At 59.5% G+C, this 56,810-nt stretch carries 56 protein-coding genes, 1 tRNA gene and 2 pseudogenes (1 of these 59 running past the window's edge); 30 read left to right on the top strand and 29 right to left on the bottom strand.

The genetic code is table 11. The features are described from left to right. The 3 genes in view from O3A94_09355 to O3A94_09345 are tightly spaced (at most 32 nt apart) and all read left to right on the top strand, a layout consistent with a single transcriptional unit that may run on beyond the window. A protein-coding gene (locus O3A94_09355; GenBank protein ID MDA1356460.1) for an NAD-dependent epimerase/dehydratase family protein crosses the window boundary here: on the top strand, positions 1–17 show its final stretch. It extends 970 nt beyond the left edge of the window; the window shows 17 of its 987 coding nt (coding positions 971–987); its start codon lies beyond the left edge, outside the window; its stop codon occupies positions 15–17. A 32-nt stretch (positions 18–49) separates the two neighbouring features. Then, positions 50–598, top strand: a complete 549-nt coding sequence (locus O3A94_09350; protein MDA1356459.1) for an RDD family protein — start codon at positions 50–52, stop codon at positions 596–598. A gap of 12 nt (positions 599–610) precedes the next feature. Beyond that, positions 611–1,489, top strand: a complete 879-nt coding sequence (locus tag O3A94_09345) for a rhomboid family intramembrane serine protease (protein MDA1356458.1) — start codon at positions 611–613, stop codon at positions 1,487–1,489. Between the two features lie 33 nt (positions 1,490–1,522). Here the strand turns inward: O3A94_09345 and O3A94_09340 are convergent, their stop codons facing one another. The 3 genes from O3A94_09340 to O3A94_09330 all read right to left on the bottom strand — a co-directional run bounded on the left by O3A94_09340 (position 1,523) and on the right by O3A94_09330 (position 4,365). Beyond that, on the bottom strand, positions 1,523–2,401 hold the full coding sequence (locus O3A94_09340; GenBank protein ID MDA1356457.1) for a proline iminopeptidase-family hydrolase: 879 nt from the start codon (positions 2,399–2,401) through the stop codon (positions 1,523–1,525). Between the two features lie 149 nt (positions 2,402–2,550). Next, entirely contained in the window at positions 2,551–3,342 is a 792-nt protein-coding gene (locus O3A94_09335; protein MDA1356456.1) for a hydroxypyruvate isomerase family protein, read from the bottom strand. Positions 3,343–3,351: 9 nt separating this feature from the next. After that, positions 3,352–4,365 (bottom strand): HAMP domain-containing sensor histidine kinase, encoded by a 1,014-nt coding sequence (locus O3A94_09330; protein ID MDA1356455.1) that lies wholly within the window; start codon positions 4,363–4,365, stop codon positions 3,352–3,354. A gap of 195 nt (positions 4,366–4,560) precedes the next feature. Here O3A94_09330 and O3A94_09325 point away from each other — a divergent pair, with 195 nt between their 5' ends. Together O3A94_09325 and O3A94_09320 are read left to right on the top strand one after the other, a co-directional pair. Next, positions 4,561–5,259, top strand: coding sequence for a class I SAM-dependent methyltransferase (locus O3A94_09325; GenBank protein MDA1356454.1), 699 nt, complete (start codon positions 4,561–4,563; stop codon positions 5,257–5,259). 13 nt (positions 5,260–5,272) lie between these two features. Beyond that, entirely contained in the window at positions 5,273–6,283 is a 1,011-nt protein-coding gene (locus tag O3A94_09320; GenBank protein ID MDA1356453.1) for an NADP-dependent oxidoreductase, read from the top strand. A 169-nt stretch (positions 6,284–6,452) separates the two neighbouring features. On the opposite strand, the gene O3A94_09315 is transcribed toward O3A94_09320, so the two are convergent. Genes O3A94_09315 through O3A94_09305 form a run of 3 tightly spaced genes read right to left on the bottom strand, consistent with a single transcriptional unit; the run spans position 6,453 to position 10,434 of the window. Continuing rightward, positions 6,453–7,244 (bottom strand): aldolase/citrate lyase family protein, encoded by a 792-nt coding sequence (locus tag O3A94_09315; protein ID MDA1356452.1) that lies wholly within the window; start codon positions 7,242–7,244, stop codon positions 6,453–6,455. After that, positions 7,241–8,941: a hydantoinase B/oxoprolinase family protein gene (locus O3A94_09310; GenBank protein ID MDA1356451.1), complete on the bottom strand. Its 1,701-nt coding sequence runs from the start codon at positions 8,939–8,941 to the stop codon at positions 7,241–7,243. The genes O3A94_09315 and O3A94_09310 overlap by 4 nt, the downstream gene beginning before the upstream one ends. 17 nt (positions 8,942–8,958) lie before the next feature. Then, positions 8,959–10,434, bottom strand: a complete 1,476-nt coding sequence (locus tag O3A94_09305) for an AMP nucleosidase (protein ID MDA1356450.1) — start codon at positions 10,432–10,434, stop codon at positions 8,959–8,961. Positions 10,435–10,543: 109 nt separating this feature from the next. On the opposite strand from O3A94_09305, the pseudogene O3A94_09300 reads away from it, so the two are divergent. From O3A94_09300 to O3A94_09290, 3 genes and pseudogenes are all read left to right on the top strand, one after another. Continuing rightward, a pseudogene (locus O3A94_09300) lies at positions 10,544–11,398 on the top strand (SDR family oxidoreductase). A gap of 9 nt (positions 11,399–11,407) precedes the next feature. Then, positions 11,408–11,839: a GFA family protein gene (locus tag O3A94_09295; GenBank protein MDA1356449.1), complete on the top strand. Its 432-nt coding sequence runs from the start codon at positions 11,408–11,410 to the stop codon at positions 11,837–11,839. Between the two features lie 64 nt (positions 11,840–11,903). Beyond that, positions 11,904–12,539, top strand: coding sequence for a glutathione S-transferase family protein (locus tag O3A94_09290; protein MDA1356448.1), 636 nt, complete (start codon positions 11,904–11,906; stop codon positions 12,537–12,539). A gap of 180 nt (positions 12,540–12,719) precedes the next feature. Here the strand turns inward: O3A94_09290 and O3A94_09285 are convergent, their stop codons facing one another. Further along, positions 12,720–12,995 carry an HU family DNA-binding protein gene (locus tag O3A94_09285; protein ID MDA1356447.1) on the bottom strand — a complete coding sequence of 92 codons (276 nt, stop codon included), beginning with the start codon at positions 12,993–12,995 and terminating at the stop codon, positions 12,720–12,722. Positions 12,996–13,537: 542 nt separating this feature from the next. Between O3A94_09285 and O3A94_09280 the strand changes: the two genes are divergently transcribed. The 6 genes from O3A94_09280 (at position 13,538) to O3A94_09255 (ending at position 18,955) form a co-directional block, all read left to right on the top strand. After that, entirely contained in the window at positions 13,538–14,533 is a 996-nt protein-coding gene (locus tag O3A94_09280) for a hypothetical protein (protein MDA1356446.1), read from the top strand. A gap of 292 nt (positions 14,534–14,825) precedes the next feature. After that, on the top strand, positions 14,826–15,278 hold the full coding sequence (locus tag O3A94_09275; protein MDA1356445.1) for a hypothetical protein: 453 nt from the start codon (positions 14,826–14,828) through the stop codon (positions 15,276–15,278). Positions 15,279–15,408: 130 nt separating this feature from the next. Continuing rightward, positions 15,409–15,870: a hypothetical protein gene (locus tag O3A94_09270; protein ID MDA1356444.1), complete on the top strand. Its 462-nt coding sequence runs from the start codon at positions 15,409–15,411 to the stop codon at positions 15,868–15,870. Between the two features lie 234 nt (positions 15,871–16,104). After that, positions 16,105–16,770: a class I SAM-dependent methyltransferase gene (locus O3A94_09265; protein MDA1356443.1), complete on the top strand. Its 666-nt coding sequence runs from the start codon at positions 16,105–16,107 to the stop codon at positions 16,768–16,770. Between the two features lie 86 nt (positions 16,771–16,856). Beyond that, positions 16,857–18,164 (top strand): iron-containing alcohol dehydrogenase, encoded by a 1,308-nt coding sequence (locus tag O3A94_09260; GenBank protein MDA1356442.1) that lies wholly within the window; start codon positions 16,857–16,859, stop codon positions 18,162–18,164. A gap of 26 nt (positions 18,165–18,190) precedes the next feature. Further along, positions 18,191–18,955 (top strand): N-acyl homoserine lactonase family protein, encoded by a 765-nt coding sequence (locus O3A94_09255; protein ID MDA1356441.1) that lies wholly within the window; start codon positions 18,191–18,193, stop codon positions 18,953–18,955. A gap of 41 nt (positions 18,956–18,996) precedes the next feature. On the opposite strand, the gene O3A94_09250 is transcribed toward O3A94_09255, so the two are convergent. Further along, positions 18,997–20,325 (bottom strand): SEL1-like repeat protein, encoded by a 1,329-nt coding sequence (locus O3A94_09250; GenBank protein ID MDA1356440.1) that lies wholly within the window; start codon positions 20,323–20,325, stop codon positions 18,997–18,999. 148 nt (positions 20,326–20,473) lie between these two features. Here O3A94_09250 and O3A94_09245 point away from each other — a divergent pair, with 148 nt between their 5' ends. Next, complete coding sequence (locus O3A94_09245; GenBank protein ID MDA1356439.1) at positions 20,474–21,277, top strand: SDR family NAD(P)-dependent oxidoreductase; 804 nt, start codon at positions 20,474–20,476, stop codon at positions 21,275–21,277. Here the strand turns inward: O3A94_09245 and O3A94_09240 are convergent. After that, the gene (locus O3A94_09240; GenBank protein ID MDA1356438.1) at positions 21,271–22,116 is read right to left on the bottom strand and encodes an aldo/keto reductase; all 846 of its coding nucleotides are present in this window, start codon (positions 22,114–22,116) and stop codon (positions 21,271–21,273) included. The two genes, O3A94_09245 and O3A94_09240, sit on opposite strands and share 7 nt — an antisense overlap. Before the next feature lie 72 nt (positions 22,117–22,188). Here O3A94_09240 and O3A94_09235 point away from each other — a divergent pair, with 72 nt between their 5' ends. Together O3A94_09235 and O3A94_09230 are read left to right on the top strand one after the other, a co-directional pair. Further along, a complete protein-coding gene (locus O3A94_09235; GenBank protein MDA1356437.1) occupies positions 22,189–23,388 on the top strand; it encodes a Tm-1-like ATP-binding domain-containing protein in 1,200 nt (399 codons plus the stop codon). A gap of 21 nt (positions 23,389–23,409) precedes the next feature. Then, complete coding sequence (locus tag O3A94_09230; protein ID MDA1356436.1) at positions 23,410–24,240, top strand: phosphoenolpyruvate hydrolase family protein; 831 nt, start codon at positions 23,410–23,412, stop codon at positions 24,238–24,240. A gap of 187 nt (positions 24,241–24,427) precedes the next feature. Here O3A94_09230 and O3A94_09225 read toward each other — a convergent pair whose 3' ends face one another. Then, a complete protein-coding gene (locus O3A94_09225; GenBank protein ID MDA1356435.1) occupies positions 24,428–24,556 on the bottom strand; it encodes a hypothetical protein in 129 nt (42 codons plus the stop codon). Between the two features lie 95 nt (positions 24,557–24,651). Between O3A94_09225 and O3A94_09220 the strand changes: the two genes are divergently transcribed. The 5 genes from O3A94_09220 to O3A94_09200 all read left to right on the top strand — a co-directional run bounded on the left by O3A94_09220 (position 24,652) and on the right by O3A94_09200 (position 30,320). Further along, complete coding sequence (locus O3A94_09220; protein ID MDA1356434.1) at positions 24,652–26,160, top strand: hypothetical protein; 1,509 nt, start codon at positions 24,652–24,654, stop codon at positions 26,158–26,160. 138 nt (positions 26,161–26,298) lie between these two features. Next, positions 26,299–27,642, top strand: a complete 1,344-nt coding sequence (locus O3A94_09215; protein MDA1356433.1) for a caspase family protein — start codon at positions 26,299–26,301, stop codon at positions 27,640–27,642. A 7-nt stretch (positions 27,643–27,649) separates the two neighbouring features. Continuing rightward, positions 27,650–28,309 carry a hypothetical protein gene (locus tag O3A94_09210; GenBank protein MDA1356432.1) on the top strand — a complete coding sequence of 220 codons (660 nt, stop codon included), beginning with the start codon at positions 27,650–27,652 and terminating at the stop codon, positions 28,307–28,309. A 64-nt stretch (positions 28,310–28,373) separates the two neighbouring features. After that, positions 28,374–29,849: a c-type cytochrome gene (locus O3A94_09205; GenBank protein ID MDA1356431.1), complete on the top strand. Its 1,476-nt coding sequence runs from the start codon at positions 28,374–28,376 to the stop codon at positions 29,847–29,849. Between the two features lie 12 nt (positions 29,850–29,861). Beyond that, the gene (locus tag O3A94_09200) at positions 29,862–30,320 is read left to right on the top strand and encodes a deaminase (GenBank protein MDA1356430.1); all 459 of its coding nucleotides are present in this window, start codon (positions 29,862–29,864) and stop codon (positions 30,318–30,320) included. Here the strand turns inward: O3A94_09200 and O3A94_09195 are convergent. The 3 genes from O3A94_09195 to O3A94_09185 are packed head-to-tail and all read right to left on the bottom strand — an operon-like array spanning position 30,317 to position 32,264. Next, a complete protein-coding gene (locus O3A94_09195) occupies positions 30,317–31,384 on the bottom strand; it encodes a beta-eliminating lyase-related protein (protein MDA1356429.1) in 1,068 nt (355 codons plus the stop codon). The genes O3A94_09200 and O3A94_09195 overlap by 4 nt on opposite strands. An 11-nt stretch (positions 31,385–31,395) precedes the next feature. Further along, the gene (locus tag O3A94_09190; GenBank protein ID MDA1356428.1) at positions 31,396–31,863 is read right to left on the bottom strand and encodes a M67 family metallopeptidase; all 468 of its coding nucleotides are present in this window, start codon (positions 31,861–31,863) and stop codon (positions 31,396–31,398) included. A 20-nt stretch (positions 31,864–31,883) separates the two neighbouring features. Further along, complete coding sequence (locus O3A94_09185) at positions 31,884–32,264, bottom strand: hypothetical protein (protein ID MDA1356427.1); 381 nt, start codon at positions 32,262–32,264, stop codon at positions 31,884–31,886. A 35-nt stretch (positions 32,265–32,299) separates the two neighbouring features. Here O3A94_09185 and O3A94_09180 point away from each other — a divergent pair, with 35 nt between their 5' ends. Continuing rightward, the gene (locus O3A94_09180) at positions 32,300–33,274 is read left to right on the top strand and encodes an RluA family pseudouridine synthase (GenBank protein MDA1356426.1); all 975 of its coding nucleotides are present in this window, start codon (positions 32,300–32,302) and stop codon (positions 33,272–33,274) included. A gap of 8 nt (positions 33,275–33,282) precedes the next feature. Here O3A94_09180 and O3A94_09175 read toward each other — a convergent pair whose 3' ends face one another. The 7 genes from O3A94_09175 to pxpA form a co-directional block, all read right to left on the bottom strand. Continuing rightward, positions 33,283–34,827 (bottom strand): propionyl-CoA carboxylase, encoded by a 1,545-nt coding sequence (locus tag O3A94_09175; protein MDA1356425.1) that lies wholly within the window; start codon positions 34,825–34,827, stop codon positions 33,283–33,285. Positions 34,828–34,836: 9 nt separating this feature from the next. Further along, positions 34,837–36,081 carry a CoA transferase gene (locus O3A94_09170; protein ID MDA1356424.1) on the bottom strand — a complete coding sequence of 415 codons (1,245 nt, stop codon included), beginning with the start codon at positions 36,079–36,081 and terminating at the stop codon, positions 34,837–34,839. 65 nt (positions 36,082–36,146) lie between these two features. Further along, a complete protein-coding gene (locus tag O3A94_09165; GenBank protein ID MDA1356423.1) occupies positions 36,147–37,439 on the bottom strand; it encodes an adenylosuccinate synthase in 1,293 nt (430 codons plus the stop codon). A 6-nt stretch (positions 37,440–37,445) separates the two neighbouring features. After that, on the bottom strand, positions 37,446–38,606 hold the full coding sequence (locus O3A94_09160; GenBank protein ID MDA1356422.1) for an ATP phosphoribosyltransferase regulatory subunit: 1,161 nt from the start codon (positions 38,604–38,606) through the stop codon (positions 37,446–37,448). A 73-nt stretch (positions 38,607–38,679) separates the two neighbouring features. Beyond that, entirely contained in the window at positions 38,680–40,362 is a 1,683-nt protein-coding gene (locus O3A94_09155) for a response regulator (GenBank protein ID MDA1356421.1), read from the bottom strand. Then, a complete protein-coding gene (locus O3A94_09150) occupies positions 40,292–41,881 on the bottom strand; it encodes a PAS domain S-box protein (protein ID MDA1356420.1) in 1,590 nt (529 codons plus the stop codon). Before O3A94_09150 ends, O3A94_09155 begins: the two co-directional genes overlap by 71 nt. 38 nt (positions 41,882–41,919) lie before the next feature. Continuing rightward, the gene (gene pxpA / locus O3A94_09145; protein MDA1356419.1) at positions 41,920–42,642 is read right to left on the bottom strand and encodes a 5-oxoprolinase subunit PxpA; all 723 of its coding nucleotides are present in this window, start codon (positions 42,640–42,642) and stop codon (positions 41,920–41,922) included. A gap of 107 nt (positions 42,643–42,749) precedes the next feature. Here pxpA and O3A94_09140 point away from each other — a divergent pair, with 107 nt between their 5' ends. Continuing rightward, positions 42,750–43,463, top strand: a complete 714-nt coding sequence (locus O3A94_09140; protein ID MDA1356418.1) for a type 1 glutamine amidotransferase — start codon at positions 42,750–42,752, stop codon at positions 43,461–43,463. A 103-nt stretch (positions 43,464–43,566) separates the two neighbouring features. On the opposite strand, the gene O3A94_09135 is transcribed toward O3A94_09140, so the two are convergent. The 4 genes and pseudogenes from O3A94_09135 to O3A94_09120 form a co-directional block, all read right to left on the bottom strand. Beyond that, on the bottom strand, positions 43,567–44,898 hold the full coding sequence (locus O3A94_09135; protein ID MDA1356417.1) for an AMP-binding protein: 1,332 nt from the start codon (positions 44,896–44,898) through the stop codon (positions 43,567–43,569). A gap of 140 nt (positions 44,899–45,038) precedes the next feature. Further along, positions 45,039–46,556 (bottom strand): class I adenylate-forming enzyme family protein, encoded by a 1,518-nt coding sequence (locus tag O3A94_09130; GenBank protein MDA1356416.1) that lies wholly within the window; start codon positions 46,554–46,556, stop codon positions 45,039–45,041. Positions 46,557–46,599: 43 nt separating this feature from the next. Beyond that, on the bottom strand, positions 46,600–46,884 hold the full coding sequence (locus O3A94_09125; GenBank protein ID MDA1356415.1) for a hypothetical protein: 285 nt from the start codon (positions 46,882–46,884) through the stop codon (positions 46,600–46,602). Positions 46,885–46,983: 99 nt separating this feature from the next. Further along, positions 46,984–48,018: pseudogene (locus tag O3A94_09120) on the bottom strand (class I adenylate-forming enzyme family protein). Here O3A94_09120 and O3A94_09115 point away from each other — a divergent pair. The 3 genes from O3A94_09115 to O3A94_09105 all read left to right on the top strand — a co-directional run bounded on the left by O3A94_09115 (position 47,962) and on the right by O3A94_09105 (position 50,556). After that, the gene (locus tag O3A94_09115) at positions 47,962–48,087 is read left to right on the top strand and encodes a hypothetical protein (GenBank protein ID MDA1356414.1); all 126 of its coding nucleotides are present in this window, start codon (positions 47,962–47,964) and stop codon (positions 48,085–48,087) included. The pseudogene O3A94_09120 and the gene O3A94_09115 overlap by 57 nt on opposite strands. A 483-nt stretch (positions 48,088–48,570) precedes the next feature. Next, positions 48,571–49,473 carry an RNA polymerase sigma factor RpoH gene (rpoH, locus tag O3A94_09110; GenBank protein ID MDA1356413.1) on the top strand — a complete coding sequence of 301 codons (903 nt, stop codon included), beginning with the start codon at positions 48,571–48,573 and terminating at the stop codon, positions 49,471–49,473. A 180-nt stretch (positions 49,474–49,653) separates the two neighbouring features. Further along, positions 49,654–50,556, top strand: a complete 903-nt coding sequence (locus O3A94_09105) for an amidohydrolase family protein (GenBank protein ID MDA1356412.1) — start codon at positions 49,654–49,656, stop codon at positions 50,554–50,556. Here the strand turns inward: O3A94_09105 and O3A94_09100 are convergent. The 4 genes from O3A94_09100 to O3A94_09085 are packed head-to-tail and all read right to left on the bottom strand — an operon-like array spanning position 50,553 to position 53,720. Further along, entirely contained in the window at positions 50,553–51,083 is a 531-nt protein-coding gene (locus O3A94_09100) for a hypothetical protein (GenBank protein ID MDA1356411.1), read from the bottom strand. The genes O3A94_09105 and O3A94_09100 overlap by 4 nt on opposite strands. Continuing rightward, the gene (locus O3A94_09095; protein MDA1356410.1) at positions 51,083–51,316 is read right to left on the bottom strand and encodes a hypothetical protein; all 234 of its coding nucleotides are present in this window, start codon (positions 51,314–51,316) and stop codon (positions 51,083–51,085) included. Before O3A94_09095 ends, O3A94_09100 begins: the two co-directional genes overlap by 1 nt. 11 nt (positions 51,317–51,327) lie before the next feature. Continuing rightward, on the bottom strand, positions 51,328–52,413 hold the full coding sequence (locus tag O3A94_09090) for a hypothetical protein (protein ID MDA1356409.1): 1,086 nt from the start codon (positions 52,411–52,413) through the stop codon (positions 51,328–51,330). A 53-nt stretch (positions 52,414–52,466) separates the two neighbouring features. Further along, positions 52,467–53,720 (bottom strand): SPOR domain-containing protein, encoded by a 1,254-nt coding sequence (locus O3A94_09085; GenBank protein MDA1356408.1) that lies wholly within the window; start codon positions 53,718–53,720, stop codon positions 52,467–52,469. A gap of 194 nt (positions 53,721–53,914) precedes the next feature. Here O3A94_09085 and O3A94_09080 point away from each other — a divergent pair. Beyond that, positions 53,915–53,990 (top strand) — tRNA-Glu (locus tag O3A94_09080). Between the two features lie 145 nt (positions 53,991–54,135). On the opposite strand, the gene O3A94_09075 is transcribed toward O3A94_09080, so the two are convergent. Further along, the gene (locus tag O3A94_09075) at positions 54,136–54,348 is read right to left on the bottom strand and encodes a SlyX family protein (protein MDA1356407.1); all 213 of its coding nucleotides are present in this window, start codon (positions 54,346–54,348) and stop codon (positions 54,136–54,138) included. Positions 54,349–54,445: 97 nt separating this feature from the next. Here O3A94_09075 and O3A94_09070 point away from each other — a divergent pair, with 97 nt between their 5' ends. Both O3A94_09070 and O3A94_09065 read left to right on the top strand, forming a co-directional pair. Beyond that, positions 54,446–54,799, top strand: a complete 354-nt coding sequence (locus O3A94_09070) for a hypothetical protein (GenBank protein MDA1356406.1) — start codon at positions 54,446–54,448, stop codon at positions 54,797–54,799. Between the two features lie 835 nt (positions 54,800–55,634). Continuing rightward, entirely contained in the window at positions 55,635–56,696 is a 1,062-nt protein-coding gene (locus tag O3A94_09065; GenBank protein ID MDA1356405.1) for an extracellular solute-binding protein, read from the top strand. Positions 56,697–56,810 lie beyond the last annotated feature (114 nt).

Here is a 56,810-nt window from a genome sequence, read left to right as displayed (position 1 = left end):
ATTATGCGGATGCATAGCGGCCTGGGGCGGGCCGCCGGGAGTTAGGATCATGAGCAGTAACAATATCTCCGTCTCAGGAGGCGATCCGTTCGCCGGCTTTTGGCGCCGCGCCGCAGCGTGGTTTATCGACGCGCTGCTGATTTATTCCGTTTACCTTCTCCTCGCCTTTTACGTCTGGGACGATTTGCTGATCGAAACAGCGATGGAGGACGCCGGCGGAGACGTATTTTATTCTTACATCCCCTCGCTCTTGGGACTGCTTTTGGTCGGGGTCGCCACCATGGCCTATTTCGCATTGCTTGAGAGCAGCCGGGCGCAAGCAACTCTCGGCAAGCGAGCACTGGGAATCAAGGTGTGCAATTTCAACGGCGACCGGATCAGCTTGCTGACCGCCGGCTACCGCGCATGGCCGCTATGGCTGCCCGGCCTCATCAACACGGTGGCGATTCTCGACCTTGTCGTCGGCATCGCCTCGCTATTGGCCTGTTTGGCGGTCGCCTTTACCAAGCGCAAACAAGGCCTGCACGACATCATGTCGCGCTGCCTGGTGGTCAAGCGCCGTGCAGTTTTCTCCGACGCGCCCGGACATCAAACTTAAGCGCGCTGGCGCATGCTGCCCCTCAAGGACAATAACCAGACCCACATTACGCCTTATGTGACCTATGGGCTGGTCGCCGCCAACGTCCTGGTGTTCGTGATTATGTTGATGTTGCCCGACGATCTCGAAGGGCGTGCTAAATTTGCGCTCGGCGCTATTCCAGCGGTTATCTTCCAGATCAAGGAGATTTCCGCCAGTGACGCCATTCTGCCATCCAGCGTCGATTTCCTCAGCATCCTAAGCTCGCAATTTCTCCATGCTGGCTGGTGGCACCTGATTGGCAACATGCTTTACCTCTGGGTCTTCGGCAACAATATCGAGGATGCCATGGGCCATTGGCGATTCCTCGTCTTCTATCTGCTGTGCGGTACCGGCGCTGGGCTGATCAATGCCGGCATCGAAGCGGGTTCGGTGATTCCGACCATTGGCGCGAGCGGCGCCGTTTCGGGTGTGCTTGGTGCCTACCTCCTGCTCTATCCGCGCGCCAGAGTCATGGTCTTCGCCTTTTATATGTTGCTGCCGCTGCCGGCTTTCGTAGTGCTCGGCATATGGATTTTTATGCAAGTAGCCAATCTCGGCGGCGGCGGCCAAAGCAACATCGCCTGGTGGGCACATATCGGTGGTTTTGCCGTGGGCATGGTGCTGGTGTTGTTGTTCAAATACCGCCACGTCAAGATTCTCGGCACCGGCCATCTGAGCCAAACCGCGCGCCCCGGCACCATGGCGTCGACCGTCTCGGCGGTCCCTGAAAGCGATGAGCCGGGGCCATGGGGGCCAGAAATCAAGGGACCCTGGGTGCGGAAAGCGCCGCCCTCAACCGAGACGCCGCCGCCGCCACGGCAGCGGCGTTCGATCATTCCTGAGGCCGGCAACCGGGACGAGGAGCGATAGAGACACGCGGCGGCATGTTCTTCGCCGATTGCGTCAGTTTCGGTTGGCGTCGAGAAATTCCAACAGCGCCGCGAAATAGGCCTCGGGCTCTTCCCACATGATCACATGGGTGCTGTTCTTGAAGGTGTGGACTTCGGCGGGTGGCAGCGCGTCAGCCATGCGCTGGCCGACACCGGCATCGTAACGTCCGGTCATAATCAGTGCCGGCTGCGCGATCCGGTGCAAATCGGCAATCCGGTTCCAATCCTTCATGGCGCCGGTGTAGCAGAATTCGTTGGCGCCCTGGAGCGCAACGAATGGCGCCGGATTAAAGCCGAGAATGGATCGGTTGAGCGCGTCGGGCCAAATTTCCAGGCAGCACACATAACGGTAATTCAGAAGCGTCACCGCCGCCTCATATTCAGGATGGTTGAACATGCCGCGTGCCTCGTAGCGCTGCATCATCGCTTCGGTCTCGCTGCCGAGTACGCGCCGCAGGCGCATCTGTTCGCTGACCGAGTGGGCGATATCGGCCGATCCGTTGGCGATGATGAGAGACTTAAACCTGTCCGGATAAGTCAGAGCATATTCAATGCCGAACCAAGTGCCCCAGGAATGGCCGTAGAGATGAACGGTGCCAAGACCCATCGCCGCGCGCACGGTTTCGGCCTCGCGCACATAGCGTTCCAGCGTCCATAGCGCTGGATCGTCCGGCTTGTCCGATTCACCGCAACCGAGTTGATCGTAGCAGACGACCCGATAACCCTTATCGGCCAGCCAGGAGTGCGAATCCCGAATATAATCGCACGCCATACCGGGGCCGCCATTGAGGCAAAATAAAACTTCATCGCCAGTGCCGAAGCTGTAGGTGACCAACTTGTAGCCATCGACCTCTACACTGCTGATTTCGTCGGCTTTGCGCTCATCGATCATTTTTTTAGTTCTCGAAATGGCTGCGACAGAAAGACCAATGCGTCAGCGCCAATCAGCTCCGCACAAAGCGGAGAATCGGGTCCAGATATGTGCCTTCGAAACCGTCCGATTTGAGTAAAAATAACTTGCTCCAAACGAAGGAAACTCGCCTAGCGGCTCTTGCCGATGCCGTAGTCCTTGGCCCAGCCGAGACCGGCGCGGGTTTCGCCCTCGGGCCGGTACTCGCATCCGACCCAACCGTCATAGCCGAGCCGGTCGAAGAGCGCGAACAGATAGGGATAGTTTATTTCGCCAACCACCGGCTCATGGCGTCCCGGCACGCCGGCGATCTGAACATGGCTGGTGATATCGAGGTCGCGCTCAAAGCTGTGGGCGAGGTTCCCTTCCATGATCTGCAAATGATAGACGTCATATTGCAGATAGAGGTTGTCGCTGCCAACCGCCTCGATCACGCGCCGCGCCTGTTTTGAGCCGTTCAACAAATAGCCCGGCATGTCGATACTGTTGAGCGGCTCGATCAGAGCGCGCACGCCGCGCGCGGCGAAATAATCCGCCGCATGACTAAGATTGGCTATATAGCATTCTTCATAGGGTGCCCGCTCGGCGCCCTCTGGCACGAGACCCGCCATCACATGGACCTGGTTGCAGGCCAGCGCTTCGGCATATTCGCCGGCCAATTCGACCGCCGCGCGGAATTCTGCCTCGCGCCCCGGCAGCGCGGCCAAACCACGCTCGCCGGCGTCCCAATCACCGGGCGGCAAATTAAATAGCGCCTGAACCAGACCATGCTTCGCCAACGTCTGTTTCAGTTGATCGGTCGAGTATTCGTAAGGAAAGAGATATTCCACCGCCTGAAAGCCGCATTCGGCAGCGGCAGCAAAGCGCTCAAAAAAATCGATGTCCTGAAACAGAAAACTTAGATTGGCGGCAAATTTTGGCATGATTCGACCCTAGGAATTGGCTGAAATATTTGCGGCTACATTGGCCGCGCCGCTGGTGGGAAACTGAATCTCGAAGCTGAATATGCACCCTTCGCCGACTTCAGAGGTAATTTTCAAATCGCCGCCCATGGCAGCGATCCTCTTGCTGGCAATGGCGAGGCCCAACCCAGTCGCGCCCTTGATACGCTCCCCTTCGTTCTTGTGAAAAGGCTCGAAAATATGGGCCAATTCAACGTCGGAATAGACCGCGCCACGGTCGCGAACTTCGAAAACATACACATCATCATCCGCCCGAGAGACGGCAAATCGCACGGAGCCCTTCTCGTTCGTGTTCATCGCATTGGCCAGCAGAAACTCGAGAACGTCGCGCAGCAATCCGGCGTCGCCATTGACGACGCAATATCCCTCCGCCGAAATTTGCACTTCCAGGCCAATGCCGCGTTCAGAGGATTTACGTACCGTTTCAGTGCGGAGCTTGTTGATAAAATCGCCAAAGTCGAAATCGGCCGGTGCGAATTCGCCACCCGCCGCGTCCATGCGCGCAATCTCCACCACGTCGCCGACGATGGCGGAAAGGTTTTTACAGTTCTGCGCAAGATCGTCGATGGATTGACGCTGCGTTTCGCTTAAATTCGACTCTCCGCGCAGGTTGAGCACGCCGTTCAAAAGGGCGTTGATCGGCGCATCAAGTTCGTTGCTCAAATCCGACAAAAATAGTGATTTTTGCTGGCTGCTGAAATCGGCCTGTAAGCGGGCGCGCGCGAGTTCCTCGTTGGCAGAGTTAAGTTCCTCAACGGTGATGTGCAGGCGCTTCGCCATGTCGCCAAGCTTATCTGCGCGTTGCTCCAAGGCGCGGTTTTTAGCCCGGGCATCAGCCACGATGGCGAACACGATCAAAAGTCCGACGCCGCTGATGACAATGAATGAATTGAGGCCAAGCGTGGTCTCGCCGCCGCCCTGGAATATCACGTCCTTGAGAATGACGAACACCAGCGCGATGCCGCCGATCAAGGCGACGGCCACTCCGAAATATCGATAGCGGTTTAATAGATCCCCGAAGGATCGCTGATTAGAACTTTGATCTGCCATTTCGCCCTGTCCGCCCGGCCGGCATTGTGCACCATTCAAGCCGCCATGTGTCGCGAAAAAGCCGGTTGACGTTACGCCGCCTAGCACTAATCCTGCCCGCTCGCCCTTAACATTATTTGCGGGACCGACATGCGAACGGAACTTGGCGACCTAAGCGATTTAGAAGCCCTGCAACGGGTTGTAAATATCTCCGGATTGAGCCTGATCGAAGCCGGCTGCGCCGCCGGCGATACAGCGCGCCGCTTGGCCGAACTCGGCGCACGAGTGCTGGCAGTCGAACCGGACAAGTTGCAGGCCGAGAAAAACCGCGCCGCGCCGGCCGTGCCGGGCGTCACCTTCGTCGAAGCCGGCGCCGAGGCGTTGCCCGCCGAGGACGCCAGCATGGATGGCGTGTTGTTTTTCCGCTCGCTGCATCACGTGCCGCGCGATTTGATGGGCGCCGCCCTGATTGAGGCGACGCGCGTCCTCAAGCCGGACGGCTTTCTCTATGTCGCCGAGCCCGGTATGGAGGGCAGCCATTTCACCATGATGCGGCCCTTTAACGACGAATTCGAGGTGCGCACCCTGGCCCAGCAAGCCCTGGGCAGGAGCGCCCGCCCAAATTTCGAAGAAACCGCGCGCTATGTTTATATGCAGCGCCCCCGGCATGAGAGTTTCGACGCCATGGTGACCAAATTCTCCTCGCTCTCCTACAACCCGATCGCGCGCGAGTTGATCGAGCAGGACGACGTGCGGAATAACTTCGAGGCCGGCAAAACCGCTGATGGTTATGTGTTCGAGCAGCCGATGCTGATCAATTTTCACCGTGGCGTGCGCGGCCGCAACTAGACGCAAAGACGCGATGCCCGAAATGCGCAATAGAGCGGTGGTTCTGGTCGAACGGCCAGAAGGAATTCCCGAGGCACAGCATTTTGAGCTGCGCGAGACGGCCATGCCAGAGGCCGGCGACGGCGAAATTCTCATCCGCAACCGTTTCTTGTCAGTCGACCCGGCGATGCGCGGCTGGGTCAATGCGGCAGCAAACTATTCCGAGCCGGTCGCCATTGGCGACGTCATGCGCTCTTTCGCTGCCGGTGAAGTGATCAGTTCCAACCACCCGGCGTACGCACCGGGAGATCTGGTCTGCGGCATGTTTGGCTGGCGCGACTATGCGGTCTCGGATGGCAGCAATGTTGTGTTCCGCCACGACATGGCGCAAGGCCCACTGTCCGCCAGCCTCGGTATTCTTGGCGTGAACGGCATCACCGCCTATTTCGCCCTTCTCGATATTGGCGCGCCCCAGGCAGGAGAGACGGTTGTCGTCTCCACGGCGGCAGGCTCGGTCGGCAGTGCAGTCGGCCAGATCGCCAAGATCAAGGGCTGCCGCACCGTCGGCCTTACTGGTAGCGGCGAGAAGGTTCAGCAATGTTTGGGCGAATTCGGTTACGACGCCGCCATCGACTACCGCGCCGGCGATCTTGACCAAGCGCTGGCCGCGGCCTGCCCGGATGGCGTCGATGTTTATTTCGACAATACTGCCGGGGCCATCTCGGATGCGGTTTACCGCCATCTCAATATTCGCGCGCGCTGCGTCGTCTGCGGCACCGCGTCTCAGGCTAGTTGGGAGCCATGGCCGGACGGCCCACGCATCGAACGCCATCTGCTGGTCAAGCGGGCACGCATCGAGGGGTTCATTTTATTCGATTACGCCGCGCGTTACGACGAAGCGCGCGCCCAACTCAGCGATTGGCTGGCCGCGGGCAAGCTCACCTACCGCGAACATATTCTCGACGGGCTGCACGAAGCGCCCGGCGCCATCGCCCGCCTCTATGCCGGCGAAAACAATGGCAAGCTGCTGATCAGGCTTGTTTGAAGAAGCGCCCTCAGATGCCGGGCGGACGCCTCCGCGACATTATTATCGCACCCGCAAGCGCCGGGCGGACGCCTCCGCGTCCTTGGCTCGGGGCTACCCCGTATTAGCTCTGGCGCGCAGTCCCGCTTGCCAGAACGTAACATGCAGCCTGGTTTGGCGCGTTAATGGCTTAATCGCGCCTCTTCACTTTGCGGCATTCGGCGCGGAGCGCATCCAGGCCGGCTTTGAGGGCATCACGCAACAGCCAGATATCGCCTGAATAGCACAGGAAGTCGAAACCCATCCGATTGAGGGCAACACCGGTTTCCACATTTTCGGCGATCCGCCCGAGCGAGATATCATGCTTGCGGCAGGCGCGCGCCGCGCGCCTCATCGCGGCAGTAAATTCTGGATGATCGAATTGCGCCGGGATGCCCATATCGACGCTCAAATCAAAATGCCCAATCCAGATGCCGGCAACACCGCCAAGCGCCGCGATGGCGTCGATGTTCTCGATGCCCTGGCGCGTTTCGATCTTGGGGAAAAACACCGTCTCGCGGTTGGCGCGCTGGAGTTTCTTCGCCGTATCGCCAGGTTGATAGCGGTCATGCGCGATGCCGAGCGCCACCCCCCGATGGCCCTGTGGCGGATAGCGCATATGGCTCAACATCTCGCGCGCTTCCTCCGCCGAGCCCACCTTGGCCGGCTGGATCGCGTCGGCGCCCATATCGCAGGCGCGCGCGATCACGTCATAATCGCCGACCGCCGTGCTGACGATAGCCGGCACGCCGGCGGCCTGGTAATAGCGCAGCATGCGCTTCAGGCTGTCATAGTCGAAGCCGCTATGCTCCATGTCGATGATGGCGAATTCACAGCCCGCCGCCTTGAGAATATGGCCCATGCCGGGGCTGTTGAATTCGACCACGAAGGTGCCGAGCTTCAAGCGCTGCGTTGCCACCATGTTGCGCATTGTCGCTGTCACGGTTTGTCATCGACATAGCCATAATCGCGCAGCGCACATTCGGGCGTGATCCAGCCTTCGCGCAAATCCTCCGCGATCATTTCAGGTGCGCGTTCTTTTGGCGGACCATAACCGCCGGCGCCGGGCGCCGTGAGACGCACGCGCGCGCCCGGCGCGATCTTCGCGTTGGAAAATTTGCTCGGCGATATCTTGCCGAAGGCTTCGGTGAAGGTTTGCCATTCGCCGCCGTCGGCATCCTGGTAAGCCAGCCCGCCTGTCGCCCCCGGCCCGCCGCCCAACAGGCCCCAGGGTTGGATGGTGTGGCGGTCAGAAACCGAGCTCACCGTAATCTCCGTACCGACGGCGCGAAATGTTTTTGACACCGAGTGGGCGCCCCGGAAGCGCCCTGGCCCGGCGCTATCCGGCTCCAGTCTGAACTCCTCGATCAGCCAGGGATAGCGCACCTCAAAAACCTCAATTGGCACCATGCGTGAATTGCCGTTGATGCAATTGACCGCCTCGTTGCCATCGGCGAACGGCCGCCCGCCCCAGGCGGCGCAGGTGAAGTCGTAGCACACGACATATTCATCGCTCCGTGCATCATGCGCACCAAAGAGAAAATTGCTGTGCGTTCCGGCGTCGGTGGCAAAGGCGCGCTCGGGCACGCATTGGGCCATCGCGCCAATGATGGTGTAGGCGATACGGATATGGGTTTCGGTATTGCCGCCGACGCAGGTTGCGGGATAATCGCAATTCAGCAAAGAGCCGCCCGGCGCCACGATCTTGATCGGCCGAAAGCATCCGGAATTTTTCGGAATCGACGCGTCGGTGAGATGCAGGATGGCGTTGTAGGCCGACGACCAGGCGACCGAAAGCACGGCATTGATCGGGCCTTTCGCTTGGTGATCGGAGCCGCTGTAATCGACCACCACTTCCTCGCCCTGCACATGCACATCGACATGAATCTTGTAGGGCTTGGCCTCGATGCCGTCATCTTCCATATAGTCTTCGAAGCTGTATTTGCCGTCGCGAATTTCACCGATCTCGGCCCGCATGCGGGTCTCGGAATAATCCATCAGATCGTTGACGGTGCCGGTAAAAATTTCCGCCCCATATTTCTCGATCACCGCCTGAAGGCGCGCCGCGCCGACATCGACGGCGCTAATCATGGCGCGGTAATCGCCGTAATTGTTGCGCGGCGTGCGCACATTGGCGAGCATCAGCTTCCACACCTCGTCGACATCCTTGCCGGCTTTCTTGATCTTCACCGGTGGCACACGCAAACCCTCATGAAAGATTTCCGTCGCCTCACCGGCGAAGCCGCCCGGCACCATACCGCCGACCTCAGCAACATGGCCGATCGCCACGGCGTAGCCGTACAGCACGCCATCCACGAAAACCGGCTTGATGAAGCTGTGCTCGGGGGTGTGCATGCCGCCCCGGTAAGGATCGTTGGTGACGATCACATCGCCTTCCTGAATGCTCTCATGCGGGATCTCCTCCGCCGTTGTTTTGAGCACCAGCGGCATGCCGCCTATTTGCGAAGGGTTGAATTCGGCGACGCCGATCATCTCGCCCTGGGTGTTGCCGAGGCCGCAGGTGAAATCCATGCCCTCGTTGAAGATCGTCGAATAGGCGGTCTTCATCATCGTCAGGCCCATCTCGCGGCAAATCGAGACCAGCGTAGAATCGATGATGTTCATGGTGACCATGTCCATAGCGGGTTCCGTTTCGTTCAGCGGAAGGGAGGTTCGTCGAAGCTACGAAGTTTCCGCGAATGCAGCGCCTGATGGCCAACACCCTCGCGCATCATGTCGACCGCCTCCAGGCAAATGCGAAGATGCTGACTAACGCGTTCGGCATAAAAGGCATTGGCCATGCCGGGCAGCTTGATCTCGCCGTGCAGCGGCTTGTCCGAGACGCAGAGCAAGGTGCCGTAAGGCACGCGCAGGCGAAAGCCGTTGGCCGAGATGGTTGCTGATTCCATGTCCACCGCGATGGCGCGCGATTGATTGAAGAAGGTGGAAAGCGCATCATATCGAAGCTCCCAGTCGCGATCATCGGTCGAGACCACGGTGCCGGTTCTCAAATGTTGCTTCAATTCCTGGCCGTCCTGTTGGGTGACTTTGCTGACCGCGGCGGTCAACGCCAACTGCACTTCGGCAATCGCCGGAATCGGCACTTCGAGCGGCAGATCATGATCGAGCACATGGTCAAGGCGGGCATAGGCATGGGCGAGAACGTAATCGCCGAGGCGCTGAGTGCGGCGCAAGCCGCCGCAATGGCCGACCATCAACCAGCAATGCGGGCGCAGCACCGCGACATGGTCGGTGATGGTCTTGGCATTTGACGGGCCGACGCCGATATTGACCAGCGTCACCCCCATGTGATCGTCCTTCACCAGATGATGGGCTGGCATTTGTGGCGGCTTCTCTGCGCGCTCGCCGGAAGATGGCATATCGCTCAGGCGCGGATTGACATGCACTGTGTTGCCGGGCTCGACAAAGGCGCGAAACGTCGTGCCGCTCTCGATTTCACGCATACCAAACTCAACGAATTCGTCGACGTACCGTTGATAGTTGGTGAACAGAACGAAGCGCTGAAAATGCCCGGGCGAAGTGCCGCTATAGTGGCGCAGACGAGACAGTGAATAATCCACACGCTCGGCGCTGAAAAGCGACAAGGGTTTGGCTGTGCCGGCCTTGTGGCGGTAGGTGCCATTGGCAATATTGTCGTCGATTTCGGCCAGATCGGGCATGTGAAAGCAGCGCGACAGATCGGCCACCTGATCTTGACGCAAATCGGCGGTCAATGTCTCCAACGCAAAGGTCAAGGGTATCTGGCGCCGTGAAATGCCGACCCAAAGCGGCCCGCCATGATTGTCGAGCAACAATTGCAGCTGTTCGAGGTAATAGCTGCGGAACAGCTCCGGATTGGTAAGAACGGCACTATAGGGGCCGGCTTCCGCCACCGCGCCATAGGCCAGGCCGCTGCGTGCGCGGTCGCGGCCCGGCGCTACCTCGATCCAAACCGCCGGGTAGCGCGCATTGGCTTTCTCTAAATTCTCGGCGTCGCCGGCGAAACGCTCGAAATGTTCGCCCAATAGATCGTGGCCTTTGGCGTAAATCGCCGCGAGCCGCACCACCGCTGCCTCGGCGTCGCTAAACGCCTCGGCTTCGTCCATCACATGTTGGGGCGGCATCTGGCTCATATCGTTTTCCCGTCGCGCTAACCAATTCCAATGATGCGCCACGGCAGCGTTTTTTCATAGCCACCGCGCACGGCTATACTGTGTTCTCACGGGACAATGGAGGGGGCATATGAAAAAACGAGCGGTGGTTGTTACCGGAACCTCAACCGGTATCGGCGAGAGCACGGCGGCGCATCTCATCCAACAGGGATTTCATGTGTTTGGCAGCGTGCGGCGCGAAAATGACGGCGAACGCCTGCGCGGCCAACTGGGCGACGCATTTATTCCGCTCAATTTCGACGTGACGGATGAGGACGCGATCAAGCGCGCCGCGTCACAAGTAGAACAGGCGCTCGGCGGCGCCACGCTTGCGGGCCTGGTCAACAATGCCGGCATTGCGACCAGCGGACCGCTGGCGCATCTGCCGCTCAAGACGTTTCGAGATTTGATGCACGTCAATTTGTTCGGCGCCGTCGCGGTGACCCAGGCCTTCCTGCCGCTGTTGGGCTGCGAGCGTGCGCGGACTGGCCGGCCCGGACGCATCGTCAATGTGAGTTCGGTCGCGGGCAAACAGGCGCTGCCGTTCACGGCGGTCTATTCCGCTTCCAAGCATGCACTGGAAGCGGTTTCGGAAAGCCTTCGGCGCGAGCTCCTGTTGTTCGGCATCGATGTGATCATCGTTGCCCCGGGGCCCGTGGCGACGCCGATCTGGAACAAAGGCGGAAAACTCGACACCACATCGTACCAAGAGACCGAATATGGGCCCGCCCTTGCGCGGTTTAAGGAGTACGCGGCGGATATCGGCCCCAAGGGCTATCCGCCGGAGCGCATCGCGCGCGTTATCCATGAGGCGCTCACCACAGCGTCGCCAAAGACGCGCTACGCCCCGGTGAAAGGAAAATTCGTGAACTAGATCCTGCCCAGCCTCCTGCCGAAGCGTTTTGTCGACCGCAAGATCGGCCGCGCGGTGGGCCTGTTGAAATAGGAGAGAGAAATGAACGGCGATCAAACAGCGCTTGAAGGCGGCTGCCAATGCGGTGCCGTACGCTATGCGGTTCGCGGTGAGTTGCGCGGCGTGGTGAATTGTCATTGTGATATGTGCCGGCGTCTGCACGGCGCCTTTGGTGCCTATACCAAAGTTGAAAATGCCGCGCTTTCTTTGGTCGAGGAAAGTGGGCTGACTTGGTACGCTTCTTCGGATAAGGCACGGCGCGGATTTTGCCGGGTGTGCGGCGCCAGTCTCTTCTGGCAGCCGAGCGGAGCACAAACCACCTCGATTGCCGCCGGAACTCTTGATCCGCCGAGCGGACTGACAACCATCGGCCATATCTTTACCGGGGAAAAAGGTGATTTCTACGACATCGTCGATGATCTCCAACAATTCGCGGGCTCGGCGGAAGGTAAAATGGACACCACCGACGCTTGACTCGGCAGAACGAGAGAGCACACTTCCGCCTCTCTTCCACACGCTTCTGGAGCACTGAAACATTATGAAACTATACGATTTCAAGATGGCGCCGAACCCCCAACGGGTGAACATGTTCCTCGCCGAAAAGGGCATCGAGATTCCGACAATTGAAATCAACACGCGCGATCGCGCGCAATTTGCCGATTCCTTCAAGGCGGTCAATCCGATCAGCCAGGTGCCGGTGCTGGAACTCGACGACGGCACCTACATCTCGGAAACTATGGCGATATGCCGCTATCTCGAGGAACTCCATCCCGAGCCGGTGCTGTTCGGGCGCGACGCCAAAGAAAAAGCGATGGTTGAAATGTGGAGCCGGCGTGCCGAGTTCATGGGCTATCTCTCCGCCGCCGACATGCTGCGCAATTCATCGCCGATTTTTGAGGACCGTGGCTTACCTGGCGTACCGAGCGGCGTGCCGCAAATCGCTGAATTGGTCGAGCGCGGGCGCAATTCCATGGGGCGCTTTTTCGCGCTGTTCGATGACCGCCTGGGTGCGGCCAAGTACGTCGCCGGCGATGCCTTCTCGGTGGCCGATATCACGACCTTCGTCACCATCCGCTTCGCCGCGCGGGTCGAGGTCAAGCCGCCCGCAGATTGCGCCAGCATCTCGCGCTGGCTCAAAGAAGTGGAATCGCGCCCCAGCGCTGCTGCGGTATAGCGAACCGTTTAGCTCATGAAACTTTGACGTTACTGGCGTCGCTTTGGCGCACGCGACTTTCCGCGTTGCCAATTCAGCGAAACGAATCTCGCCATGCACAGCCACTGGCCGAACAGTTAGATAGCCCGGCCAGTGCCGGTCAGTATGCCTCGATACCGGGCAAGCCTGCCCGCAATCAGGTCAGCGTTTGTTGACCCTGTCTTTGAGTGTCTTAGACGCTTTGAAACGCACGCCCTTGCTGGCACTGATCTTGATCGCCTCGCCAGTTGCTGGGTTACGGCCTTTGCGCGCGCCGCGCTTGTAAACCGAAAACGTGCCGAGAGTGGTGCGCACGGATGTGCCCTTCTTCAGGGCCTTGCCCATTTCATCCAAAGCCGTCTTAACGGCCTTTGAAGCATCGCTCTTTGTCATGCCGCTGCTTTTGACAACGGCTTCGATGAGTTCGCCCTGATTCACGATGAGTCTCCTCTATGCTATGCCGTGCGCCCGGATCAACCGAGTGCGTTACGGTTACGCCAGTTCCGAATCGAAAGATTAACCACACTCAGGTTGATTGCATTCGCCGCCAAGCGCAATTGGAAAATGCCGTTCATGGAAAATCACGACCGCGGCCCGGTCAATGCGTTTGACCCGCACGCGTTCCGCTTCAGCTGCCGTAGCGCTCCCGCAGATGCTTTCCAACATACCTGTCGACCGGGACCGGGCTCCGCTCTCGCAAAACGCGCCGAAGCATTCAGCGGCCTCGGTCTGACGCTACGCCCTCCGTGCGGGCTCAATGCGGCCGGCCTTACAGAGCCAGCCAAACTGAACATTCCATCTGCCACTAGCGCCGCGCGGCAGGAAGCGACGAGCGCCCATCCGGCAGCGCTTGTCGGGGCATGAACGGGATAGAGCTCGAGATCGAGTAACCGTTGCAGCGGGCAAACCATTCTTGCGGAATCTGAATGCAGATTAGGGTAGCATCGCTACGCAGTTGCGACAGCAGGGCCTTCACATAGATGACGAATTTCGCGCACATCGTTGATATAAAACCATTGTTTAGCGGTAGCGCGGCGTCCCGCAAGACCGCAATTCAGGGTCTCGGCAACGCCATCGAGAAAGATGGTGTATTCGTCGCGGCGGGGCTGCCCGACGGCTGGCATCGCGAGCGGCGCGCTGCCGCCCTACTCGCCTTTTTCGGCCTTTCGGATGCAGATAAGTTGTGCCTCGCGACACGCCGCGTCCGGGCTGATAGTCCGCGTAGTTACCGCGGCTATGTGTCGACCCTGAAGGATGGCTGGGCGTACAACGAATTTTTTGATATCGGCCCCGAGCGGGTGCTCGCCAAACCCGCCCTTCAGGCAGCACAAATTTTTACCGAGACCAATGTGTGGCCGGCATGGCCGCCGTTTCCGAACTGGCGTGCCGAGATACTGGCTTATCACGGCGCGATGGAAAAAACTGGCACTTCGATCTTATCGGCGGCGGGCGAATATCTCGGCTTGCCGCAAGGCAAAATCGCAGCGCTTTTTGCCAATGCCGGATCGACGCTGCGGCTGCTCAACTATCCGCGCAAACCGGACGGTGCCGCCATCAAAGAGGAAATGCCGCTAGAAGACGGCACGCGCCTGGTGACAGGACGCCATATCGATGCCTGCGCCTTTTCACTTCTGTGGCAAGGACAAGCCGGCTTGCAAGCGGAAACGCCAGGCGGCCGCTGGTTGGACATACCGCATCAACCCGATTGCGTTTCTGTGCATGTCGGATCGGTGATGGAATTTCTCACCGCCGGGCGGTGGCGCGCCACGCCGCACCGGGTTCTCGACAGCGGCGCGGCGCGCGGCGCGATCGGATATTTTCATGAACCCAATCTCGATGCCGAACTGTCACCGCTCATTGTGACGCCGGCGGTCCAAGCACCGGGCACGGCTGGGTTAACTTACGGTGGGCATTTGCTCGAGCGCTTCGCGCGTTACGAGGGCCTGGAAGACCTCGCCGCGTCAGCCGCCAGCTGAAACCAGCCTGGACAACGAACCGCCGGTCGCGCTGGCTTGGCGTATTTTGATATGGGGCTTGTAGTAAAAAACCCATCACGACCTTCACCGTTGGCACCGTGCTACCCCCTTCGAGATGACGAGGTGCCATATCGCCGACAATATATTTCCCGCCATTCGCTTGCACCAGCGCCTTGCCTACCGCCATATATTTACCGCGGTAAAGCACATGAAAGAGCCGTGTATTGCTGCGCAAAATATGTTTGACTGCCGGCCATCAAGATAGAAATCGGGAAACCAGGGAGTTCGAAAGATGGCCAACATCTATTACAACCTCAAATTCAGCGGGCTGGTTTCGCCCGTCGAAGGCAAGCCAGGCACGTTTCAAGCCCTCGGCGGCGCCGACAGCAACGACATTTCCTGCACCATTGGATCGGGCGGCGTGAAGGGCAAAGTCAGTCCGGGCACGGGCGGCAGCGCAACATTTGAATCCGTGGTCGTGGTTACCGGCAAGGACACGTTCGACGAAAAGGGCAAGATCACCTTTGGTAAAAGCGGCAAGCACGGCTTTAGCTTCGCCACCGTCGGCGCCGGCTCCTATGGCGCGGGCCCGGCCAAGGGCGGTATGCACGGCGCCGTCACCTGGCGCATCACACGCGCCTTTGGTCAGTTCAAAGGCGCCAAGGGCTACATCACCTCAAACTTTGCCGTTGACGGCAAAGGCCGTTTGACCGACCACCAAATCGGCAATTTCAACAAGAAATAAATTCGTGGGGCACTGCGGAATATCTATTCTCCACAGTGCCCCGGCAGCTTATGCGCGTTTTGCCACTTCCCCGGCGGGGGTAGTTGCCAAGTTCAGCTGGCGCCGCCGCGATAATTAGCTGGCGCGAACTTTGGATGGCCTCAACTCGGGCGGACAGCTTGGCCTCGAATGCTTTGTCGCCCGCGCCGTATTCTGGTTAGATATGACCATGCATGTGCGAGAAAAGCGGATAGCCGGGCAAGCTTGCTACGAAATCGTCGAGGAAGTTGAGCGTTCGACGGGCACCGGATACCGCGTCATCGTCTCTTTGGGCAATGACAAGGAACCGGCCAATGCCTTGCGTCGGCACCACGCGAATCTGGTTAGCCTCGAACGCGCCCTTCAACGGATTGAACCCTTGCGCGACGCGGACCAAAAAATCGCGCGTAAATGCGATACGTTGAACCACCGCATCGACCGGGAAAAACAGAAACTCATCCAATTATCGGACGCCATCGAATCTTTGGCCAATCCGCCGGAGGAAAGAAACCGAGCGCTAAAACTGATAGTGAACGACCCGGAATCGAAGACGCTGCCCGAGTCCGACGATTAGTAAAATGCCGGGTTGGGCACTATTTCCATTCAAATATTTCCTCGATATTCTGACGGATGAGGGCTCAAGACATAGCCATTTTGTGCGCATTGACGGTCGCGTTTGTTTTAAGTTTAGGCTTATTCGCAGGCTTTCACGCGCGAGCTGAGAACGTCGAAACCGGGAGCGTCGAGAAAACCCGGACCACGCTCTACGGCACGATCACGGGCGGCGATTAGAGCTGGGAGATAGTAAATGGCGAATAGACCAACAGAACTGACGCCGGCACTGCATGATTATGTGCTGGCGCACGGATTTCGCGAGGACGATGTCCTCAAGCGTTTGCGCGAGGAAACGCAAAGCCATGAATGGGCGATCATGCAGATCACGCCGGAGCAAGGCGCATTCATGGCGATCTTGGCGGAACTGATCGGCGCCAAACGCTATCTCGAAATCGGCGTCTTTACCGGCTACAGCTCGCTCAGCGTGGCGCTCGCCATGGGCCCGGGCGGGCATGTCACCGCGCTCGACAGCAACGAAACTTATACTGCGACGGCAAAGCGATATTGGCAGGAAGCAGGGCTGGCGGAGAATATCGAGCTGCGTCTCGGAGACGCGCGCAAATCGCTGGCGGATCTGCTGGCGGAAGGCCAGGCGGGTAGTTACGACTTTGCTTTCATCGATGCCGATAAATCGGGCTATGACAGCTATTACGAGGCTTGCCTCGATTTGGTGCGCCCCGGCGGCCTGTTGGCGCTCGACAATATGTTCCATCACGGCCGGCTCGAATCGCGCGATAAATGGACCGACGATACGCCGGTGATCGACGCCCTCAATGCCAAGATCAAAGCCGACCAGCGGGTGAGCGTCTCCATGGTGCCGATCGGAGACGGGCTGACCTTATGCCGCAAACGCCCGTAATAAAGCGCACCGGGAATTGCCGTTCTTGACGCACTCCAAGCCGCGACAGACATTATTCTGAATTCAAAGAACAGCGAAAGACAGACATGACAGCCGAAAATTATTTCACCCGCCGCGACGGCGGTGAATACGCCTATACCATCGAAGCGACGAAACTAAAATTCGGCGTCGGCGCGATCGGCGAAGTGGGTCAGGACGCCAAGGCGCTCGGCATGACGCGCGTGGCGCTTTATACCGATCCGCGCGTTGCAAAACTCGAACATGTCGATACTGCCGCGCGCGCGCTTCGCACCGCCGGATTGGACGTCGAGATCTACGACCAAGTGGCTGTAGAGCCGACCGACCGCTCCTTCCGCGCCGGGACCCAGTTCGCGAGCGAAGGCGGGTTCGACGGTTTTGTATCTATTGGCGGCGGTTCGGTTATGGATACCGCCAAAGCGAGTAATCTTTATTCCACCTATCCCGCAGATCTGCTCACCTATGTAAATCTGCCAGTGGGACAAGCCCAACCCGTTCCCGGTCCACTAAAGCCGCACATTGCCTGCCCGACCACGTTCGGCACCGCCAGTGAATGCACCGGCATGGCGATCTTCGACATGTTGGAGATGGAGATGAAAACGGGCATCGCACACCGCGAATTGCGCCCGACGCTCGGCATTCTCGATCCCGCTGCGTTGACCTCCATGCCACCGCTCGTGGTCGCGGCCAATGCCTTCGATGTATTCAGCCACGCTATCGAAAGCCTGACTGCGATACCCTATACGGAACGCGCAGCGCCCAAGACGTCGAACCTTCGCCCGATGTACCAAGGTTCCAACCCCTATAGCGATATCGCTTGCAGTGAGGCAATCCGGCTAATCGGCGCCAATATCGAGCGCGCCATGAAAGAGCCCGACGATGTATCGGCGCGTGAGCCGCTAATGTTTGCCGGCATGTTGGCCGGCATCGGCTTCGGCAATTCCGGCTGTCATGTGCCGCACGCCATGTCCTATGCCGTCGCCGGGCTGGTGCGTGACTATCATCCCGAGGGTTGGCCGGACGACCACGCGATGGTGCCGCACGGCATCTCGGTGATCGTCAACGCGCCGGCGGTGTTCCGCCTGATGGGCCCGTCCGCAGCCGGGCGCCATTTGCGCGCGGCCGGGGCGATGGGCGCCGATATCCGCAATATCCCCGACGAACGGGCGGGGGAGGTCCTGGCCGAGCAAGTGATCCGGCTGATGCGCGCGACCGGACTACCCAACGGCCTCTCCGGACTTGGCTATGGCGAGGCTGATATCGAAGCCCTGACCGACCGCACGCTGCCGCAAAAGCGCCTGCTCGATATCGCGCCGCGTAAAATTTCACGCGCCGATCTCAGTCAATTGTTCAAAGATTCGATGACGTACTGGTAAGCGCAGAACGCCGGAGGGGCAGCGATATGACAGTTAAAGTTTATGCGATGACTTGCGGGTGGTTGACCGCCGACCTTGATTTGATGTTGGCCGATGCGCCGGGCAGAATCCACTTTCCGGTGCCAGCCTATCTGATCGATCACCCCAAAGGCCGGGTTCTATTCGATAGCGGCCTGCATCCAGATTTGCAAACCGACGCGCCGGGCCGTATCGGCGCGGAAATGGCCGGTTTGTTTCAAGCTGAATTTCGACCCGGAGAAGAGATCGACGCGCGCCTGGAAGCGCTCGATATCGCCGCCGATTCCATCGATTATATTATCAACTCCCATCTCCATTTGGATCATACGGGCGGCAATGAACTTATCCCCAACGCCAAGGTCATTATTCAGAAAAAGGAATGGGAAGCCGGGCACATTCCGGAATTGATCGAATCCAACACTTATTTTCCGGTCGATTATGACCACGGCCATCAAATCCAAACGATCGAAGGCGAATATGACCTGTTTGGCGACGGCACGGTGGTGACTGTTCCCACTTACGGCCATACGCCGGGGCATCAATCGCTCAAGGTCAGGCTGGCGTCGGGCGATATCATTCTGGCTGCCGACGCCTGCTATTTCCGCAAATCTCTTGAAAATCTGCATCTGCCCAATCTTGTTCACGACAAAGAGCAAATGATGGAATCCTTAAAAATGCTGCGCAGCTTGCAAACGGCTGGCGCGCGGATTTTTTACGGCCACGATCCCGAATTTTGGCAGGGCGTTCCCCAGGCGCCGCTCGAGCTGACGTAGCCCGCCTGGGAAATTCCGCACATCTGCAAAGTTGCCGTGTGCTATTGCGTTGAACGGCGACGGAGACTTTCAGCGAGCGCGTCGATCATCTCGGCGGAAATTCCCACTGAAGCGCCGATGCCCTCTTCCCTCCGGGCATATTGCAACGCCTCCAATGTGACCGGGCCAATCAACCCGTCCACCGCGCCCTGGTAATAGCCGAGCGCTGAAAGCAAACGCTGGACCGTCACGGTCCGGTGGCCGAGGGCCGCGGTTGTAACGGGGACGGGCACAAGCCGCGCGGATTCAATCTCAACGTTGATGGCTGCCGCCGCGCTGGTTTGATCAACCGCGTCTTGCACCGCCGCCAATTCATCGCCGACGAGTTTTGCCGCAAGCATTTGGCTATGGGTGCTGGCGCGAATGGCTAATTCCTTGTCGGGGCCGCCAGAGGCGACGAGAAACCATTTGGTTGCCGCGACCAGGTCGCGCGTGACGCCCAGGCCGTTGGCCAGCAATAGTCCGAGATTGTTTTGCGCCGATTGTTCACCCTGCTCGGCTGCCAAACTGTACCAGCGCGCCGCGGCCTTGAAGTCGCGCGCGACGCCGTGGCCGAGATGATACATGGTGGCGAGGTTATTCTGCGCGATGGCCAAGCCGCGCGCCGCCGCCTTGCCATACCATTCAACCGCGCGCACATAATCCTGCGGCACGCCGAGGCCTTTTTCATACAAATTTCCGATATTATTCTCGGCCAAAGCATTGCCCGCTCGCGCGGCTTGACGGTACCAGGCCAACGCGACGAGATGATCTTTCGGCGGGCCGAGCCCTTCGTCGAATAACGTGGCAAGATTGTAGATTGCTTCCGTCAAGCCCTGGGCCGCGGCCTTTTCATACCAGATCGCGGCCGTGGCGTAATTTTGCGTGACGCCCACGCCCCGGTCATAGGCGACGCCAAGTTCGAACTGAGCACTGGCGGAACCCCGATGCGCCGCCGAACGCAGGCGGCGCAACGCCAGCTCACCGTCCGGCGCACCGATTTCTCCGCGTCGCAACATATGCGCCAGAACCAATTCCGCCGGCGCAATGTTGCGTGCCGCCGCGCGTTCATACCAAAACGCCGCTTTTTCCACGTCGCGCTCGACACCCCAGCCATTGTCATAGAGCGCCGCGACATTGAACTGGGCATCGGCATCGCCGCCCTTGGCGAGGACAAGCCAGATATTGAGCGCCACCTCATAGTCGCCCCGAACGTAAGCGGCGTAGGCAGTATGGAAATTTGGCGGGGCCTTCTCTTGCGCCTGGAGCGCGCCAGCGATGGCAAACAACAGGGCGCTCAACGCCATAAGCTGGATGAGGCCGCCTCTCGCGGGGATTAGGAGTTTTCGCAATCGCTGCGCCTTCGCATCAAATATAACCAAAGGATAGTGGCGCCGGGCCAAGGGGAAAGTTAAATTCGCTGCACGTCATTCCCATGCGGTCGCACAACCATCCCGACCGACTAACTTATATCGATAAAAGAAAGAGGCGGACAGACACATGCGTTTGGAAAATAAAGTGGCGCTGATAAGCGGCGCCGGATCGGTCGGCCCGGGTTGGGGCAATGGCAAAAGCACAGCGGTGGCCTTCGCGCGCGAGGGTGCACGCATCTTTGCCGTCGATCTGGTGGCGGAAGCGGCGGCGGAAACGCAGGGCATTATCACCTCCGAAGGTGGCGTCTGCGAAACCCATAATTGCGACGTCACCGACGCTGACCAGGTCAAAGCCATGATCGACGCTTGCGTCGCCAAATTCGGGCGTATCGATATTCTAATTAACAATGTCGGCGGCTCGGTGCCGGGCGGTCCACGGGAGCTCAGCCTGGAGGATTGGCAAGGCCAGCTCGATTTCAACCTGACTTCGGCCTTTCTCGCCTGCAAATACGCGCTGCCTTATATGGAAAGCCAAGGCAGCGGCGCGATCGTCAATATTTCCTCTATCGCTGGCCTGCGCCACATCGGCAACGACCATGTTGGTTATTCTGCTTCCAAGGCCGGCCTGGTGCAGTTCGGTCGCGCGCTGGCGGTCAAATATGCACCGCTCGGCATCCGCTGCAATTCGATCTCTCCCGGCCTGATGCACACACCGTTGGTCGAGGTGCGCCTGGCCGCACAATATGGCGCCGGAGACACGGCGGCGCTGATTGAAAAGCGTGATAGGCAGGTTCCCATGGGCCATATGGGTGAGGGCTGGGACGTCGCCTACGCGGCCCTATTCCTGGCCTCGGATGAAGCCAAATATGTGACCGCCCACGACCTCGTCGTCGATGGCGGCCTCATCGCTGCAACTCACGGATATCAATAAATAGCCAGACGAGCGCCTGGCTCTGGCGGCGGGAACGCGCGGTCGATAGCGGCGAGGTCCTCATCCGTCAGCTGCATATCGCGCGCGGCGGCGACAGCGTCGACATGCGCCGCCGCGGTGGCCTTGGGGATCGAGACCATGTTGGGAAAGCGCAGCGTCCAGGCGACCGCTACCGTAGCGGTGGTGACGCCGTGGCCGTCTGCAATTTGTTCCAAGATGGCGTCCTGCAAGATGCTCCCTTGGTCGAGCGGCGAGTACGCCATCAGCGCGATATCGCGCGCCGTGCACCACGGCAACAATTCGGCTTCGATCGCGCGTTGAGCGGGATTGTAGAGGATTTGATTGACGCAAATTGCATCACCGCCGCTCGCAGCCATGGCGTCTTCCAATTCGCCGGCATCGAAATTACTGACGCCGTAGCGGCCGATCTTGCCATCGTCGGTCAAACGCTCGAAGGCCTCTATGGTTTCTTCCAACGGGTACGGGCTCGGCCAATGCAGCAGATAAAGATCGATATGATCGCAATTTAGGTGCTTAAGGCTGCGCTCGGCCGCCTTGATTGTGCCTTTCCGCGAGGCGTTGCTGGGCAACACCTTGGACACCAAATAGACCTCGTCCCGGCGCCCCCGGATGGCCTCGCTCACCACTTGCTCGGCGCCGCCGGAGGCATACATCTCCGCCGTGTCGACCAACCCGAGGCCGAGATCGAGACCGTATTGCAGGGCCGCCACTTCGGCTTTTCTTTGCCCGCGCTTTTCACCCATCTTCCAGGTGCCCAGGCCAAGCGCCGGTAGGCTTACCCCACCACGCGCGCTCACCATACGTTGTCTTTCCGTCATAGCGCTCCCCTCGCGAAGCTCCAGCCAAACATGCTAAACAATATCTCACAGAATGCATCGGAGAAGCGGATTATGGTGAAAGCATATGTGGCCGGGACTTTTGACACAAAAGGCGCAGAATTGCGCTACATCAAGGATCTGATCGAGGCCGCCGGGCTCGAGACCTGCCTGGTTGATCTCGGTACCGGCAAAGGCGATGGAGGCCTGGTGGATGTGCCCGCAGCGGAAGTAGCGGACCACCATCCAGAAGGCGCCCGAGCTGTGTTGCTCGGCGATGACCGCGGCCGCGCGGTGACCGCCATGGCCGACGCCTTCGCGAATTTCGTTCGTACCCGCGACGATATCGGCGGCATGATCGGCGCCGGCGGCAGCGGCAATACCGCCCTCGTCGCCACGGGGATGCGCGCCCTCCCCTTGGGCGTGCCCAAAATTCTGGTGTCGACCGTGGCCTCAGGCGATGTCGCGCCCTATGTCGGCCCCAACGATATTGCCATGGTTTACTCGGTGGCCGATGTCGCCGGATTAAACAGCATCACCCGCTCCGTACTCGGCAACGCAGCGCACGCCTTGGCCGGTATGATGCAGCACCAAGTTCCGCATGTGCCGGCGGAAAAACCAGCCATTGGCCTCACCATGTTCGGCGTCACCACGGTTTGCGTCGACCAGGTGAGAGCGCTGCTCGAGGCGGAGTATGACTGCCTCGTCTTTCATGCCACCGGCACCGGCGGACAATCGATGGAAAAGCTCGCCGAGAACGGCTTCGTGCGCGGCTGTATCGATGTCACCACGACGGAAGTGTGCGACCTGCTGATGGGCGGCGTGTTCAGCGCCGGAGAAACGCGCCTCGATGCCCTGGCGGCGGCGGGTCTGCCATATGTCGGCTCGTGCGGCGCGCTTGATATGGTCAATTTCGGCGCGCGCGAAACGATTCCCGAGAAGTACCGCGAAAGAAATATCTATATTCACAATCCGCAAGTCAGCCTGATGCGTACCAACGCCGAAGAAAACCGCGCCATCGGCGAATGGATCGGTAAAAAGCTCAATACGTTCACCGGACCGGTACGATTTCTCATCCCAGAGAAAGGCGTCTCGCTGATCGATGCCCCCGACATGCCGTTCCACGATCCGGCGGCGGACGCAGCCCTGTTTGAAGCGCTGGAGGCAACGGTGATCACCACCGAGGCGCACCAGCTTGTGCGCTGCCCGTTCCATGTCAACGATCCGGAATTCGCTGCGGCGCTAGTCGCCGCTTGGCGCGACATCGCAGAATAATAACGACGGGAGAACAATCGCATGGCCAAATTCGAGCGCGCGGCGCTGTTGGATAAATTTCACGCCATGGTCAAGGCGCGTGAGCCAATTGTCGGCGGCGGCGCCGGCACTGGGTTATCGGCCAAATGCGAAGAGGCCGGCGGCATCGATATCATCGCTATCTATAATTCCGGGCGCTATCGCATGGCCGGACGCGGCTCACTCGCCGGGCTACTCGCCTATGGCAACGCCAATGACATCGTCAAGGAGATGGCGGCGGAAGTCTTGCCCGTGGTCACGCACACGCCGGTGATCGCCGGCGTGAACGGCACCGATCCTTTCGTGATGATGGAAGTTTTCCTCACCGAGTTAAAGGCTATGGGCTTCGCCGGGGTACAGAATTTCCCCACCGTCGGTCTGATCGACGGGGTGTTCCGCGCCAATCTGGAAGAAACCGGCATGAGCTATAGCCTGGAGGTTGACATGATTGCGACCGCCCATGCGCTCGACATGCTGACCACGCCCTATGTGTTCAGCGCCGAGGACGCCGAAGCCATGGCCGCGGCCGGCGCCGATCTCATCGTCTGCCATATGGGCTTGACCACGAGTGGCGCCATCGGCGCGCAAACCTCTAAATCTCTCGCTGATTGTGTTGGCTTGATCGATGACTGGGCCGCCGCCGCGCTGGCGGTGCGCAAGGACGCCATCATCCTTTGCCATGGTGGTCCGATCGCTGAGCCCAGTGACGCCGAATACATTCTGCGCAACTGCAGGCACGTCAACGGCTTCTATGGCGCCAGCAGCATGGAACGCCTGCCGACCGAGATCGCCCTGACCGAGCAAACGCGGAAGTTCAAGAATCTGTCGTTTTAGCAACGGAGTTAAGGCGCGCCAGCGCGCATTCTTTGCCCGCGATGACCGCGCCAACGCGCTCGCGCGAAAGATACGCGACAGTCACATATTTGCCGTGGGTCGGACAGAGACGCCGATCGCGCTCGGCACTGCCGAGCATGAAAATTCGCCGACTAAGCGGGTTTACGCCACGGTCGAATTATGCCGCTCAGGGATCGTCGGGATCTTCCGGCGGGACGTAGGGATCGTCAGGATCGCCGGCCCACGCCACGCTCGTGCTCAGGCCGGTGAGCGGCAGCGCCAGACCCATGACGAAGGTCAAAACGAGTGCCGCCATCAATAAACGCCAGTGCAGCATATCGGTGTCTCCTCAGGTAAAGTCCCTAGAATACAAATTGACTATACAATGTCCGGATTAACAATAGCGTAATCATGATCACAACGTCGCGTGCGGTCGCCCTATTGACGCGCCTTGCCTTGGGCATCGCTATGTTTTGCACCGCAAGCGCCACGCGGGCCGACACGCCGGCCGGGCTTTCGGAAGTGCCGGTGCTGCGCATTGAAACCGGCATGCACACTGCCAAAATTGGCCGCATCGCCATTCATCCCGGCACCAATCTCCTGGCCTCGGCATCCTATGACAAGACGTTGCGGCTGTGGTCGCTGCTTGATGGCAGGTTGATCCGCACGCTGCGCGTGCCGATCGGCGCAGCGCGCGAGGGCGCACTTTACGGCGTCGCCATCTCGCCCGATGGCGGCACCATCGCGACAACGGGATGGACCGGCGAATCAGGCGGCCTCAATTGGAGCCTTTATCTCTTCGATGTTGCCAGCGGGGAAATGATCCGCCGCGTCGCTGATTTGCCGCACCGCGGTCAACATCTGGCGTATTCGCCCGACGGCCGTCATCTCGCGGTCACGTTCAAGGGCGGTTTCGGATTTCGGGTTTACCGGGTGGGCGATTTCACCGTCGCCGCCGATCACCCGGTGCACCATCCGGGTGGCCTGCCGCGCGGCGACGAGAACGATGTCGACGACCCAAACTGCAGCGCCTCCGACCTGCCCTATCTCGACGCCGACAATTTCGAGGGCGTGGCGGCGCCGAGTTCAGGTTGGGTGGAGTTCGACGGCCTCGGCCGGCTGGTGACGGTTTCGCTAGACGGGTCTATCCGCCTGTTCGATAGCGAATTCAATTTGATCCGCGCACGCCGCGCGCCGGGTGGTGATTGGCCGACATCGGCCAGCTTCTCGCCCGACGGAAAATATTTGGCCGTCGGCTATTCCGAGCGCCAGCGTGTCGATGTGCTGTTGGTGGAGAATTTGGCGCTACAATTTTGCCCGCGAATGAATGATGTCGATAACGGCGATATGTGGCGCACCGCTTGGTCGTCTGACGGCAAGTATCTTTATGCCGGCGGCGAATTCAAACGCGCTGGTGCGCATCCCGTGCGGCGCTGGGAGGATGGCGGGCGGGGTCAAGCGCAAGACGTCGCCGCGGCTTCCGCCAAAGGCGTTACCTATCTCGCGCCGCGCGCCGAGGGCGGCGTCTATTTCGCCAGTTCGGAGCCGGCGCTTGGCGCCATCGACGAAAATCATGTCAAGCTGTTCGAATGGCGCTCGCACGCCGCCGATTTTCGCGACATGGGCAGCGATTTCAAGCTCTCCGCCGACGGATCCGAAGTCTATTTTAAATTTTCTTCTGAACGCAGCGAAGCGGCACTGTTCACGCTCCAGGCGCGGACACTCCTGCTCGATCCGCCGCCGCCGGCCGAGAATTTCACCCCACCGATTCTGCAATCAACAGCCCTGGCGGTCGCCGATTGGCAAGGCAGCTATGCACCGACTTTGAATGGTGCGGCGCTTGCTCTGCTGCCCTATGAACGTGCGGAAAGCTACGCCGTGACCCCGGACGCCAGCGGCATCCTGCTTGGCACCCGCTAGCGGATAATCCGCTACGGCACAGACGCACAGGAAATATGGAGCTTCCAGGCGCCGGGCGAGGCCTGGGCGCTCAACATCACACCCGATAGCCGCCTCGCCGTCGGCGCATTCGGCGATGGCTCGCTGCGCTGGTACCGCATGACGGACGGCACCGAATTACTGGCGATGTTTCCGCACAAAGACAGCGCGCGCTGGGTCGCCTGGACACCTGCCGGTCACTACCTGGCTTCGCCGGGCGGCGATTCGCTAGCCGGCTGGCACGTTAACCGCGGCCCCGACCAAGCCGCTGATTTTTTCTCAGTCAGCCGCTTCCGCAATGTCTACTACCGGCCCGATATCGTCAGACGGGCATTAGACGATGAGGACGCAGATGCCACCGAGACGCAGACAGCGGATGGTAACATCGGAAATTTATTGCCGCCGGTCATCGCTTCGCTTGCGCTCACGGGTGGCGCTGAGATATCCGCACCGCGGGTCACCCTGGAGCTATCCGTGCGCGCCGCCGTGGGCGATACGCTGCGCGCCGTTCAGGTACGCGCCGATGGCCGGCCGATCGCCATGCTGGAAGGCGATCTTGCCGATCTCGCAAGCGGCACAACGTTTGAAATGGCGCTCACTGTGCCTCGCCATGACAGCGAAATAACCGTGGTAGCGGAAGGCACGCGCGGCACGGTGAGCGAAGCGGCGCGCCTTAACCTGCGCTGGTCCGGCGGCGCCGAGGACAAGCGCCCCGATCTCTATTTGCTCGCTGCCGGCGTCAGCAATTACGCCGCCGAAGAACTCCGCCTCAGTTTCGCACATAAGGACGCCCGCGACTTCGCCGCCATACTGAGCGGGCAAGACGGCCGAGCCTATGGCGAGGTTCATGTACGTATTCTCTCCGACGCCGAGGCCAGCGGCGCAGCGCTGCGTGACGGCTTGGCTTGGCTCACCCGCGAGGCCCGAGCGGGTGATTTCGCGGCATTGTTTCTGGCCGGGCACGGCGTCGATGACGCATCAGGGCGCTATTTCTTCCTGCCGCATGACGGCGATCCAGCCCACCTGGCGGAAACTGCCTTGGCCTATGACGAAATCAAGCAAGCGCTGACGTCACTCGCTGCCCGCAGCTTGCTGTTCGTCGACACCTGCCGCGCCGGCGGCATTTGGGGTAGGCCCGGCGAGCCGTCGAGCGACGTGGTGCGGGTGGTCAATGATCTGTCGAGCCCGGAAAACGGCGTGATCGTCTTCGCTTCGTCGACCCACGCCCAACTTTCACTGGAGAACGCCGATTGGGAGAACGGCGCTTTTACCGAAGCCTTATTGGAAGGTTTGTCAGGTCGCGCCGATCTTTTCGGCGACGGCGAAGTAACGGTATCAACGCTCGACGCCTATATTTCCCGGCGGATTAAGAAATTGACGGCCGGCCGCCAGACACCAGCCGTCGGCAAACCCGTGGAGGCTGATTTTCCGTTGGCGTTGATCAGTGCCGACGCGGCGGATTGAAATTGACATGAAACTCGTTCTTTTCCTTTGCCTGCTGGCACTTTTCGCCGCCGCCCTGACGTCGGCGCGCGCCGGCGAATTGGTTGCCATCGTCGAAGAGAGCGAAGGCGATACCGGCGACGTGCAATTATTCGACATGGTGGAAGCCGGAACGGTGATTACGCTCGGCTCGGGCGGGCGGCTGGTGCTGGGCTATCTGCGCTCATGCTGGCGCGAGACGATCGCCGGCGGTGTGGTCACCGTCGGCATTGAGCAGAGCGCGGTACAGCGCGGCCGGGTATTTCGCGAACTGGTCGAATGCGACGGCGGCAGCCTGATCCTGTCAGACGCCCTCTCCGACAAAAGCGGCGCCATGGCCTACCGCGCAGCGCCCGGCGACGACAGCGCTGCGCCGCCCCAAGTTATCCTGTTCAGCCTGACACCGGCCTTTAGATATTCAGGCGCAGCGACGGAAGTGACCGTGCAGCGCCTCGACAGCGCCACACCGCCGATCGTAGTGGCGCTACAGGGCGGCGCCGCGGATATGGCCAAAACGGCACTCCGCCTTGCCCCGGGCGGACACTACCGCGCTACCGCTGGTGAAAGTCAGGTTACCTTCGCCGTCGACCCCTTGGCCGAGGCCGAGGGCGGCCCGCTGATCGGGCGCATCATCTTCCTTGATCGTTAACGCCTGGATTGGCAGGCCGCGCCATGGCATTTTATTGCCATGCGAAAACTGCTGCGGATATGACATGAGAAATTGGGGCGCGAAAACCCGCGCGGCGGTATTTGCCGCTTTGCTCATGCTGCTGCTCGCGCCGGGTGTTGCGCTGTCGCAATCGGTCGACGACAAAATGCTGCGCGCTGTGATCGCGTCGCACGGGCAAACGCCGCTCGAAAGTCCGCCTTTCGTCATCGACGCCAAATACATCTTGGGCCAGGCGCTTTTTTTCGACCCCGTCCTCAGTGGTGCGCGCGAAGTCGCCTGCGCCACCTGCCATCTGCCAATTCGCGGCACCTCGAACGCGCAACCGCTTGCGGTCGGCGTCGATGGCGAGCGGCTCGGCGAACATCGTCTGGCTGGCGGACGCGGCAACGAAACACCGCGCAATTCACCCGATGTGTGGAACCGCGGGCACCCCGCCGTGACCAACATGTTTTGGGACGGCCGCGTCGAATTCGATGACGACGCGATACGCGAAGCGCGCTCCTACGACAAAGACGATACGACGATCTATTTCGCTTCCCCCATGGGAGACCGCTTCCCCGACGGCGTCGAAAACCTTCTTGCCGCGCAGGCGCTGTTTCCGATTGCCGGTGTCGATGAAATGCTGGGCCGGCCCGGCGACCACTCAGACCGCGACCTTCCCGATGACCATGCGGAGCTGCCCAACGAATTGGCCCAAGCAGGGGCGGGCGCAAGCGGTCCGGTGCAGCAAAAACGCGTGCAGGAGGCGCTTGTCACGCGGCTCATCGCCCCCCGGCTCAGTGAAACCGTCAGGGACGAGGACGGCGAGCTTGAACTCAAGGAATGGCAGAAAGAATACCGCCGCCTCGCGCGCGCCGCCTACCCCGATACCTCGCTTGACGGGCTCTCCATCGTCGAACTGGTCAACGCCATCGGCCATTTTGAAAAAATCGCCTTCGCCACGCGGCATACGCCGTGGGACGAATATCTCCTCGGCGATGACCTGGCAATTTCCAACGGTGCCAAAGCGGGCGCGCTGGTGTTTTTTGGCAAAGGCAAATGCGCCGCCTGCCATTCCGGCCCGCTGTTCAGCGATTTCGAGTTTCATTCATTGGCCGTGCGCCAAATCGGCCCCGGTAAGAATATCAGCTCGGATGATCTTGGGCGCTTTCACGTCACCGAAGACAAACGCGATCTCTACAAATTCCGCACGCCGCCGTTGCGCAACGTCACGCTCAGCGCGCCCTATTTCCATGATGGCGTCGCCACCACTCTGCACGCCGCCATCCGCCACCATAACGATCCCTTAAACCTCGCCGACGCCGAAAACGCCGACGGCACGCATAGCTGGAATCGGGGCAAGCGCAGCTCGGTCTCCTACATTCTTGCCAGCGGCCTTAAATTGACTGAGGCTGAGATCGACGACTTGATCGCCTTCCTAAAGACTCTGGAAGACGGTCTCGCCGACCGCATGCCCGACATTGTCCCCGCCCGCGTCCCGAGCGGCCTTCCCGTCGCCGCCCTATACAATCGAGAATAAGGAGTTTGGTTTATGACACGGCCCGATAAATGGGATTTGCGGTTGCTCGGCTTGGCCAAGCATGTGGCGCAATGGTCGAAAGATCCGTCAACCCAGGTCGGCGCGGTGATTGCCGACAAAAAGCATCGGGTGCTGTCACTCGGCTTTAACGGATTTGCTCGCGGGGTGAGCGATCTGGCCGAGCGTTTGGAAAACCGTGAGGTCAAATATGACATGATCATCCATGCCGAACGCAATGCGCTGCTGTTCGCCAATGCGTCGGTGGATGGCGCCAGCGTCTATGTCTGGCCGCTGCTGCCCTGCGCGCAATGCGCCGCCACATTGATTCAGGCCGGCGTCGCTGAGGTGATTGCGCCCGCCGCCGATGCTGAACGCGCCGAGCGCTGGGCGGCGCAGATCAAACTCGCCCGCACCATGTTCGCGGAAGCCGGTGTTGGCGTTGTTGAACTTGAGGATTTTTCGGGCGACTAACCAGCCAGGCGCTTCACCGCGGCAATCATACCGTCCACTTCGGCCAGGCTGGTGTCATGGCGGGTGACGAGGCGGATGGTGCTGCGCCGGTCCGCCCCGGCGGCAAGGGTTTCAGGCCAATCGTAGAATTTGAAACCTTCTTGCCGGAGTGCCAACACCGCCTCACCAGGCAGTTCCACGAACAGTTCGTTGGCGCCGCCGAATACGTCCAGCCGAACACTGTCGAGGGCACCCAACCCTGCGGCCAAGTCGGCACACATGCGGTTGGCGTGATCCGCCAGACGAAGCCATAACCCGTCTTCGATATAGGCCGCCAGCTGGGCCGAGATATAGCGCATCTTGGACGCCAACTGCCCGGCCCGCTTGTGGCGGAACATCATTTCCTCGGCCAGATCGGTGCGGAACAGAATAATCGCCTCGGCGCCAAGCGCGCCGTTCTTGGTGGCGCCAAAAGACAGCACGTCGACGCCGGCGCGCCAGGTCAGATCGGCAGGGCTAACGGTCTCGTTGCCGGCGTTCAACGCCGCCACCGCATTGGCGAACCGCGCACCGTCCATATGCACGCCGAGACCGGCATCCTTGGCGATAGCGCTGAGTTCAGAAATTTCCTGGGCGGAATAGACCGCGCCAGCTTCGCTGGTCTGGGTAATGCTGAACGCCGCCGGCTGGGCCGAATGGACGAAGCCCTTGCCCGAATTTGCTAAACGCCGGCGCAACTCCTCCGCGGGAATTTTGCCATCCCGGCCTTGGAGCGCGACCAATTTGGCACCGCCGGTGAACAATTCTGGCGCGCCGCATTCGTCTTGGGCGATATGCGAATCGGCTTCGGCATAAATCGCGCCCCAAGGCGGGCTCAACACCGAGGCCGAGAGCGCATTGGCTATAGTGCCGGTGAGCACCGGAAAGACCCGTACCTCGGTTTCGAACAACTCCGAATAGGCTGGATGCAGGCCCTGACTGATGTCGTCATCACCATAGCCTGACGCCGTGCCAACATTGGCAGCGGCGATGGCGTCCATGATTTCCTCGGCCACGCTGGCGACATTATCGCTGCGAAAATCCATATCTCTGTTCCTTAAGCCTCGTTGCCGGCGGGCAAACAGTCGAGCCCGATATCGTTGAAACGGGTGCCGCCTTCAGACAGCAGATGCGCCGTTGATTGCACCGCCTGGCCGGCGACCACGGCAGTTACCAACCACACCAGGCCCGGCTCCCACGCCATCGCGAGATCGGTAGCGGAAGGCCGTGCGCTACCGTCCGGATGGGAATGATAATGGCCGATGATGCCGCGCCCCGCGCCCTCCGCGCCAACCGGCACCGAGTCACGCGCTTGGCGCATCAACCGGAGGCGCAATTCGGGATCGACCTCAAAACGGTCATTAAGCCCCGGCGCTGCCATATTTTTGCTCGCGGCCACCTGGGTCACTTCGATATGCCCATCGGCACGCTGAAAGCCCAGCAACAGACCGCACGCCTCTCTCGGATAATCCGCCTCGGCGTGATCGGCGATCTGTTTCAAATCCAGAGGCTTGAGCAGTAGCATGGTGCCCGGAACAGGATGCGTTATTGAAGCGGCGGCGGCAGGGCAATCTCACCGAGCACGGCACCGCTATTGAGATCGACGATCAACACGCGCCCGCCTGCCCCGCCGCTCTGGACATGGAGCACCAGCCTGCCGCCTTCCACATCCATGCTCAGGAGGCGCGCATTCGACCCAAGCCCGAGCTGTTCGATGCTAACGCGAAACTGCGTCGCCCTCAGTGCCGGCGAGAGTGCCGGCGAGGGCGCAGGCGCGTCCGCAGATACCTTAGCTGCTCCGCCGCTCAAGGATACTGCCGCTTCCTTGGATTTTTGCAAAATCTTGACGCCGATTACCACCAAGCCGGCAACAATCAAAACGCCCATGACAATGACGGCAATTCTGAGAATGGAAATGGGAATCATTTGAGTCCAACCGGCTCGCTATGGTGAAATCGGCCATGCCGAATGTGGGAGAAACCTTATACCGCCTGCGCGCCGGAGACGAGCGCGCACGTCTCGACAAATTTCTGGCAGCCGCGCTGCCCGATATCTCACGCACGCGCCTCAAGGGATTGATCGAAAGCGGCCATGTGCGCGTCGGCGGCGAGACGATAGCCGAGCCGGCATACCGGGTCAAACCCGGGGCGGAAATCGAATTGACGGTGCCGGAAGCCAGCAGCGAACTGGCCCCAGAGCCGCAGGCGATGGCGCTCGACATTCACTATGAAGATGACGACCTGATCGTGGTTGACAAGCCGGCTGGGCTGGTTGTGCATCCGGCGGCCGGCAATCCCGACAGAACATTGGTGAACGCCTTGGTCGCCCATTGCGGCGCCAGCCTGTCCGGCATCGGCGGCGTGCGCCGGCCCGGCATTGTGCACCGACTCGACAAAGACACCAGCGGCCTTCTGGTGGCGGCCAAAAACGATGCCGCGCATGCCGGGCTCAGCAAATTATTCGCGGCGCATGATTTGGAGCGCGCCTATCTCGCCCTGGTATGGGGCTCACCCTCCCCGGCCGCCGGCAAGATCGAGGGCAATATCGGCCGTAGCCCGAAAAACCGCAAGAAAATGGCAATCGTGACGCGCGGCGGGCGCACGGCTCTCACCCATTACAAGGTGCGCGAACATTTGGCCAATAGCTGCTGGAGCTTGGTGGAATGCCGGCTCGAGACCGGCCGCACCCACCAGATCCGCGTCCATTTGACAGCGCATGGCCATACCGTGGTGGGTGACCAGCTATATGGCGGCCGGCGGCGCGGTTCGGCCAATGCGCTGCCGCCAAATGCGGCCGCTGCTCTGGAAGGTTGGCAACGCCAAGCACTGCATGCCTTTCGCCTGGCCTTCAAGCATCCGGTGAGCGGCGAATATGTAAAATTTACCAGCGAGCCGCCGGCCGACATGCAGGCACTTCTCGCGGCGGGACGGGAATAACGCCGGCGTCACGGGCGATACATGAATCCTCTCGGCCCGGCCAGGCCGGGCAATAGCGGGCGCACACGCTCGACCCAGGCGCAGAGGAGCGGCCTGGTGTCGCGCGGATCGATCATGTCGTGCAGCGAGAAGGATTCGGCGCGCGGCGCGGTGGATTGGCGCCGCATCATTTGCTTTTCCAGTTCCTGGCGCCGTGCTTCGGGATTCTCGGAGGCGGCGATATCCCTGCCGAATGCCACCGCGACCCCACCTTCCGCCGGCACCGCGCCGGTTTCTGCCGATGGCCAGGAGACGACATAGGCGTCCGTCGCGTAATGCGCCGCCGCCGCGACGCCGAAGGATTTGCGTACGATCACCGACGCCCATGGCACTTGGCAGCTCGCTACCGCAAGCACCGTCGCCGTGCCGTAACGGATGGTTCCTGCCGCTTCGGCGGCGGCGCCAATCATAAACCCGGGTTCATCGACGAAGCTCACGACCGGCAAATGGAAACTATCGCAAAGGTCGATAAAGCGCCGCGCCTTCTGCGCCCCTTCCGCCGTCATCGCGCCGGCCAAATGATAGCTGTCATTTGAAAGGATGCCGATGGGCTGGCCGCCGAGGCGTGCCAGCGCAGTAATCTGGCCGCGGCCATAGAAGCGCCCCATCTCAAACAACGAGCCGCTGTCCACCACCATCGCCAGGAGCGCGCGCATATCAAATAGTTTGCGCCGGTTGCGCGGCACGATCGAAAGCAAATCCTCTTCGCGCCGGGACGGCGGATCGTCGCACGGCGCCGGTTCCGCGACCTGCCACACATTCTGCGGCATATAGCTGAGAAAGCGGCGGACCTGCGCCAGCGCATCGGCCTCGTCCGCGGCGATATTATCGACCACGCCATTGCGCGTATGGACGGCGGCACCGCCAAGTTCCTCCTTGGTATTTTTCTGCTTGAGCGCGCGCTCGACGACGGCGGGGCCGGCGACCAGCACCTGAGATTCCGCCGTCATCACCGAAAAATGCGACGCGACCAAGCGCGATGCCGGCAGGCCCGCCACTGGGCCGAGCGCCGCTGAAGCCACCGGCACCATCGACAAAGCCTGTGCCACCGAGCGGAAACGCGGCGGCGTGTAAGGTGGGTCTCCAACAGTCTTGGAGCCGGCGCCGGCAACACTGCCGCCGCCACCTTCATGCAGGCGGATGAGCGGCACGCGGTATTGGCAGGCGAGACTTTCGGCATAGACGCTCTTGCGCAATCCCGCTTCGTTGGGCGAGCCGCCCCTAAGCGTAAAATCCTCACCACCGACAATGCAGCGCCGGCCATCGAGCGTGCCGAAGCCAAGCACGTAGTTTGCCGGCGTGAAGCCGGTTAACGCGCCGTCTTCATCGCGCTCGGCAACGCCTGCGGCGCCACCCATTTCCTCGAAACTTCCTTCATCGAGCAAGGTTTCCACGCGCTCGCGCACCGTAAGACGGCCTTTGGCGTGCTGGCGGGCCACGCTGTCCGCGCCGCCCTGCTCCTGAGCGATCGCCCGTTTCCGCGCCAGCTCATCGATTTCTTCTTGCCAGCTCATGCGAAGCGCTCAGCCATTGGTCACGTCACCGATCGCACCGGCGATCACACCGGCGGCGCGAAGCGCGGCGATGCGATCCGGGCCGACGCCGATTTCGCCGAGGATTTCATCCGTGTGTTCGCCCAGCAGTGGCGCACCACGGCGAATGTCGGCCGGCATCATATCGAAGCGCGCGGCGGGGCGCGCCTGACGCAAGCGCCCGGCATGAGGATGGTCGCTCTCGACGAGAATGCCGCTCGCCGCCACCTGTTCGTGCTGGATCAGCTCGTTCCGCGTTAGCGCCGGTGCGCACGGCACGCCTGCCGCCTCCAAGCGCTCCAGCCAGTCGGCGTTGGTGCGGGTTTTGAGCACTTCCTGGATGAGCGACAGGCGGGCGTCGATATTTTGATCGCGCAATGCCGGTGTGGTGAAGCGCGGGTCTTCCAACCATTCGGGCCGTTCGAGCGCCTGAATAAGAGCATGCCATTCGCGGTCGCTCATCACCGCGACGCTGATATGGCCGTCCAGGGTGCTGTAAATCAGGTCAATGAAACTGGCGGCGCGCTGGGCGCTCACAGGATTATCAACGAAAGTTTGGCCGCCCATATCGGAAGACCATAGAAAAGCCATCACGGCATCGAGCATGGAGAGGCGGACATGCTGGCCTTGGCCGCTGCGCTCGCGCGCCAGCAGAGCCGCGGTGATCGCCTGGGAGGCGGTGACGGCGGTCAGCTTATCGGGCAGGATCGTGCGCACCAGGCGCGGCGGGTTGTCGTCCGAGCCGCCCTGGACGGAGGCGAGGCCTGATACCGCCTGGATAATCGGATCATAGACCGGCTTGGCGGCATAAGGCCCGCTTTCGCCGAATCCGTTGAGCGAAACATAGACAATATCGGGCCCTACCGCGCGGACATCGGCTTCACCCACGCCCAGGCGCTCAACCACACCGGGGCGAAAATTTTGAACAAAAACATCGGCGCTGGCGGCAAGGCGCAACAAAATCTCGCGCCCGTCTGGGTTCTTCAGATTGATGGCAATCGAGCGCTTGTTACGGTTGTTGTTGAGGAAGCTCGCTGCGAGCCCGCCTGACCGATGACCGCCGGCGCGCACATGGTCGCCGCTGAACGCCTCCACTTTGATCACATCGGCACCCTGATCGCCCAGCATCATGGTGGCGAACGGACCCGAGATCATGGTGGTCAGGTCGACAATCCTAAAGCCGGTCAATGGCCCGCCGGCTTCCGCGCCGACACCCACGCTGTTCTCTCCAACCATCGGTTTTCAATCCACGCAAATTATGACGCGTCAGTATAAGGACATTCGCCGCGCCGCGTCTGCGCTCAATCGTCGAAGGGATCCTGAACCAAGATCGTATCGTCGCGCTCGGGGCTGGTGGACAGGAGCGCCACCGGCGCCTCGATCAGTTCTTCGATGCGGCGAATATATTTTACCGCGCTGGCCGGCAGTTCCGCCCAGGAGCGCGCGCCTCGGGTGCTCTGTTGCCAGCCGTCGAAGCTCTCATAAACCGGCTCCGCCTCGGCCTGTTGTGCGGCCTGGGACGGCAAATGATCGATCTCTTGGCCGTTAACCTTGTAGGCAGTGCAGACTTTGAGTTCTTCCATACCGTCCAGCACATCCAGCTTGGTCAGCGCGATGCCCTTGATGCCACCGATCTTGACCGCTTGGCGCACCATCACTGCGTCGAACCAGCCACAGCGCCGCCGCCGGCCGGTGACCGTGCCAAACTCATGGCCGCGCTCGCCGAGGCCCTGCCCCACCGCATCTTTCAGCTCGGTCGGAAACGGGCCCGAACCAACTCGCGTGGTATAGGCCTTGGTGATACCCAGCACATAGCCGATCGTGCCCGGCCCCATGCCGCTACCCGCCGCCGCCTGCCCGGCAACGGTGTTGGAAGATGTGACATAGGGGTATGTGCCGTGATCGATATCAAGCATGGCGCCCTGCGCGCCCTCGAACAGGATGCGCTTGCCGGATCGCCGCACACTGTCGAGGCGGCGCCATACCGCGCCGGAATATTGCAAAACATGCGGTGCCACGGCGCCCAGTTCGGCTCTCAGAGCTGCCTCATCGACGTCGGCGATGCCGAACCCCCGGCGCAAAGCGTTATGGTGCAACAGCAACTCATCCATACGCGCGTCGAGCGCCGCCAACGAGCTTAGGTCGCACATTCGTATCGCGCGCCGCCCCACTTTATCCTCATAGGCGGGGCCGATGCCGCGCCCTGTGGTGCCGATGGTTTGGCCACCACGTGCTGCTTCGCGCGCCTGATCCAACTCGCGGTGCAGTGGCAAGATAAGGCAGGCATTCTCGGCGATCAGGAGGTTTTCAGGGGTAATCTCCACGCCCTTGCTAGAAATTTCTTCGATCTCGCGCTTGAGCGCCCAGGGGTCCACCACCACACCGTTGCCGATCACGGAAAGTTTGCCGCCGCGCACAACGCCGGACGGTAGCAGGCTCAATTTGAACACCTTGCCGTCGATGACCAATGTGTGGCCGGCATTATGGCCGCCCTGGAATCGCACCACCACATCGGCCCGCTCCGACAACCAATCGACAATCTTGCCCTTGCCTTCGTCGCCCCACTGGGCGCCGACGACCGCAACATTCGACATAAGATCCTATTCCTCGAGCTGAGCGCTGGCGATGCCGCCTTTGGCGTAAAGATGGCTGCAACCGAGACGGCGCGCTTCGGCGCTATCATCGCTCGACGGCGAAAGCGCCGCAACCGCAATCCACCCACCGGCGCGCAATTCGGCGGCCGCTGAGGGCGTCGTTCCGAACGGAAGAAAGATGCGCTTCGGCGCTTCGCCACGAGGCACTGCGCGCAACACAGAATCCATGTAGAGCGTGCAGCCCGCCGCGTCTTCGCCGGGCGCGCCGTTTGTGGCCAGCGGATAGCGCCCACCACGACCGAGTTCTCCGCGTACACCCTGGACGAATAGGGTGAAGCTCACCCCGGTCTGATATTCAAATCCGCGGCGCTCGACTGGATCAATCGTCACGCTGAGATCGGGCGCCGCCGCAAGCACGAGGTCGGCGACCCGACGCAAGGCGCCAGCCGCGCTCTCAGCACCCTCGGGGAGATCAAGCCGCGATAAGGCAGCGAGCGCCGGGCGGGCGGTTCCAGTCGCCGTGAGCAGGCCCTTCAGCACCTGTTCCGCGCTGCCAGCCAACCTGGCAATGTCGGCGTCATCCTTGCGATCAAGAGCACCGCGCAGCGCCGTGTAGGATTCGGCCGGCAAGTCCAATCCATTGAGGATCGCCGTCACCAAAGTCGGTGCACAAAGGTCTACCGTCAAATTCTTTAGGCCCAACGCCGCCAGTCCTTCAACAGCAAGCAATATCACTTCTGCATCGGCGTGCAGCGAGGACGCACCGATCAATTCAAAGCCGACCTGGGCGAATTGGCGTTCAGGCCGTAATTCGCTACCGAGCACGCGCAAAATATCTCCGCTATAGCTGAGCCGAAGCGGCCGCGGCGCGCGCGCGAGGCGCGTCCCCGCGATGCGCGCGACTTGCGGCGTCATGTCGCTGCGGAGCGCCATCATGCGGCGCGACACCGGGTCCATCAGGCGGAAACTGCTCTCGGACAGGCCAGCGCCGGTGCCGCTCAACAAGCTATCTTCAAATTCGATAAAGGGCGGCTTTACGCGCTCATAGCCGTGGCTATGAAAACAGGCGAGCAAGTGCGCGCTGAGCGCCGCTTCGCGCGCGGCATCGGGCGGCAACAGGTCCTGGAGACCCTCCGGCAGGAGGGCTTTGCTTGCGGTGTCATCCATGGTGAGCGGAGTATTTGCATACTTTGTTGGCGCTCTCAAGCGCCGGGCGGCCCCGCCTGTCGGCAAACCAGGCCTAAGGCCACTCCGCTACGCCGTCTCGCAGAGCTTTCTCAAGCGCCGCCGAAAGTTCTGCTCTTCGAAAAGGTTTGGCCAGATAGATCGAACCTTCGTCCGGCAAGGCTTGATGTTGCACCGCATCGTCAGCATAGCCAGTCATATACACGACCTTCAAGTGGGGAACTCGATCGAGCATCAGCAGCGACATTTCCACACCATTCATGCCGCCCGGCAGGACGATATCAGTCAACAAGAGGTCGAACTCACTGTCTTTCTCCAGCCGCGCCAAGGCCGTTTCCGCCGTTCTCGCCGCGGCCACATGATATCCCATATCCTTGAGCAGTTCGATCGCCAGGTCGCGGACGTCCGCATCATCTTCGACGAGGAGTACGCGCTCGCCTTTCGCGGTACGGATCGCCGCGGCGGCCTGGTCGTCGCCGCTCTCAGCGAGCGCCATCGCGCGCGGCAAGAAAATCTTAATCCTTGTGCCATCGCCGGGAGTACTTTCAATTTCCACGTGGCCGCCCGACTGTTTGACAAAACCATAGATCATGCTCAAACCGAGCCCTGAGCCTTTGCCCACTTCCTTGGTCGTGAAGAAAGGCTCGAAAACATGTTCCAGCGCTTCGCCCGGAATGCCGGTGCCATCATCGCTGACTGACAACAGCACGTATTGCCCTGGCGTGACTTCCGACCGCGCAGCAGCAAATTCTGCATCAAGCTCACAATTGGCGGTCTCGATAAACAGGGCCCCGCCATCGTCCATGGCGTCGCGCGCGTTGATCGCCAGATTAAGCAGAGAATTTTCTAATTGCGGCCGATCGACCTCACACAGCCACAGGTTTTCGGCCGCCCCGATATTTACCTCAATCGTTTCACTTAGAGTTCGCCGCAGCATATCGATCAAGTCTGCCACCAATTCATTCACGTCTATCAGCGAGGGTTGCAGCCTCTGCCGGCGGGAAAAGGCGAGCAATCGATGGGTCAGGGCGGCGCCGCGTTCGGCCGCGCGCACACCACGTTCAATGAGGTCTTCCGCGCGCTCGTCGCCAGCAACCGTATCGCGCACCAATTCCAGATTGCCCATCATGATCGCTAGAAGATTGTTGAAATCATGCGCAATGCCGCCGGTTAACTGACCCACTGCCTCCATCTTTTGCGCTTGGTGCAGTTGTTCTTCCGCCTGCTTCAGTTCGGTTATGTCCTGCACCGTTCCAACGCGGCGGATCAACTTCCCCGTCGCCTCATATTCGAAAACCGAATGCTCCCGAAGTGTGCGTACATCGCCGTTGGAGCGGACGATTCTATATTCATGGGTGTGAGGCTCGCGCGGCACGGCATGATTCACCATATTGCGCATAAAGCGCTCGAAGTCATCTGGATGAATGCAATCTAAAAATCCTTCGGCGCTGGGGTCAAAAGACTCTTTATCCCGCCCGAATATCCGATAGCACTCGTTTGACCAATGGCGGGTTTTGGCGATCTCGTCATTTTCCCAATTACCAATATGGGCGATGCGCTGCGCTTCCTCGAGGCGCGCCTCGCTATCGCGCAGCGCCGCTTCGGCCTGCTTGTCCGCCGTGATGTCTATGGACGCGCCGACACAGCGCTTGCCCATTTCCTGATCTTCATCGGTAAACCGGGCATGCGTCGAAATGTGACGAATTATGCCGTCGGACCGGACAATGCGGTGATCCATTACGTAGGTCCCGCCGGATCGTGAAGCCGCCGCCCAGGCGGCACTCACGGCATCGCGACTCCGGGTGAACAAAACCGAGATATTCCTCAAAATTGATCGGATGGGCGCCTTCCACGAGCCCGTATATCTGGCACTGGCTGGCTGACCAATGCACCAGCGCTTGCTCGGTTCCGCTATAGTAAATTACCCAATTGCCGACATTCGCGACATGTTGAGATTCGAGCAGCCGGGCCTGGCTCTCTTCCAATGCGGCCAGAGCCGCTTTGCGGGCGGAAATATCCTCAACGATGGCGATGCGGCTATGCGGCCTGCCGGAAATATCGCGGGTTATCGAGACGGAAAGATGCGCCCAGAGAACACTGCCATCTTTGCGCAGAAAACGCTTCTCCATGTCGAAGTTGCTGATTTCTCCGATTATCAGTCGATCCGCCAAATGAATGTTATCAGCGCGATCGTCGGGGTGGGTGATTTCGGAGAAATGCTTGCCAACAAGTTCGTCGACGCTATAGCCAAGCAACCGGCCAATCGCCGGATTGCATTGTTGGAACACACCATCACGGCCCGAAATGATAATGCCGCTTGGCGCCTCCTCGAAGATTGCGCCGAAGCGCCCTTCGCTATCGGCCAACGCCTGCTCAGCGACGTGAAAATCGGTGATATCTGTCAGTGTGCCGACGGTGCGCCCATGTCGCCCCTCAGCATTTTTCAACATCGCGCCGCGCGAGCGCACGATGCGTTCAACGCCATCCTTCCTAATGATGCGGAAGATCAAATCATAGTTGCCGCCGGCGGCCGCCAGGCGGTCATTTTCCGCCTGTACACGTGCGACGTCTTCGGGATGAACAAATTCCAGAAATCTCCGGTTCGTGACCTCTAACGCGCGGTTGTCGTAGCCAAAAATACGATATTGCTGCGCCGACCAAAATTCCTCATCCGTCGCGAGATCGCGCTCCCAAGAGCCGGTATTGGTGACGAGTTGCGCCTCCGCCAGCCGGGCCTCGCTTCTTTGCAGCGCTGCCTCCGCCTCACGGCGCGCGGTAATGTCCTCGATCACCACCGTCATATACAAAAACTCGCCGTCCAGGCCGAAGTTTGGCGTCGATGTAACTTCGGCCGAGATCGCTCCACCGTCCTTCGTCAAATAGCGTTTCTCGAGCCGATGATAAGGCTCCTCTCGGGCGATCGCCGGGAGCCGGTATTCTTGCCCCGAAGCGACATCCTCGGAACGGGTTAACTCAGCAAAATTTTTGCCGTTGAGTTCACCAGGTTCATATCCCAGCATCATGCAGAGCGCCCGATTGGCCTGCAGAATTCGGCCGTCGAAATCGGCCAACACGATCCCCACGCCGGCACTCTCGAACGCCGCGCGAAAGTGGCTGTCGCCGATCTCAAATGGGGCATTTTCGGCACTCGGGGCAGCACTCGTAGCGGGCTTGTGCTGAAGCAGGCAGACATCGTCCTTCATCCGCTTCTGAGGCGCGATGGCGCGGCCGTCATCGGGCCGTTTCAGAGAGCTCATCGAAGAGGCCGATCCGCACAAACAGGCACAATCATACGCTACGCGATACTCGCCACCGCATCTTTGACCGCCCGGGCGATTTCCACCGCCCCCGGCGTGTCGGAATGGACGCAAATCGTTTCGCATTTCACGTCCAGCAATTTTCCGCTCACCGTTTGCACTTGGCCGTCGCGTGCCGAGCGTAGCGCCTGGGCCGCGGCCGCTTCTGCCGAGACCGGCTTATGCTGGCGAGTGATGACGATCTCGCCGTCGTCGTTGTAGTCGAGATCGACATAGGTCTCCCAAATCACGTCGACTCCTTCATCTTGATACCAGTTGCCCATGCCGGTTCCCGACATCGCCATAAGCGGCACCGCGAAGGCTTTTGCGGCGCGGGCAATCGCGCGCGCGACTTTTTCATCGCGCCACGCCGCGCCATAGAGCGCGCCATGCGGTTTGACATGGTTGAGCGCCATGCCCTCTGCGTCGAGAAAGCCCTTGAGCGCGCCGACCTGATAAATGATGCAGGCGGTAAGTTCCTCCGCTTCCATTTCCATCCGACGACGGCCAAACCCGTCACGGTCGGGATAGGACGGATGGGCGCCGACCCGCACGCCGTGTTGCTTGGCCAAGCGCACAGTTTGGCGCATCACTGATGGGTCGGACGCGTGAAAGCCGCAGGCAACATTGGCGACGGAAATCAGCGGCATGATGCCAGCGTCATCGCCGCATTTATAGATTCCGTAGGCTTCGCCCATATCGCAATTGAGATCGATGGTCATTGCCGCTATTTCCTCTCTATACAGGGGCCTCGGCCACAGTCTAGGGGTCACCACAAGGCCTGCCAAGCTGGCCCACCGGCAACCGGCACCAGGACAGGGAAAATACGGTGAAAATTTTAGTTTTGCAGCATATTGCGGTGGAGCATCCGGGTGTCTGGCGCGATTACATGCGTGCCGGCGGCGTGGCGTGGGACGCGGTGGAACTGGACACTGGCGAAAGCCTGCCATCGCTTGAAGGCTATGACGCGCTGATCTCAATGGGCGGCCCAATGGATGTGTTCGACGAAGCCGAGCATCCTTGGCTCAGAGATGAAAAAACGATTATCCACGAAGCCGTACGCGAGCGCGCGATGCCATATCTAGGGGTTTGTCTCGGGCATCAATTGTTGGCCGATGCGCTCGACGGAGAAGTCGTGCGCATGGCTGTGCCGGAGGTCGGGTTGATGGAGGTGTCGCTCACCTCTGCCGGCCGGTCTGATCCACTGTTTGCCGGTTTGGATGAGCGCCTCGCCTGTTTGCAATGGCATGGATGCGAGATTGGGACAGCGCCAACAGGCAGCGAGATCTTGGCAACTTCGGACCTTTGTCCGGCCCAGGCGATCCGCGTCGGCAGGCATGCCTATGGCTTGCAGTTCCATGTCGAATTGACGGCCGAGACGGTAACGGAATGGGCCGGCGTACCGGCCTATGAACAATCTCTCGAAAGCGCTCTCGGCGTCGGCGCTTTGGCGCGCCTCGATGCCGACATCGCGACCAACCTGCCGCTATTTAACGCGACGGCCAAGCGTATCTACGAAAACTTTATCGCGCTTGTGCGGTAAGCGCGCTTGGCGCAACAAATAAGCGGCACCTCTACAGAGATGTTGCTTACAGCTGGCGCTTAACGAGACTCAACCACAAGACATTGAGTTTCGCGACCCGCGTTCAATCCACTTCTGAAACATAGTCGAGGAACTTACCGCTCGGCGCCCGCGGAATTTCGTCGTGATAGGTAAAGGTGATTTCAAACGGATATTGGAAGCGCTCGTGCAGCCAAACCACAAGCCTTTGCTCCTCGTCGCTGGTGAGCGCGCGGCGCACCACCATCTTCATCTCCAGCTTTTTCTCCGCGCGGCGCACGATTTGAAACTGCACCACGTGATCGAAACCATCGAGAATGTCTTGATAATCCGGGTAATGGGTTTGTCCGTTGGGCAGGCGTACCATATTGCGCGTGCGTCCGAGCACCCGATTGATAACTTGATACTGCCGTCCGCAGGCAGCCTTGCCGCCCACTTCGGCGAAATCCCCAACCTCATAGCGGATCAGAGGCATGGCAAAATTATGCATTGGCGTGACGATCACATTGCCGACCTCACCGGCGCTGCAGTCCCGCCCCGCCGTGTCCAAAAACTCGACGTAGGCACCCTCTGGCTGAACCAATAATTGCTCCGACTTCGGACACTGAAGAGCGATATAGCCGGTTTCCTCAGTACTGTATGTGTCGTAGACGGGTGCGTCCCAGGCTTCGCGGCAGACGCGTCGCACTTCGGGGCGGAGAACCTCCGACATCGTGTGCACCCGTTTGATCGACGGCAATTCGATCCCTTCATGCAGGCAATGCTTGGCCAGAGCTTCCAAAATCGACGGATAGCTCAGCAGATAATCGGGTTTGGTGCGGCTGAGCCATTCGGCCTGCTCATGCGTTTTGGAATTGAGATTTAGGATTACGGCCGGGCCGGTGGCAAAAGGAAATCCAGCGCCCCATCCGCGCGCGCGAACGCCTTCCGGATACGTCGCGGTATCGGCGTTCTTTTGCGTTTTAATGGCGCCGTATGTGACGCTCATATCGTCGCCGTTCCACAGATGAAAGCGCGCGGCGAAGGCCAGCCAAAAGAGCTGCACCAGCCTAGTTTTTTGGACCCTTACCGGCGTTCCAGTGGAACCGGAAGAAAACACCTCGCTCACCCGACCATGCGCTTTGGGCACCGCTTCGGATTGCAAAGCGGTGAAATTTTCTTGGACGTCGGCCCGCGTGAGCAGCGGAATTTGCCGCCAATTTTCCGGCGTGAGCGGCGCATCCACATCGAGGCCGATTTGTTTGAAGCGCTCGCGGTAAAACGGCACGTGACGCCCGGCATGGCGCAACAACAGCGTCATTTGGCGGAACTGGTAACGCCGAATGCGCTCCGCCGGCCAATGCTCGCTGCGTTCCATCTGATACAATAGGCTAAGGACAAAAGCCGTCCGTTGGTCGGGAAATGCCGGCCACGCCATTCCCGCAATCTTGGGAAGAACGTCTCCGCCACGCACACTGAAGTTGCTCTTGCGGGCCTGCGACGCCGCACCCGGACTCGCACTGTTCGGCTGAGCCGGATCATTTATTATTGCCGTCGGCTTTCTTGGCGTTGCTTACGCTAATTCAGCTTGCGGTTTTGAAGTTTGGTTTTCAACTGATCTCGCAAGGTATTCTTGATCACTTTTCCCATCGCATTCTTTGGTAATTCGGACAAATGAATAATCATCGCGGGCCGTTTGTGGACCGCGATATGGTCCTGGCAATAAGCAATCAAATCCTTGTCATTGGTTGACTGTGAATTGCGCACGACAAATGCCGCGGCCACTTGGCCGAGAACTTTGTGCGGCCAGCCAAGCACGGCGGCTTCGACCACTTCAGGATGGGACAAAAGTACATTCTCAAGCTCAATCGGATAAAACTTTGCGCCCTGGTTATTGATCACGTCGTCGGCTCGGCCCTTGTGGTATAGATACCCCTTCGCATCGATTGACGCGAGGTCACCGGGATAAAACCAGCCGTCGCGAAATGCGCGAGCACTGGCCTCCGGATTGTCAATGTAACGACTGGCAATTCCAGCGCCGCGGTAGCGCACCTGACCGATTTCTCCGGGCGCTAAGCGCGTTCCAACGTCATCGACAATTTCTGCCTCCACCCCCTGCACGACGCGGCCCAATGCCTCGGGGCGAGCATCCTGATCGGCGGGCGTTGCCATCACCAACAAGCCAGCCTCGTTGGCGCCAAGTTGTTCGTAAAAATTATCAGTTAACTTTCGCCGCGCCGATTGACGGTCTTCCCATTTGAGTGGCGAGCTGCCGACGACCATTGCGCGCACATCTGGAAACAACGGTTCCCTATCGCTATTGAAATTTAACAATACTTTGGTATGCGCCGGCGTGAGCTTCACATAGCTGACGTGCTTTTCCTGGATAAAAAGCGCGAGTTCTTCGACCGAGTTTGCATGATCGGCAATAACTGTGGCGCCAACCCGCAACATGCCCATGCATACGTTCCGCCCGATATTGAAGGACAGGTGATTCAGCGATAGGCAGCGGTCCTCTGCGCTCCACTCTTGCACGATTGCGTAACGCCTCAACAATTCCGCCATCTCGGCATGACTGCACAAAAATGTTTTAGGCGTGCCGGTCGTGCCTGACGATTGTACGAGGAGGATCGGCGCATCATCACCGATGTCGGGCGCATCCACCGGCGGTGCTCCCGTGCGGAGCAGGTCTTCGGCTGCTATATTCAGCAGATCTTTGCCAAAAGGCCGCGGCCCCTCACCACTCTCCGCGCCGATCGCAGTCGCGGATATTTTTGCTCGTGGCGCAATCACAGCATCCACTGATACACCGGCCAGGCTTTCCTCGACATCGCGCCGCGAACCGGAATCGGAAAGAGAGAAGATGATCGCGCCCACCCGCGCCAACGCATAAAGCGTAATCAAATGATCGGCGGAATCTGGCAACATCAGAGCGACGGTATCGCCGTGACGAATTCCGACCGCATGCAGGCTTGCCGCTCTTTCGCGCACCAATCTCGCCAGTTCGCCGTATGTAATGAGCCGGGCGCCGTCCTCAATAGCAGGATGGTCGGGCCGCGCAAGGGCGTGATGATCAAGAATATCGGACAGATTCATGTTCGACTGGGCCTGCAAGCGGCCCTGGCTCGCGCACGCATTATCACGTTTTTCTGACCGCCTCGCCGTTTCTCAGGCGCTCGTTCAACAGCTCCCGCAAGCGGATTTTAACCACCTTACCCATCGGATTTTTAGGCAATTCAGTCAAATATTCAATAATGCGCGGCAGCTTATGGGCGGCGATTTTCTCGCGGCAAAAATCGATTATCGCCTCGTCATCAAGTGATTCCGAACGACGTACGACAAACGCAACCGCAACTTCGCCTTGGCTTTTATGCGGCCAGTCGAGTACGGCAGCCTCGATCACATCAGAATGGGAGAGCAACACATTCTCAAGCTCGATCGGGTAAAATTTTGCGCCCTCGTTGTTGATAACGTCATCTGAGCGGCCTTTGAGAAGTACAAACCCATCTTCGTTGATGGCTGCCAGATCGCCGGGGTAAAACCACCCGTCCCGATACGCGAGCGCTGTAGCCTGCGGGTTGTCATAGTAAGAATCGACGACGCCTCGCCCTTTAAGGCGAATGTTCCCGACGTGCCCATGTTGCAGCGATCGGCCTTAATCGTCCACGACCTCCGCTTCTACTTCTTCGATTAATCTGCCGACGGATTCCGGATGGGCATCCTGATCTTCCGGCGTGGCGACCGCGACAAGGCCTGCTTCGTTGATGCCGTAGGTTTCAATGAGGTTGGGCGTCAGCCGCCGGCGAACGAGTCTTCGCTCCGCAGGAGACAGTCGAGAGGTCGCGACCAGTAGCTTCAAAGCCGGCATCATTGGCTTGTCACCTGTGGTGAATTCCAACAAATACCTCAAATGGCTGGGAGTAAGAAACGTGCAGTTGATTCTATTCTTGGCTGCGTAATCGAATAACGTATCGATCGTGGAAGCATGATTGATGACAACCGTTGCTCCCAGATGAAGCATTTTGATGCATCGCCAAATGCCGGCGACAAAGGCAAGGTGAACGACAGATAGATAGCGGTCAGACACCGTCAAACCTGTGTATTTTATGTACAACGAATTCCAATACAGGATTTGCGAATACCTCAAGGGAATCCGTTTTTGAGATCCTGTGGTGCCAGTCGAAGTGACGATCATCGCTATCCAATTTTCGTCAAATTCCGCTCTTGGCGGGGCCTCGAGCGGCGCATTGGCGGCGCTCCGTCCGCACATCTCAAGCACGTTCAGATAATTGACGCCGTCAGGAAGGATTGCGCCAGGATACGAGACCATGGCTTTGAGCGCCAAACCCTGGGCTGATCGTTCGCGTTCCAGCTTCGGCAGCGTAGGGTCGAGGGCAAAATTTATCGCGCCCAGTCTGGCTAGCGCATAAAGCACAGCAATATGATTAACGGAATCGGGCAGCATAACCGCCACGACATCGCCCGGCCGGATGCCCGCCAAATGAAGATTAGCCGCCGCCGTCGCTACGCGTTCGCGCAGTTCAGAATAAGAGACGATGAGCCCACCGTCTTCGATGGCGGGATGGTCGGGCCGCTCAAGCGCGTGCTGGTCAATAAATTCGGCTAGGTTCATGTCTGATCTTATCAAAGGCGTGGCATAGCAACCCGAAAATCGGGCGCATCGACTTTAGCCTGAATAGGGAAGCTCCTCGGGCGGAGCGCCCTGCGCCGCGCCAAATTCCCGGATATGCGATCAATCACCCGTTGCTTCCGCGCGCATCTGTCGTCCGCACCCCTGTTACCGAGGTTAATTCACTGATTTCACACATATTTTTGACTCCCGGCCCGCATGCCGCACATAGGCGGTTGGCAACGCGTTCACGCGCTATCAACCCTCCGCTACCACGATCTCAACCCCTTGATAACAAATTAACTAATTACTATATGCAGTAAAGCTAAACAGGGATTGGCGACCAATTTGTCATCGGCGTCACATTTAAGACGCAATTCCAGTGTTATAGTAGAATGAACTGACCCTAGCGATATGGCGATTTCCGCCGCTTCGATAGGGTGGCGAAAACGAAAAGGCAATTGGGAAGAGGATAGGATTATGGCGGCGAGTTATCCGACAATTCGTGACCAAAATGGCGTCTCGCAATATTTGCGCGAAATTCGCCAATTTCCGATGCTTGAGCCGAATGAAGAATTCATGCTCGCCAAACGCTGGCGCGAGCACGAAGATTCCGAAGCCGCCCATCGTTTGGTGACGAGCCATCTCCGCCTGGTCGCGAAAATCGCGATGGGCTACCGCGGCTATGGCCTGCCCGTCAGCGAATTGATATCCGAAGGCAATGTCGGCCTGATGCAGGCGGTAAAACGCTTTGACCCGGACCGTGGATTCCGCCTCGCAACCTACGCGATGTGGTGGATTCGCGCCTCGATCCAGGAGTATGTCTTGCACTCCTGGTCGCTGGTAAAAATGGGCACCACGGCGGCGCAAAAGAAACTGTTTTTCAATTTGCGCAAAATCAAAGGCAAATTGGAAGCGATCGATGACGGCGACCTCTCGCCGGAGAATGTGGAATATATCGCCGCGGCCTTGAATGTGCCGGAACGTGATGTGATCTCGATGAACGGGCGGATGCTGGGGCCGGATCAGTCGCTCAATGCGCCGGTGCGCGAAGAAGGCGGCGGCGAATGGCAGGATTGGCTTGAAGACCCAGAAACTGATCAAGAAAGCCTGGTCCTGGAGAGCGACGAATTGGCCCATCGCAGCACCCAATTGGTGCGCGCGATGGATGTGCTAAATGAGCGCGAAAAGCATATTCTGAGCGAACGTCGGCTCAAGGAGGAGCCCGCGACGCTAGAGGAATTGAGCAAGGTTTACGGCATCTCGCGCGAACGGGTGCGCCAGATTGAGGCGCGCGCCTTCGAGAAACTGCAAAAGACGATGCACGCCTCGGCTCAGCAGGAACGCGAGAATGAACGCACCGCCGCCGCCGAGATGGCGTAGGCGCTAAATCATTCCGTAAACTACCAACGCATCATAGATATACGGATGCCTCGGGCTAGAACGCCGGAGGCATCCGGCTGTTGGGCCAAACGCTTTAAGCACGTATGATGGCGGCTTCACGGCGAAACGCTGGGCAGGATGGCCGGGCCGGACTGCCAGGCAGGGCGAAAGACTCACGCGATGTATGACGGCGATATTGTTGATGCGCACCACCATTTGTGGGACCTAGAATCCGGTTGGTATTCGTGGTTGACCACGGACCGGCCCAAAGAAATGGTGTTCGGTGACCCAACGCCGTTGGCGCGAAATTATCTGTTGCCGGAATATCTCGCCGACATGGCAGAGGTTCGCCTTGTCAAATCAGTCCACATCACAGCGGCGCATACCACCGGCGATCCCACCGCCGAGACGCGCTGGCTACAGCAGATGGCGGACCAACACGGTTTTCCGCATGGCATCGTCGTCAGCGCCGCGCTCGAGCAAGCGGGGCTCGAGCAACATCTCGAAGAGCAGGCCGCTTTCGCCAATGTGCGTGGCGTTCGCCAAATTGTGAGCTGGCACGAGAACCCGGTCTTTAACTTCACCGCGCGGCCGGACGTTATGGCGGACCCTGCGTGGCGCGCCGGCTTCGGGCTGTTGGCCAGATATGGACTGTCTTTCGACCTGATGTTGTTCCCGACGCAATTGCCCGATGCGCTGGCGCTGGCGCGCGCCTTCCCCGACACCCAGATTATTCTCAACCATACCGGCAGTCCGGTGGACCGCGACGAAGCCGGCTTGGCGCGCTGGCACAGCGGCATGCAGGCACTTGCCGCAGCGGAGAACGTCGCGGTAAAAATTTCCGATCTCTGCGCTTACGATCACGACTGGACGGTGGACAGTTTTCGCCCCTTCGTGCGCAACACTATCGAGTGGTTCGGCGTTGAGCGTTGCATGTTTGCCAGCGACTTTCCGGTGGCGGCGCTGCATGGCTCGGCGCGCGATATCTATGATGCGTTCAAGGAAATCGTCGATGATTACGGCGTCGACGAACAGCGCGCTTTGTTCCACGACAACGCCGTCAAATTCTATCGCCTCGACTAAGTCGGATCGCGTTCAGACCCTGGCGCGTCCAAATCCCACTCCTGGGCGAGCGCGTCGTGCGCCGCCTGATAGCGCCGCTTTCTCACGTCCAACACCAATTCGAAGGCCACTTGCCACACCATCGGCACGGCGATCGACAATAGCCAACCGCCGAGCGCGGCGCCATAGATCGTCAGCCATGTCTCTATTCGCCCGGCTGGCGATACGATCATGCCGGCATTCAAGCTGTAATGCAGGCTACTCTGCACGAACGGGATGACGCCGGCGGCGTTACTGACGCCGACCGTCCGAAAAAGATAACGACCCGGCTGGTTGTCGACGAGGAACGCGACCAGGGTCGGCAACATGCCGCCATAGAGGATAATAAAGGTCGGTAGCGCGGTTATCGCCAGGGCGATGCCGCCAACCGTCAGCCCCGACGCAATGACGAACACAAAAAATATGTAGTTGCGCCGCCGGGTCGATGGTTGGGGCTTGGCTTGGCGCTGGACACGACGGGCGCGCCGCGCCATTCCGGCGCTGTTCATTACAACCCCCCGCCTACCGCAGCGAGGCAAGAAACCGCCAGGACGATGCAGCTGATGGCAAAGGCGGCGCGCCGGCCATGCGCTCGCGCGACAATGTGGCGCGCCGCATAAAGCGCCTGGAAATGCGCCATCATGCGGGCATGGTGGTTTTGGCGGGCGACGGCATGGGCGTATTCCTCACGGTCGGCCGCTTGCTCGTCCCGATCATCGACCAACCGTAGCAACGCACTCAAATCTCCGGAATTTATGACGGCGGAGAGTTGCTCCGCAACGCGCGCGCGACGAGTACGGCTGTAATATCCTGTGATGGCGGGCTCCAAGTCGGCGCCGATCCAACGCGCCAAATTGCGCAGCGGGCCGTGACTGTGGAACTTCTGAAGGCGAGCGAAATAAGCCAGATCATGGATACAGTCTTGAGACGCCAAAACTGCGCCCGCAATGTCATTGTCCGCGCGTTGCTGCTCATACAAGCGCGCAATTGATCGACGGTCCAGCGCCCCGGCGGACCGTCATAGAGAAGCCCGGCCAACAAATCCTCCATATCCTGCGAGCAGCGTAGGTGCCCGGCGAACGCCCGATAGGAGCCGCGCTCAATCCGCTGCAACAAACGCTCGGTCGTATTGTCTTGATCAGGCCAACGGCCGCTCAACAAAGTCACGACCGTCACGCCGAGGGCAAACATATCGCTTGCCGCTGTGCCGTCGCCGCGGCCGGCGGGTGAGGCCAGGGCGCTTTCTATCGGCTCGAAGGCGTCGGGTTGATCCAAACCCGGCGGCGCGCTAAGGCATTCTCCAAGCACCGCCGGTCCATCGGCCTGGGCTCGGAAATAGAGATTGTCGGGGCGAATAGCACGATGGGCCAAACCGGCGCGGTGCAGCGCGCGCAAGCCGTCTTCGAGGGGCGAGAGGATGCGATCGATAATCGCGCGCTCATCGAGCCTGTCCGCCAGTACGCCATCGCGTACCATAAGCTTGCCGCCCGCCGGGCGCTCCAAAATTAAAACCATCTGTTGATGCGCCGCGCCGGTTACCGTCACCGCACCCTGCGCCACCGCGCGCAACATCCCGTCGGAATCGACCGCTGCAAAATTTTCGAACTGTGCAAACCTGCCATAGCCGTTGCTTTGCAGGATAAGCGCGAAGTGCCGGCGGCGGCCGCCTTCCAAATCATGCACGCCGTAGGCGTCGGCCTGCGGTGAATCGAGATGGTTCAAGCGTTCTGCAAATTGAACTTCATACCGCCCACCGATAGCGGCGCCCGCACCACTAAGCAGCAGCGTTTGCGGCAGACCCGCACATTCTGGATCAAAGGCGCTGGGCTTCGGGTCCATGAGCGCTAGAGCTGCATGCTGGTCAGAAATTTCTTGTCACTGCGACAGCAGATTCATGCCGTAACGGTGCAAAACATGTTTCTGGTCTTGAGTTTCTCACACAGCGCCACCGCGCCTTTTTGATCGCTGAACGGGCCTGCCTCGATACGATAATAGACTCCTTTGCCGGGGCCTAGATCGACCTCGTTCACACGCCGTGAAAGCTCCCCCAACAAATCGGCATGGCGCTGCTTTAACGTCTCCCAGCCACGCTGCGCGGCTTCTTGCGAACGGTAGGACGCCAGGTGGACATGCGCTCCGCCCTCTGCGTCGGCGATCTCCGGCGTCGCCGCAGATGCCGGCGGATCGCCATTCTCGCCTACCGCCGGCGCCTCCACATCACCTGGTGTATCGGCCGATGTGCCGGCGGCTTGTTGAGCGGTCGATCGTGCGCGAGGCCCGGTGGGTGGCCCAGCGGGTGGCTCGGCCATGGCGATAGCCTGCGGGATTTGGCCCTCGGGCATGGCCATGATCGGTGCCAATTTATCCAGCACATGGCCGCGCTCCACGGCATAACTTTGCGTTGAGATCATGCCGCGTTGCAGCAGGGATTCAAGGGTCTCCACACGATAGCTAACTTCGGAGATGTTGGGAGACGCGTCGCCATGGCTGCGCGACCAAGCGCCGCCGAGGCGTGCCAAGAGTTCGTCTTCACTGATGAACCCTTCGGCGAAAAGATCCTGGAGAACGGATATCCTTTCATCCATGCGCGCGCGCCAATCTGATTCGAGGTTCTGCTGCATCGGCTCGAGAGCGGCCTCAATCGGGCTGTCGGTGTTGCGCGCGGCACGGGCGATCACGGCGCGGTCGAGCACGGCAAGATTGTCGCGCGCGACTTCGGCAATGCTGCGGTCGGAGTCTTCTTCCGTCAGAACGGTGCCGGAAACGTCGCTCGGGTTGCGCCGGATCAGTGTGCTATAGAGGGCGCGTGCTTCACTCTCGCGCCCGGTCTTCTCGTACACTATCGCCATGTTCAGCAGGGCGAACGGATTGCTAGGGTTTATGGAAAGCGCCGAATCAAGATAGATTTCTGCATAGGCATAGTTGCCCGTCTCAATCTCCCGATAGCCCTTGTTGACCAGGTTTTCATCGCTCGACGCCGGCCTGCCGAGCGTCGCCTCCTTAAACATCTGCGCCATCTCGGGAAGGTTTGAGCCGCAGGCACTCAGCAGCAGGCCGGCCGCCAAGGCGCCGACCACTGCCAGGCTCATAATCAGGTCGCGCCAACCCGCAATCCGCGGTTCGCTGTCGCGCTCAAAATAGGCCATCGCTTCAACTCCATTAACCCATTACGGGCGGCCCGTGAAAACGCCGCCCCGGTAATCGGATTCGAGCACAAACACACTTAATAATTAGTAAAACACCGTGTGGATTCGCGACCGGCAGCGCGCGGCGCTTCTCCGCCCTGTTCTGTTGCTTTTGCCGCCTCCGCAAGCTATGTGTGGGCCGCAGCGCCACCAACGTCCCCATCGTCTAGTGGCCCAGGACATCGGCCTCTCACGCCGAAAACGGGGGTTCGACTCCCCCTGGGGACGCCAAAATTTTCAATGGGTTTAGAAACTAGCGCTCAAACGTAGCCAACTTTTACCCAATAAGCGTTGCGGAAATGGCGCCTGAAAGGCCCATGTAGAGCGACTGACTCCTATCTCACGGTTTCGCGGTAGATTGGCACCTTCGCGCTTTTCAGTAGTGCGGTGGCGGCACGTTTTCAGATGGTTTTCCCAAGTTATCGTTGGCAAGCTCTCTGAGTTTCTCGTTTTGCCGTTGGGCCTGCTTGCGCAATTGGTCGATTATCTCTCCTTGGTCCGCAACAACGGCGGAAAGTTCCTCCTGCATATTTTCAATGTGGGCGAGCCGAGATTCGAGTTCGTTGATGCGATCAGTTGTGTCGGTCATGTGTGATTTCCAGGTGTTCGCGGGTTTGGCTACGGGTGATCGAGGCGTTCGAGGCGCAATTGGTACCAATCCCTCTGCCCGGAAGCATACGGCACTAGTGTTTATTCCAGAAGCTGTTGGTGACTCGCCCGCACGAAGTTACGGCGTAATTACCAATTTGATTTTGGCTGAGCCTTTGGACGTGCTCAAAAGCCGCCATGCGATTCACATTGTCCCGGTCCTGCCCTACCAGCGGAGCAAGTCAGCACCAGCCCGACCAAATTTGTTAGAGATTTCATTGCAAAGTGGAGATGTCAGCGAACCACCCAAGCATTCTCGCAATTCAACTGGCGGCGGCGTGTTCTATTACATTGCCGTCAAGTATGACGGGTGCGGCTTTTCCGCCATAAAAACCAAATATGTCGCGCTCGCGGGCAGCGGTCTCGCCAGGGTCGCCTCCTCGCGCACATAATCAGGCAGGCGCAACAGAGGATCGGACGGTACCCGTTCATCAATAATGCGCTCTTAAATTAGTGGGTCCTGTTGACCGACCGCATGACCCATCACCGCCGTTCCTCCGAACCAAACGATGGATTCCTAGAATCACTCGCGGATTCCTATCCCAACCGAGCTCTTCAACAGCTTCAGCCAAAAACGGGCATCCGCAATACAGCGAGTGCTACGACCATCTGAAGTCGAAAGGTAAACGGATTGGATCCGCCAATTTCATCAAGTGAGTAACCAAGAACAGAAATTTAAACACATAAGTTGCATAATATATTCATATTTCAACTTTTGTATTGGCGTATTCCAGACCACTAACCAAGTAAATCCATGATTTTTCGTGACTTATGAACGCACTCGGCCAATCGCGCTGTCTTTACAGCGATATATTCAGCCGCTGAGGATATTCATAGAAAATTAACTAAGTTATTGATAAAATGTTTTCATTGTCTACATACCGACAGCGTTGAAAGTGCTTGTATGACACTGAACTTCATTCGGCGGATCGAGTGGTCCTCCGACCAGTTTCTGCCGCCGAACGAATCATTCCATCTGGATGAAAGACAGCGCGAGAAAATGTTCGTTATCGCGCATTTTGTGTCGCCGATCTGTGTGATTATCCCGTCGCCAATGCTCTTTGGCCTGGCAGGCATGAATACGCCACTATTTTTTGGCATCGCACTCGGGTTTTCCGCATTTTACGCCCACCATTTTCCTCAATTGTGAATAGGTATCCACGGGTTTCCGGCTAATACAATTCTCACGCTTTTTCCCAACATCAAAAATTAATTTAGGTGGAAGGCATGACCTCGCATAAGAAGATAAGCACCATTACTCGGCGGAAGGCGATTGCTTCCGCCTCATCCCTGATCCTTGCGTCGTCAATTGCGCCTGGTTTGATCGGCACCGCTCGGGCGCAGCAAAAGACCCTAAAGATTTTGCAATGGAACCATTTTGTGCCGGCGTTTGACGAATGGTTCAACGAAACTTTCGTTAAGGAATGGGGTCAGCAGAATAACACCCGCGTGGTGGTCGACAATGTCGGCATGACCAGTATCAAGGGCCGCGCGGCATCGGAAATCGCGAAACGCTCCGGTCACGACATCTGTATGTTCCTGAGCCCACCTGCCGCTTACGAAGACAATGCCATTGATCACCGTGAGATTTATGAGGAATGCGCGCGGCGGTACGGCAATCCGCTAGACCTCGCCATCAAGAGCACGCTCAATCCCAAGACAGGAAAATATTTCGGTTTTTCAAACAGCTACGTGCCCGACCCCGTCAACTATCGGAAAGACCTGTGGGACGACATCGGGATGGTGCCCGACACTTGGGACCGCATCATGGAAGGTGGCCGGAAAATCAAGAAAAAGCACGGCATCCCCGTGGGTCTTGGCCTTTCTCCGGAGTTGGACAGCAATATGTTCCTGCGTTCCATCATGGCTGCCTTCGGTGCTTCCGTGCAGAATGCCGATAGCAGCCTGGCGCTCAAATCAAAACATACCCTTGAGGCAATCAAATTCGTCAAGGCGCTATTTCGTGAGACCATGGACGACGACGTCTTTACATGGGACGCATCTTCGAATAACCGATTCATGCTGGCCGGGCGGGGGTCGCTGACGCTCAACGCTATTTCCATCACTCGGACCGGCGAGACTCAGAAAATCCCGATGGCTGACCAGATTTATTTGCTGCGCCCGGCCAAGGGACCGGTCACTGATTTAGGCCTGATGCATTTTATGAACGCCTACGTCATCTGGAACTTCGCCGAAAACATCGATGGGGCGAAGACATTCCTCGTCGATCTTGTAGGCCAGTCGCGGAAGGGTTTTCTCGCCAGTAAATTCTATAACATGCCTGTTTGACGTCAGCGCCTATGGAACAAACTAGTCGGATTGCATAAGGGAGGGTTTCTGGCTCATCGTAGTGACCGAAGGGAACGAAGATGAGACAGAAATCGCAGACACGCCAGACCGGTG

The sequence above is a fragment of the Pseudomonadota bacterium genome (assembly GCA_027624955.1).
Lineage (GTDB): Bacteria > Pseudomonadota > Alphaproteobacteria > UBA828 > UBA828 > PTKB01.
The sequence above is the reverse complement of the archived record's forward strand: the minus strand, read 5'-3'. Positions and strand labels throughout refer to the sequence as shown.

Bases quoted from the DNA above. Each gene is read 5' to 3' on its own strand.
- O3A94_09085 (MDA1356408.1), bottom strand. From the start codon at position 53,720: ATGGCCTATTTTGAGCGCGACAGCGAACCGCGGATTGCGGGTTGGCGC.
- O3A94_09320 (MDA1356453.1), top strand. From the start codon at position 5,273: ATGCCCGAAATGCGCAATAGAGCGGTGGTTCTGGTCGAACGGCCAGAA.
- O3A94_09340 (MDA1356457.1), bottom strand. From the start codon at position 2,401: ATGATCGATGAGCGCAAAGCCGACGAAATCAGCAGTGTAGAGGTCGAT.
- O3A94_09240 (MDA1356438.1), bottom strand. From the start codon at position 22,116: ATGACGGAAAGACAACGTATGGTGAGCGCGCGTGGTGGGGTAAGCCTA.
- O3A94_09265 (MDA1356443.1), top strand. From the start codon at position 16,105: ATGGCGAATAGACCAACAGAACTGACGCCGGCACTGCATGATTATGTG.
- O3A94_09290 (MDA1356448.1), top strand. From the start codon at position 11,904: ATGAAACTATACGATTTCAAGATGGCGCCGAACCCCCAACGGGTGAAC.
- O3A94_09065 (MDA1356405.1), top strand. From the start codon at position 55,635: ATGACCTCGCATAAGAAGATAAGCACCATTACTCGGCGGAAGGCGATT.
- pxpA (MDA1356419.1), bottom strand. From the start codon at position 42,642: ATGACCATCGATCTCAATTGCGATATGGGCGAAGCCTACGGAATCTAT.
- O3A94_09225 (MDA1356435.1), bottom strand. From the start codon at position 24,556: ATGGCGGCACTCGTTTTGACCTTCGTCATGGGTCTGGCGCTGCCGCTC.
- O3A94_09100 (MDA1356411.1), bottom strand. From the start codon at position 51,083: ATGAACAGCGCCGGAATGGCGCGGCGCGCCCGTCGTGTCCAGCGCCAA.
- O3A94_09195 (MDA1356429.1), bottom strand. From the start codon at position 31,384: ATGGATTTTCGCAGCGATAATGTCGCCAGCGTGGCCGAGGAAATCATG.
- O3A94_09305 (MDA1356450.1), bottom strand. From the start codon at position 10,434: ATGAGCCAGATGCCGCCCCAACATGTGATGGACGAAGCCGAGGCGTTT.
- O3A94_09200 (MDA1356430.1), top strand. From the start codon at position 29,862: ATGACACGGCCCGATAAATGGGATTTGCGGTTGCTCGGCTTGGCCAAG.
- O3A94_09245 (MDA1356439.1), top strand. From the start codon at position 20,474: ATGCGTTTGGAAAATAAAGTGGCGCTGATAAGCGGCGCCGGATCGGTC.
- O3A94_09295 (MDA1356449.1), top strand. From the start codon at position 11,408: ATGAACGGCGATCAAACAGCGCTTGAAGGCGGCTGCCAATGCGGTGCC.
- O3A94_09165 (MDA1356423.1), bottom strand. From the start codon at position 37,439: ATGTCGAATGTTGCGGTCGTCGGCGCCCAGTGGGGCGACGAAGGCAAG.
- O3A94_09160 (MDA1356422.1), bottom strand. From the start codon at position 38,606: ATGGATGACACCGCAAGCAAAGCCCTCCTGCCGGAGGGTCTCCAGGAC.
- O3A94_09170 (MDA1356424.1), bottom strand. From the start codon at position 36,081: ATGGTTGGAGAGAACAGCGTGGGTGTCGGCGCGGAAGCCGGCGGGCCA.
- O3A94_09310 (MDA1356451.1), bottom strand. From the start codon at position 8,941: ATGGACATGGTCACCATGAACATCATCGATTCTACGCTGGTCTCGATT.
- O3A94_09220 (MDA1356434.1), top strand. From the start codon at position 24,652: ATGATCACAACGTCGCGTGCGGTCGCCCTATTGACGCGCCTTGCCTTG.
- O3A94_09235 (MDA1356437.1), top strand. From the start codon at position 22,189: ATGGTGAAAGCATATGTGGCCGGGACTTTTGACACAAAAGGCGCAGAA.
- O3A94_09090 (MDA1356409.1), bottom strand. From the start codon at position 52,413: ATGGACCCGAAGCCCAGCGCCTTTGATCCAGAATGTGCGGGTCTGCCG.
- O3A94_09185 (MDA1356427.1), bottom strand. From the start codon at position 32,264: ATGATTCCCATTTCCATTCTCAGAATTGCCGTCATTGTCATGGGCGTT.
- O3A94_09255 (MDA1356441.1), top strand. From the start codon at position 18,191: ATGACAGTTAAAGTTTATGCGATGACTTGCGGGTGGTTGACCGCCGAC.
- O3A94_09215 (MDA1356433.1), top strand. From the start codon at position 26,299: ATGACGGACGGCACCGAATTACTGGCGATGTTTCCGCACAAAGACAGC.
- O3A94_09190 (MDA1356428.1), bottom strand. From the start codon at position 31,863: ATGCTACTGCTCAAGCCTCTGGATTTGAAACAGATCGCCGATCACGCC.
- O3A94_09150 (MDA1356420.1), bottom strand. From the start codon at position 41,881: ATGAGCTCTCTGAAACGGCCCGATGACGGCCGCGCCATCGCGCCTCAG.
- rpoH (MDA1356413.1), top strand. From the start codon at position 48,571: ATGGCGGCGAGTTATCCGACAATTCGTGACCAAAATGGCGTCTCGCAA.
- O3A94_09135 (MDA1356417.1), bottom strand. From the start codon at position 44,898: ATGGCGTGGCCGGCATTTCCCGACCAACGGACGGCTTTTGTCCTTAGC.
- O3A94_09350 (MDA1356459.1), top strand. From the start codon at position 50: ATGAGCAGTAACAATATCTCCGTCTCAGGAGGCGATCCGTTCGCCGGC.
- O3A94_09345 (MDA1356458.1), top strand. From the start codon at position 611: ATGCTGCCCCTCAAGGACAATAACCAGACCCACATTACGCCTTATGTG.
- O3A94_09210 (MDA1356432.1), top strand. From the start codon at position 27,650: ATGAAACTCGTTCTTTTCCTTTGCCTGCTGGCACTTTTCGCCGCCGCC.
- O3A94_09280 (MDA1356446.1), top strand. From the start codon at position 13,538: ATGACGAATTTCGCGCACATCGTTGATATAAAACCATTGTTTAGCGGT.
- O3A94_09155 (MDA1356421.1), bottom strand. From the start codon at position 40,362: ATGGATCACCGCATTGTCCGGTCCGACGGCATAATTCGTCACATTTCG.
- O3A94_09130 (MDA1356416.1), bottom strand. From the start codon at position 46,556: ATGAATCTGTCCGATATTCTTGATCATCACGCCCTTGCGCGGCCCGAC.
- O3A94_09335 (MDA1356456.1), bottom strand. From the start codon at position 3,342: ATGCCAAAATTTGCCGCCAATCTAAGTTTTCTGTTTCAGGACATCGAT.
- O3A94_09205 (MDA1356431.1), top strand. From the start codon at position 28,374: ATGAGAAATTGGGGCGCGAAAACCCGCGCGGCGGTATTTGCCGCTTTG.
- O3A94_09260 (MDA1356442.1), top strand. From the start codon at position 16,857: ATGACAGCCGAAAATTATTTCACCCGCCGCGACGGCGGTGAATACGCC.
- O3A94_09115 (MDA1356414.1), top strand. From the start codon at position 47,962: ATGAAGATTAGCCGCCGCCGTCGCTACGCGTTCGCGCAGTTCAGAATA.
- O3A94_09105 (MDA1356412.1), top strand. From the start codon at position 49,654: ATGTATGACGGCGATATTGTTGATGCGCACCACCATTTGTGGGACCTA.
- O3A94_09230 (MDA1356436.1), top strand. From the start codon at position 23,410: ATGGCCAAATTCGAGCGCGCGGCGCTGTTGGATAAATTTCACGCCATG.
- O3A94_09075 (MDA1356407.1), bottom strand. From the start codon at position 54,348: ATGACCGACACAACTGATCGCATCAACGAACTCGAATCTCGGCTCGCC.
- O3A94_09175 (MDA1356425.1), bottom strand. From the start codon at position 34,827: ATGAGCTGGCAAGAAGAAATCGATGAGCTGGCGCGGAAACGGGCGATC.
- O3A94_09325 (MDA1356454.1), top strand. From the start codon at position 4,561: ATGCGAACGGAACTTGGCGACCTAAGCGATTTAGAAGCCCTGCAACGG.
- O3A94_09180 (MDA1356426.1), top strand. From the start codon at position 32,300: ATGCCGAATGTGGGAGAAACCTTATACCGCCTGCGCGCCGGAGACGAG.
- O3A94_09275 (MDA1356445.1), top strand. From the start codon at position 14,826: ATGGCCAACATCTATTACAACCTCAAATTCAGCGGGCTGGTTTCGCCC.